The sequence below is a fragment of the Pseudarthrobacter siccitolerans genome (genome assembly GCF_030823375.1).
Taxonomy (GTDB): Bacteria; Actinomycetota; Actinomycetes; order Actinomycetales; family Micrococcaceae; genus Arthrobacter; species Arthrobacter siccitolerans_A.
The window spans coordinates 2614544-2672214 of record NZ_JAUSXB010000001.1; the positions used below are offsets into that span (position 1 = coordinate 2614544).

Here is a 57671-nt window from a genome sequence, read left to right on the forward strand (position 1 = left end):
GTCCCGCAGGACGCTGTTGTACTCGCCCGTGGGCAGCCCGTTGCTGAGCCTCTTCCAGCTGGCGCCGGCGTCGTCTGTGCGGTGGACGGCCAGTTCACCGTTGGGCGGGATACGCTCGCCGTCGGCTTTGAGGGGGACAACCCAGGCTGTACCTTCCCGCCGCGGATGGGTCAGCATGACGAACCCGAAGTCGGCCGGCAGGCCCTCCGCAATTGACGTCCAGCTCTCCGCGTTGTCGTCCGTGCGGTACACGCCGTGGTGGTTCTGCGCATAGAGGCGGCCGTCGACGGCGGCATCCGCAGCGATCTTGTGCACGCACTGTCCGAACTCAGGGTTCGGGTCGGGCATGAAGTAGGCGGAGATCCCCTTATTGCGGGCCTCCCAGGAGGTGCCGCCGTCGAGCGAGCGGTAAACGCCCCCTGTGCTCATGGCGACGTGCACGGTTTCGCCTTCAGGGTGGACCACGATCGAGTGGGCAGCGGCGCCGCCGTAGCCGGCACCCCAGTCGCTGCGGTGGGGATGGTCCCAGAGGCCCCTGTTCAGCTCGAAGTGTTCGCCGCCGTCGGTGGACTTCCACACCGAGATGGGCTCCGCCCCGGCCCACACCACTCCCGGCCGGGCCTCGGCGTCCGGATAAATCTGCCAGATGCGTTCCAGGGCCGCGCCCGTATCTTCGGGGAATTTGATGGCGCCCTGCTCGGGTTCGGACCAGGTGGTGCCAAGATCGTCCGAGTGAGCCACCGTGGGGCCCCAATGCTCGTTCCGGACCCCCACCATGATCCGGGTGCGGCCATCCCTGGTGTCGATTCCGATGCTCGGAATCTCACTCATCAAAAAATGGGGGCCGGTGAAGGACCATTCCCGCCTGTCCGGGCTGGTGGCCAGCCACAGGCCCTTTTTGGTCCCGATTGCTAAGACAAAACTTCCTTGGGTTGCCATGCCCACCATGCAACCACCCGCCCCGGGCAGGCTGCAACGGTTTTGGCTGAAAGAGGGCGGCGAGGGTTAGTCCACAAACTCCGACTGAGTCTCGATGAAGTCCCAGTCCGCGTCCGTAAGCACTGCCGTCGGGTTGTCCGGGTGGGGTCCACCCGCTTCAGCGATCCCCTGCAGCACCGGAAGGGGAAGTTCCCCGGCACGCAGATTCTCCCGCAACCATTCCTTGCTCCCGAGGTCCAGGTCCAGCCACCACATAAAAATTTGCATGCCCTCACGCCCTTTCTCGAATTCAACGTTAGGCGCGGGCGGTGCCGGCTACAAGGTACCCGCGTCCTGGACAAGTACCGCTGCGGGATTTTCGGGTACCCGCAAGTAACAGGTCCAGCGGAAGCCTCCGAAAGACGAGTACACCCTACTCGCGACCAGTTGCGGGCCCGCACCTAGCCTGAAAACTCAAGCAAGCTGACCGTGCTGCTGGGGCATTCGGCGTAACCGCTGTTCCTCCTCATCATGGTCCGTTTCAAACATACTGGGGAGAGAACAATGAAACGCACTTTTGCCGCCCTAGGGGTGGTGGGGCTGGGACTGATCAGCATCACGGCACCGGCCATGGCAGCGTCCGAAAAAGTCACCGTCTGCCATGACGACGGGACATCCTGGAAGCCGCTGGAATTCAGCGTCAACGGGATTGGCGGCCACGACGAGCATCCTACGGACATCATCCCGCCCACCCCGAAGGCGCCGGACGGAATGAACTGGACGAACGCCGGAAAGCTCACCTACATTGCCAAATGCGATGATCTGCCGGCCGGTGAAACGCCACCCGTGGTTGAGCAGCCGCCCGTGGTGACTCCACCGGTGGTGGAGCAGCCCGTGGTGAACCCGCCGGTGGTCGAGCAGCCCGTGGTGAACCCGCCGGTTGTGGTTCCGCCTGTGGAACAGACGGTGATTCAGGCACCTGTCGTTGAAACGCCCGTAGTGGAGACTCCCGTGGTCACTGCTGCCGTGATTCCACCCGTCCAGCAGCCCGCTGTGGTTCCGCCGGTGACCGTCCCGCAGGCGGCAGCCACGGTCGTCGTCCCTGAACGGACTGCTGCTGGTGCCGCGGCCACAAGCCTGGGAACCAACCAGGGGTTCAACGCCCAGACGGCCGTGGGCGGCTCCAGCAGCCCGTCCTGGCTGGCAGGTGTGGGCGCCCTGGTGGCAGCCGGCGCGGCAGTGGCTTTCCGCCGCAACCGCCGCACACTGCCCCTGGCCGACTGATACCGGCTGCGCCGCAACCCTCGGCGCCATCAAGGGCCCCACGACAGGAAGGCGTCCCGCCAGTGCCCGGCGGGGCGTCTTCCTTCCTTTCATCCGCAACTGCTGAGGAGCAGCATGTCCAAGGAACGCAGCCGGCACGCGGCTCTCAAGGACCACAGGCGGAGACGCTGGAACCGGGGAGACCTGGCCATCCTCCTATGCGGGGTTCTGGCCTTTCTGTCCATGACCTTCGGTACACCCCTCTTCCACCAGATGGACGTGTCCGCTGGTGGAGACAGTGCGGGGATCGTGTCTCCGGCACCTGGGGCCATATCCCGCCAACCGGCACAATTGGCCGGGACGGCGGCAGATGCAACGGGGACGGCCGGGCCAGGCCAAGTGCCGGTTCCGGCCGCTCCAGCTGCAGCACTGCCGGCCCCTGTCCTCCCGGCAGCGGCTGAACCAGTACGCATCCGCTACGGCGCCGCCGCGTTCGATGTTCCGGTCCACGCGCTGGACCTGGACGCTGCCGCGCAGGCCAGCCAAACGGTGGAGCCACCTGAAACCAAAGACGGCTACTGGCTGACGCCCTTCGGGACTCCCGGGCAGGGGTCGGCGAACACAACCTACGTGATCGGGCACAGCTGGGAAGGTGCGGACGCACCCTTCAACCATCTGAGTTCATCGGCGGCTGTGGGCGACAGGTTCGAAGTGGACACCGCAACCGGCACCATCCCCTACCGGGTGGACAGCGTGACCACCTACCTGAAGTCCAGCCTCAAGGACAGTCCCATCTGGGACATCGTGCCGAACCGGCTGGTCCTGATCAGCTGCTTCACTGAAGATCCCTGGGGGAAGAACGTGGTGGTCACGGCATCACCCGCGCCGTGACGGACCACAGTAAGCACCCTGTTCAAGCGCGTAGGGGAGGCCGAGAATAAGCTATGACATCAGACCCATTCAGCGGTACGTCACCCCTGCTGGCAGGCATTGCACCAAAGCAGCACCCTGAGGTCCTGCAGACCGCAGCCCTCCTCGCCGCCCGGCTGGGAAGACCATTGCTCTGCGCTTACGTTGACGAGGCCAGCTACCTGGTGGAATGGGACCCCGCACGGTCCGCCCACCGGCTCTCCCTCCACCCGGACGCGGACGACGAGGACATCCGGGCCGTGGCTTCAGAGCTGCGGGCATCCATAGAAGCGGCGGTAGCCAAAGTACCGGCGGAAGCCGGGCACACGGAATGGACCTTCCGGATCCTCGCCGGCGATCCCGCCCGGGCGCTGGCACGGTTGGCGGCGGAAAATAATGCCCCGATGATCGTCGTCGGCACGTCAGAGCGGGGTTTCTCCCACCGGCTCAGCGAAGCCCTGAACGGGGCAGTTGGCACCTGGCTGGTCCACCACCAGAGCCGCCCTGTCCTGGTTGTTCCCTACCGGATGCCAGCCCACGAGGACCAGCCGTGACCTTCGGCAGCCTGTTACTGGAGCCGAATTAAGAGCGGAGAAAGTAAAGCGAAAGTAGTTATTCGAGGTGCTGGCGGAGGGGAGTACCAGCCAGTAAGCTGATTCAAGCAGGCCGGTTCCGCCGAGGTGGACGCCGGGTTTGCCCAAGAGCTGCTCCGGAGTGCGTATCCCCCAATAACGCACTCCGGAGCTTTTTTGTGCCCCCGCTCCTACTGCCCCAGCCTCGGCGGCTAGCTGAGACGCACGCGCGTATACCCCCACGGGGTACTTGACCGTATACCCCTCGGGGGTATACGGTCGACGCATGAGTACAACCGGAGAAGCAGTCGCGCGGATAGCGGTTGAAGCTGATGCGGGCCCTGAGGGGCCGCAGCACGGCTACACGGGAAACAAGGACGCCTACCTGCGCCGCCTCAAACGCATCGAAGGCCAGGTGCGCGGAATTGCCCGCATGGTGGATGAGGACAAGTACTGCATCGACATCCTCACGCAGGTCTCCGCCGTCACCAAGGCCCTGCACGCTGTCAGCCTGGGACTCGTGGAAGAGCACATCGGCCATTGTGTGGTGGGAGCAGCCTCGGAGCCGGACCCCGCAGTGCGGGCAGAAGCCATCGATGCCAAGGTCAAAGAAGCTGCCGATGCCATCGGCCGCCTTCTCCGCTAATCGCGGACTTCCAACTTAAACGGCCGTCCGGCCGACGCCGGACAATGACCGCCGGCCCACCATGCCGGCCAAACAACAAGGAGCAGCCATGAGCACCACCTCCCCTACCACCACCACGGTGAGCGTCGCCGGAATGACGTGCGGCCATTGCGTCTCGGCCGTCAGCGAAGAACTTGAGTCCCTCGCGGGCGTAGAGGCAGTGGACGTCGAGCTCAACGCCGGCGGCGTCTCCACCGTCACCATCACCTCGAGCAACGATTTGTCACCATCGGAAATCGGCGAGGCCGTAGCGGAGGCCGGCTACCTGGTCGTCGCCAACGAAGCCTAAGCACCTGCCCTGACACAGCACGGATAGGGGGCCACATGAGCAACCAGGATCTACTCCAGCCAGGAACCCGGGTGGTGGAGCTCGACATCGAGGGCATGACGTGCGCCTCCTGCGTCAACAGAGTGGAAAAGAAGCTCGGCAAGCTCGAAGGCGTGCAGGCCCTGGTCAACCTCCCGCTGGAATCCGCCCACGTAACAGTGCCGCCAGGCATCACCAACGAGCAGTTGGTGGACACGGTCAACGCGGCAGGATACAAAGCTACGGTCCACCAGCCCACCCCGGCTCCGGAGGCTGCCCCAGCGGAGAACCTGCTCCCGCGCCTGGTCCTGGCCGCCCTCCTGACGGTGCCCGTATTCCTGATCTCCATGGTCCCGGCGTTCCAGTTTCCGCAGTGGGGCTGGGTAGCGGCCGCGCTGGCCCTGCCCGTGGTCACCTGGGCCGCCTGGCCGTTCCACCGCGCGGCCGCCATCAACGCCCGCCACTTCGCGTCCACCATGGACACGCTGGTGTCGATCGGTGTCGCCGCCGCCTACCTGTTCTCAGCCTGGCAGCTGCTCTCCAACCCCCTGTTGACCGAGCACCCGGGCATGGAGGAAATGGAGCAGGCAGGCCTGTACTTTGAGGTGGCAGCCGTCGTCACCACATTCCTGCTCCTGGGCCGCCACCTCGAGGCCAACGCCAAACAAAAAGCGGGCGACGCCCTGCATGCCCTCCTGAGCCTGGGCGCGAAGGATGCCACCATCCTGCGTGACGGCCGCGAGCAAAGGATTCCCGCTGGGCAGCTGGCGGTTGGCGACATCCTGGTGATCCGCCCCGGTGGGAAAATCGCCACCGACGGTGTAGTCGTCGACGGGACGTCTGCTGTTGACGCCTCCCTGGTGACCGGCGAGTCTGTGCCCGTGGAGGTTGAACCCGGCAGCCGGGTCACCGGCGCCACCATCAACACCTCCGGCCGGCTGCTGGTCAAGGCCACGCGCGTAGGCTCGGAAACTACGCTGGCGCAGATGGCGCGCCTCGTGTCCCAGGCGCAGACGGGCAAGGCTCCCATCGCCCGCCTCGCAGACCGCATCAGCGCCGTGTTCGTTCCCGTGGTCCTGGCCGTCGCCGCACTCACGTTTGTGCTCTGGCTGCTTGTTGCGGGTGCGGGAGCCACGGGCGGGGGGCTGCGCGCTGCCTTTACCGCCGCCGTCGCCGTCCTGGTGATCGCCTGCCCGTGCGCGCTGGGACTTGCCACTCCCGTTGGCCTCCTGACCGGGACGGGCCGGGGCGCGCAGCTGGGCATCCTGATTAAGGGCCCGCAGGTGCTTGAAGACACCCGGACCGTGGACACCATCCTCTTGGACAAGACCGGAACGGTCACCACCGGGGTGCTGGCAGTGGATTCCACCCTTGCCTTCGAAGGGTTTGGGGAGCGCGAGGTCCTGCGGCTGGCCGGAGCAGTCGAGGCAGCATCGGAGCATCCGGTAGCCCGCGCGATTGCCGCCGCTGCTGCGGCCCGGGAAACGCGCCGGGGTCGCGAATCAGCGCACGACGGCGGGCACCTGCCGCCGGTGAAAGGGTTCAGGTCGGCGCCGGGCGGCGGCGTCACGGGAACCGTTGAGGGCAGGCTGATCGTTGCCGGTCGTACCGGCTGGCTTGAGCAGAACGGTATCGCCATCACTCCACACCAGGCGCGGGCCCAGGCAGCGGCAGAAGCCGCCGGCGCCACGGCTGTCTGGGTGGCAGTGGACGGGACCGTTTCCGGGATTATCAGCCTTCGCGACACCGTCAAGCCCGGCTCCCGCGCCGCCGTCGAACGGATGAAAGCGCTGGGCCTCCGCCCCCTCCTGCTGACCGGAGACAACGCGGCCGTGGCTGCTCAGGTGGCTGCCGCCGTCGGAATTGATCCCGCAGACGTTTACGCAGGTGTATTGCCCGAGGGCAAGGTGGAAGTGGTGAAAACACTGCAGGCCGCCGGTGCCACCGTGGCCATGGCCGGCGACGGCGTCAACGATGCCGCGGCGCTGGCGCAGGCTGACCTCGGCATCGCCATGGGATCCGGCACGGACGTGGCCATCGAGGCTGCCGACCTGACGGTGATGGGCAACGACCTGTCGCAGGTGGTCCAGGCCATCGAACTCTCGCGCAGGACCCTGGCCACCATCAAAACCAACCTGTTCTGGGCGTTCTTCTACAATGCCGTGGGCATTCCGGTGGCCGCCCTGGGCCTGCTGAACCCGATGATCGCCGGCGCCGCGATGGCGGCGAGCTCGGTCCTGGTCGTTGCCAACTCGCTGCGTCTCCGCAATTTCGGACGGAAGGCCTAGGACTCAGGGCTCAGGCCGCGCCGTACCGTACGGCTGCGCGCGCCCTCGCCTTCGCAGCCTCGGCGTCGCGGTCCTTGGGCGGAGCCTGCGTTACCAGTGCCTCCAGGAGGTGCTGGGTGATGTGGGCGATCTCGTGGACTGCCTCCTCAAAGGCCTCCTGGTTGGCCTTGGACGGCTTGGTGCTGCCGCTGACCTTACGCACGTACTGCAAGGCCGCGGCATGCACCTCCTCCGAGGTGGCGTGCGGTTCAAAGTTGTGGAGGGTTCGAATATTCCGGCACATAACGCCATGCTAGGCTCTGGATCGCCACGGATCGACCCCTCTACAGAACATCGCGGAACTCCTGTCCATGCGGAGCACGGCATGGGCAGGGGTGCCCATCGACACTGTTTTGCGGGCCGGGATAGGTTTGAGGCATTGGATCTTCCGGACAAGCCGGGGGGCCGCGGGGGATGCCGACCTGGTTCGGATCCACGATCTTACGAGGAGAAACTCATGGCTATTTGGGGTGCAGACGTTGAGCAGCTTCGTCAGCTCGGAAACAAGCTTCAGCACGGTGCGTCCGAGATCGAGACGCAGAAGTCCACTCTGACCAAGCTTCTGCACGGCACCGACTGGAAGGGCCCGGACGCGGACAAGTTCAAGGGGGAATGGGACGGCCAGCACGTCACCATGCTGACCAAGGTTGCCGAAGCCCTGAAGGAAGCCGGCAGCAAGGCCACGCGTAACGCCCAGGAGCAGTCCCAGGCCTCAAACGGCTAGAGGCTTTGGCGGCAAACATTGCCGCCGCATCGGCCCGGGCACCTCAGGGTGTCCGGGCCGTTGCCTTTAAGGGAGAGGGGCTTTTAAGGGACGTGTTCCGTTAGGGGACGGGCTCGACGTCGTTCGCGTGTTCCAGCGGGGACGCCGCCGTGGGTGCCGGGCCGGCCGCCCCGCCGCGCCTGTCCACGGAGCTCCGCAGTTCATCGAGCCGGACCAGGATGACGCCACCGACGATCAGCATGCCGCCCATGAGCTGGATGGCGCCGGGAAGCTCGCCCAGGAGCAGCCAGGCCCAGATAACGGCAAAGAGGACTTCGGTCAGCGACACGAAAGACGCCACCTTAGAGCCGAGCGCCCTGGCCGCCATGATGCCGGACACGTAGGCCAGCACGGTGGCCAGGATGACGAGCCCCGCCAGCGATACCCACCACGGCGTAACCCAGGGGCCCAGCATGGTGTCCGCAGTACTGAAGGTCATGGGCAAAAGTCCCGTTGCTGCGGCGAGCCACATCACGGCAGCGCCCACCAGGAGCCCTCCCGAAGCCAGCACGATGGGTGGCAGGGAGTCGTTCTCCTTGGCGGTGATAAAGAAGTAGATGGCAAGGCAAACTGCGGCTGCGATGCCCCAGAAGACACCCACGAGGTCAATTTTGACCGCGCCCGCGAGGTCAAGGACCAGGACCAGGCCGGCCAGCGAAAGCAACGTTCCCCCGATGGTCAGCACCCTGGGGCGCTTCCGGCTGGCCGTCCAGAGCCACAGCACGATAATCACCGGTGCCAGGTATTCAAGCAGCAGGGCGACCCCCACCGAGAGCCTCGCCACGGCGTTGAAGTAGAACAGCTGGCACGCCGCGACGCCGATCAGCCCGAAGAGCAGGATGGTCACCCAGTTGTCCCGGAGTTGATGCCACCGGCCGCGGAGCGCGGGAACCGCCGGCACTGCGAGGATCAGGGCGGCGCCGGTGAGCCGGGCAGTCACTGCCGCGCCGGGAGACCAGCTTGTTTCGAGCAAAGCCTTGGCAAAGGATCCGGAGAGGCCGAAAACGGCGGACGAGAACAGCGCAATACCCAGGCCGGAGGCGAGGAAGCTGCGCTTGGCCCGGACCCCCGGCTTCGGGGCGGGTTGGGGTGCGGCAGGCATCGTCGCCTCCTGTCAGGAGTAAAGTGGGGTAATGGTCATGACAGTACGGGACGGCGCTGTAAGGAGTCAAGATGGTTTTTGCCCCTGACACCGAGGTGGCCCTGCGCACGGTGGTTAATCTGATCAATTCAGCGGCGAACGCAAGTGAGGGACTGGCGTCCGCGGCGGACCTGGACCAGTTCCTCGCGGCTGAAGGCTTCACGGGATCGCGTACCCGGGATGAGAGCGAGCTCACGAGTGTGCGCCGGCTTCGTCAAGAACTCGCAGCGCTGTGGACCGCGGATGAAGGCTCCGCCGTCGAGACCGTTAACCGCCTGCTGCGGGACGCCAATGCCCTGCCCCAGCTGGTCAAGCACGATGACTGGGACTGGCATCTGCACGCCACCACTCCGGAGGCCCCGCTGGTGGACAGGATGAGCACCGAAGCCGCCATGGCCCTGGCCGACGTGATCCGCGGCAAGGAGATGGACCGGATGCGCATCTGCGGGTCTGAGGACTGTGATGCTGTGGTGCTCGACCTCAGCAGGAACCGGTCAAAGCGTTACTGCGATACAGGAAACTGCGCGAACCGGGCGCACGTGGCCGCCTACCGGGCCCGTCAGGCAGCATCTGCCTAGAACGTGGTCAGCGGCTGCCGGGGCTGTCCGGATCATCGGGGGAACCGGCAGGGTCCTGCGGGCCCGGAGAGCCAAAGCCATGGGACGGCTTGGGGGCCGAACTGAGGTTTACCCCCGATCCCTTGCCGAGGTGCTCGGCGTTCTCCTTGTGGCTCATCGAGAGCATCGCCGCGATCACGAGGGTAACGATGAAGGCAATCCCGGCAGCGGTGAAAGCAAGGTCGAAACGGGGTGCGTGTGCACTGCCGCCTGAAGCGAAGATCACCACGGCCACAAAGGCAACGACGGCCCAGAACGCGGAGAACATCAGCGGGCCTTTCACCGAGGTCCGCACCTTGCGCGGGTGTCCTGGTTGCTGGTCTGCCACGGTGATTCCTCCCTGCAGGCGGCATGCCGGCCAGCCTGGTTCTGCATAGTGCGTCGTGAGTCCGGACCAATTTTCTACGAGAAGTAGAACCGGACACTTCCTAGTTTACGGCGTTCCTGCGTTGCTGCGGGCATCGTGCCGGATCGTCAGCCCGGCAAGTGCCCACAGCACAGCGGAAATGATGGCCCCGCCCCCGGCCACGCCGAGCAGGGCATGGGCGCCCAGACTGACGAAGAACGGCAGGATGGCTGCAGTGCCCAGGCCGATGATTCCCGAGGCTATCCAGTCGCGGGCCAGCACGTGCCTGCCGCAGAATTTCAGGCCGCAGAACAGCTCGAGGGCTCCGGCCACAGCCAGGCCCAGGGCGGCAATGACTCCAAACAGCAGGTCCCCGTGGAGCAGAAGCAGCGCGGCCCCTGCACCCGCGAGAACCGACCCGGCCGAGGAGTGCAACTTGCCCGGTGCGCTCTCCTTCGCAAAACCTGACGCACGGATACCCCACAGCAGGAGGAGGCCGGTGGATAGCAGGTACAGGCCGCCCGACCATCCCATCACCTCTACGGATGGTGCCGCCCAGAAAATGGTGACAGCCCCAAACACCAGCGCAACTGCGGAACGAAGGAGGACCGGCTTCCACAGGTCAGCTCTGGGAGCCATTCCGGGAGCAACGCCTGAGGGGGTTTTGGGTTGGGTCACCGGTCCAGTTTAGTGGCGGTCCATGCTAGGGCGAACCCAGCACCATCCACCGGTCGGAACGGGCACGCAGGCCAAGCGTGACGGCACGGGCAGCCATGTACGCGAGCGCGAAGGCGGCCCACAGCCAGGCCAAGCCGGCCGCGCCCGCCGCATGTGACAAGCCCACGGCAATCAGAAGCGGCACATACACGGCCAGGTTCACCACACCGGCCAGCGCCAGGTATTTGGCATCCCCGGCACCGATTAGCACCCCGTCAAGCACAAAGACATATCCCGCGATGGGCTGGCCGGCGGCGAGGACCCACAAAGCAACCGCCAGCACCGACTGAACCTCCGGATCGGACGTAAAAAGGGCTCCGGCCCGAGGGGCGGCAACCGCCAAAAGCGCCCCGGTGACTACGCCGAAACCGAGTCCCCAACGGGTCATGGTCCGGGTCAGCAGCCGTGCCCTGCCGGGGTTGGAGGCCCCCAGCTCCTTGCCGATCAGCGCCTGGGCAGCAATGGCGAGGGCGTCCAGCGCGAAGGCCAGGAAAGAGAAGATGGTCATGGCCAGCTGGTGGGCGGCGAGGTTGACGGCGCCCTGCGCGGTGACCACAAGAACGGTGGCCAGGATGGCAATGCGCAGGCTGAGGGTGCGCAGCATCAGCCACGAGCCAACCCGCGTCATGCTCCTGATGCCGCTCCAGCTGGGCAGCAGGCTTACACCGTGGATTACGGCATTCCGCTTCACCATCACCAGGTAGACGGCGGCCATGGCCCATTGGGCCACGCTGGTGCCGGCGGCCGAACCGGTGACGGACCAGCCCAGTCCGTAGACCAGCCACAAGTTCAGGACAATGTTCAGGGCAAAACCCGCCGTGGCCACCACCAGGGGCGTCCGGGTGTCCTGCAGGCCGCGGAGAAGTCCGGTGCCGGCGAAGATGAGCAGCATGGCCACCAGGCCGGGCATGGACCATCGGAGGTAGTCGACGGCGAACGCGCGCACCTCGCCTTCCGCTCCGAGCAAGCCGATCAACGGGCCGGCCGCCAGGAATCCGGCCACGGCCAGAAGCGTGCCCAGCAGCAGCGCCAGCCACACGCCGTCGCGCCCGGCGGCCAGGGCCTTGCCCGGTTGCCCGTCACCCATCGCACGGGCCACTGCGGGGGTGGTGGAATAGGCCAGGAAAACCATCAGGCCGACGGCGGTGTGCAGCACTGCGGTTGCCAGCCCGACGCCGGCCAACTGCGCTACGCCGAGGTGGCCCACAATCGCCGAATCCGCGAGCAGGAAGAGCGGTTCGGCCACGAGGGCGCCAAAGGCGGGAACTGCCAGCCGAAGGATCTCGCGGGCATGTCCTTTCGGCGGGGCGGCTGGCGCCGGGGCAGGTAAGTGGGGCACCTTGCCAGCCTAATCGGGCGTCCGGCTGCCTCCATGCCGGCATGACAAAGCCCACATTATGACGCTATTAGTTGACACTTCAACCATCATCCGGGAAGACTTAATGCCCATGAACCAGTCACGACTTACCACCACCGCCATCACCGCCCTCCGCATCATCCTGGGCTTCCTCTTCGCAGCGCACGGTTGGCAGAAGTTCAACGAGTGGACCATCGCCGGCACACAGGCATCCTTCGCCAAGATGGGCGTTCCTGCAGCGGAAGCAGTCGCACCGGCGATTGCCGTGCTGGAACTGGCCGGCGGCATCGCCCTGATCCTCGGCATCCTCACCCGGGTGGTCGCAGCACTTCTGGTCCTGGACATGCTCGGCGCCCTGTTTATGGTGCACGCATCCGCCGGCGTTTTCGCCGCCAACGGCGGCTACGAACTGGTCCTGCTCCTCGCTGCAGCCGCGTTCGCCCTGGCACTGACCGGCGCTGGCCGCCTTTCCGTGGACCGCGCCCTCTTCGGCCGCAGCAACTCGAAGCTGGCCGCCCTGGCCTAACCCCTGCACTCCTCCAGCGGCAGCCGGCTACGGCCGGAACCGCTCGACGGCGGATGGGCACCTCGGTGCCCGTCTGCCGTCGGCCTTTAACTACCCGCTGTTCACGTCCTACCCCTCCCTGCCGGATTCGCCGGAAGACTGCGGACTCGCCGTTCGGGAACGGCGAACCGGGGGCTTCCGGCGATCCCGGCGCCAGGACCTTCAGTTGTCCGCCGTCCGGAGCTTCCACGGCGGAACACTCCGGAACAATTCCCATCACAACAGCCCGTGGGAAAGTTGGGAAAACGCTTGCCAAGATCCTTCGCAGGCTGATAAACCAGTGAGTGCTGCAGCGAGAGCTGCATCACCATCCCAGGTCTCAGCTACTCCCGAATCATCACTCGGAACCCTCAAACCGCCATGCTCCGCCGTTGGTGCGTCGCGTGTTTGAATCGTTCCAACGTTCCTGGGTTACCGCTTTGCCACCGCTCATCGAAGGAGATGTCCGTGAACAAATCCCCGCAATCAACCCCACAGCCCCAGCAACCACCACCACTCCGGCAGCGCAGGATCCCTGCTGGCGCCAAAGCCGTGACAGCCGCCGTGGCCTCAGCTGCCATCGCCTTCACCGGGCTCCCGGCGGTCCAGGCCGACACCGCGCTGCCGCCGGTGGGAAGCGGGTTCAAGTTCGATTTCGGCCCCGGCGCCACGGCGGACGGCTACACGGCTGTAGCCGCTGGCACGCAGTACTCGGCGGCCACGAAATATGGCTTTACCGACACGTCGGGCACCTCCGGCGTGGACCGCGCCACGGGCGATCCGCTCCGTTCTGACTTTGTCCAAGCCCAGGGAAGCACCTTCCTGGTGGACCTGCCCAACGGCGACTACACCGTCAAACTCATTGCCGGCGATGCCGCGGAGGCCACGAACATCGCCATTACTGCCGAAACCATGGCGAAGGTGCAGGCCACGGACAAGGCCGCCGGCCAGTACCTGGAAATGGAATTCCCCATTTCGCTGGTGGACGGCCAGCTCAACCTCGATTTCAGCGGCACGGCGGCCAAGATCAATTCGCTGGTCATCTCCGCCCGCGCTCCCCGCACCGCCACCACGGACCCCGGCGTCTATCTCGCCGGTGACTCAACGGTGCAGACCTACGACCCCGGCTTCGCCCCGCAGGCAGGGTGGGGCCAGATGATTGACCGCTACTTCGATGACAAGGTCTCCTTCAAGAACCACGCCATTGGCGGGCGCAGCTCCAAGAACTTCATCACCCAGGGCCGGCTGGACGAGATCCTGAGGGTCATTAACCCCGGCGACTACCTGATGGTCCAGTTCGGGCACAATGATGCCACGATCGGCGTCGACGACCGCTACGCCTCCCCCGCCGACTACAAGGAATACCTGCGCACGTACGTGAACGGTGCGCGCCAGCGCGGCGCAACCCCCGTCCTGGTCACCCCGGTGGGACGCCGGGACTACGACGAAGCCACTGGCAAGTTCAACGTCAGCTTCCCCGAGTACGTGGCGAAGATGCAGGAACTCGCCACCGAGGAGAACGTGGCCCTGGTGGACCTCTCCGCCTCGAGCCGCGCCTACTACGACGCCATCGGCCCGGAGGACACCAAGTCCGTCTTCCTGCACGTCGATGCCGGCGTCTATCCCAACCGGCCCACCGGCACGGTGGACAACACCCACTTCCAGGAATACGGTGCCATCCAGATCGCCCGGCTCGTGGCCGGCGGAGTGAAGCAGCTCAGTGTTCCGCTGGCCGCACGCGTCAAGGAGGTCACACCGCCGTCGTCCGTTCCTGCCAAGCCGCAGGGCCTGGTGGCCGGCAGCGTTTCCAACGCCGGGGCGCTGCTGAAGTGGCAGGCCGTTGAAGGCGCGGACATTTACAAGGTCTACCGGAAGCTGGCCTCCGAACCGGACAGTGCATTCAAGCTGACCACCACCGCCACGGTGCCCACCGCCAACCTTGCAGGGCTGGCGGAAGGCACGGCCTACAACGTCCGGGTAGCAGCCATGAACGGCAAGGGACTCTCCGAGCCGAGCGACACCCTGAGCGTCAGCACGAAGCAGGCGAAATACAAGTTCGACTTTGGGCCGGTGGGAGCACCGCTGGAACCCGGCTACACCGAAGTCAACCGCACCATGGCCTACACCCCCGAGCGGGGCTTCGGCTTCAAGGACATCTCCGGGCTGAGCGACCGGGACCGCGGCGCCGTGACCAGCAACCTCCTGCGCGACTTCGTCCTCAGCAGCACCAGCTTCGAGTTCCAGCTCGACGTCCCCAACGGCACCTACGCCCTAAAGACCTACCACAGCGACTGGATCGGCTCCACCCGGACCGACGTCGCCGCGGAAGGCACTCCCTACGGCCAGGTGTCCTCGAGCAGGGCGTCATCGGCAACCAAGATCATCAACCAGGTCCTGGTCTCCGACGGACAGCTCAACCTGACCATCAGCGGCTCCGGACAGCGGCTCAACGGCGTGGAAGTCACCCCGCTGCTGGTGGGACCCACCAACCTGCACACCTCTGCCGTCAATGCCGCTTCCGAGCCGCCCACCGTTGACCTCGCCTGGGACGCAGTGGCGGACGCCGCCAGCTACAAGGTGTTCCGCCAGGCCTCGTTCGAAGCCGAACCCCGGCTGATTGCGGAGAATGTCACAGCCGCGGCTTTCCAGGACACCACCGCCTTCGCCGGCCTGAAGTACAAGTACTTCGTCACCGCGCTGGACAGCACAGGACTCGAATCGGTCCCCTCCAACACGGTGGAAACCGCCCTGGTGGATCCCAATACCCCTGTCCCGGCGGCCACTGGGAAGGTGGACGTCGAGGCAGTGGAGAAGACAAGCGTCACGCTTAAGTGGCAGAAGGTGGCTGGGGCAGCCGTCTACCAGGTTTACCGGTCCACCTCCCCCGACGGTCCTTTTGACTACGTGGGCCGGGCCACCGAGGTGAACTACACGGACTTCACTGTGCTGACCACCATCAAGTACTACTACCGTGTCACCACGCTGAACAAGGGCGGCGAATCCGCGCCCTCTCCGGTGGTGGGAACTGAGAAGGTCACGGTGGTGAACCGGCAGATGGAGAAGCTGGACCGCGCCCCCGTGGCATTGCTGACCAGCGAAGGCGTCCGTGTGGGCTGGCGGATGCTCGGCCTTGATCCGGAGCAGATCGGCTTCCATGTGATCCGCGACGGCGTGCAGCTCACCGATGAGCCGATCCGCAGCAGCACCACCTTCCTTGATCCGGACGGAACCGCATCCTCCAAGTACGTCGTCAAGGCAGTGGGCAACGGCGGAGACCAGCTCACCGCGGAGTTCACGCCGCTGGCCCAGGACTACCTTGCCATCAAGCTGGACAAGCCTGCCGACGATTACACCAAGGACGGCCAGCCGTACAGCTACTCCGCTGGCGACTCGAGCGTGGCTGACCTGGACGGCGACGGCACGTACGAAGTCCTGCAGATGTGGTCCCCGTCCAACTCCAAGGACAACTCGCAGGCAGGCTACACCGGCACTGTCTACGTGGATGCCTACAGGATGGACGGCACCAGGCTCTGGCGCATCAACATGGGCCCGAACATCCGTGCCGGCGCCCACTACACCCAGCTGCTCGCCTACGACTTCGACGGCGACGGCAAGGCTGAAGTTGCGATGAAGACGGCGGACGGTACGCGTGACGCGGCCGGCACCGTGATCGGCAACCCGAGCGCCGATTACCGCAACAGCAGCGGGTACGTGCTCACGGGCGACGAGTTCCTGACCGTGTTCCACGGTGCCACCGGCACGGTGATGGACACGGTGAAGTACGACCCGCCGCGCGGAGACGTGGGCGCCTGGGGTGACACCTACGGAAACCGGGTGGACCGCTTCCTTGGCGCCGTGGCCTACCTGGACGGCGAACACCCTTCCATGATGTTCAGCCGCGGCTACTACACACGGGCGGTTCTGGCCACCTACGACCTGGTGGGCGGCAAGATCATCAAACGCTGGGTCTTCGATTCGGATATTGCCGGCGCCCAGTACCGGGGCCAGGGCAACCACAACCTGTCCGTGGTGGATGTGGACGCTGACGGCAAGGACGAGTTTGTCTTCGGTTCCATGACCATCGACGACAACGGCAAGCCGCTGTACACCACCGGCCTGGGCCACGGTGATGCTATCCACACCAGTGACCTTGACCCGTCCCGTCCCGGGCTCGAGACGTTCGCCGCCCACGAGGAAATGGGTTCCAGCGGCAACAGGGGTGCCACCTTCCGCGATGCACGTACCGGCGAAGTGCTGTGGAGCATCCCGGCCACCAAGGACACCGGACGTGCTGCGGCGGGAGACATCGACCCCCGTTTCCCGGGTGCGGAGGGATGGGCCATCGGCGGTGACGCTGCCTGGAACTCCCCGGTGGGTGAACTGCGGTCCGCCAAGGGCCAGCTGATCGCGAACAAGATCCCGGCAGCCAACTTCCTTGCCTGGTGGGACGGCGACCTGCTGCGTGAGATCGTGGACCACGACTGGAATGCATCGGCCAACACGGGAACACCGAGCATCGCCAAGTGGAACTGGGAGACCCAGTCCAGCGACCGGCTGCTGACCGCCACCGGCGCGAAATCCAACAACAGCACCAAGGGCACGCCCGCCATCCAGGCAGACCTCCTGGGTGACTGGCGCGAGGAGATCGCCTGGCCTTCGGCCGACAGCACGGAGCTGCGGATCTACACCACCACCGCAGGCACCGACGTCCGGCTCCGCACGCTGATGCATGATCCGGCGTACCGCCTCTCGGTGGCCCGCGAGAACATCTCCTACAACCAGCCGCCGCATCCCAGCTTCTATATTGGGGAGGGCATGGAACGCCCGGCCCAGCCGGACATCGTGTACACCCGCGCCGGCTAGCCTTCTGATCCACCGCTGCCCCGTCCGCCTTCCGGCGGGCGGGGCAGCTTCAATTAACTGGATCCTCCCCTCAGCCGGTTGCCCCGCCTGGCTTTGTTGCAGGCCCGACCGGCCGGTAACCGGAAGCGTCAGTATGATCGCAGCATGACTGAGACCGGCACCCCCAATTCCGTAACCCTCCGCTTCCTGGCCGCCCCCATGGACGTGGGCCACAGCGGATCGGTGGACGCCGGAACGGTGCTGGAGTGGGTGGACAAGGCCGCTTATGCCGCGGCAGTGGGCTGGGCCAAGTCCTACTGCGTCACGGCCTATGTGGGGAACATCCACTTCGCGGATCCGGTGAACAGCGGGGACATGGTGGAAGTTGAAGCCACCATTGTCTACACCGGGCGCTCGTCAATGCATATCCGCACCGTTGTGTCCTCCGGTGATCCCAAAGGCGGCCCTGCCACCATGCGCAGCCAATGCATGGTGATCTTTGTTGCTGTCGGGGAGGATGGAAAACCCATCCCGGTCAAGCAGTTTGAGCCCGTCACGGTTGAAGAGATCGAGCAGCGGGACCATGCGCTGGCCCGCGTCAAGATCCGCGAGCAGATCGTGGAAGCCATGAACCGGCAGGAATATACCGATGCGGGCACGGCCGAGCGGGTGACCCTCCGGTTCATGGCCGCTCCCACGGACGTGAACTGGGGCGGGAAGGTGCACGGAGGCATCGTGATGAAGTGGATCGACGAAGCCGCCTACGTCTGCGCCTCCCGCTACTGCGGAATGGACACGGTGGCCGTGTTCTCCGGCGGCGTCCGCTTCTACCGCCCACTGCTGATCGGCCACGTCGTGGAAGTTGAGGCCCGGCTCGTGTACACGGGAACCAAGGGCATGCATATCGCAGTCCACGTCCGGTCCGGGGACCCCAAGAGCCGGGACATGAACCTCACCACCTATTGCCTGACGGTGATGGTGGCGCGCGACGCCGAGGGCACCTCGGTGCCTGTCCCCGCCTGGGTGCCGGTCACCGATGAGGACAAGCGGCTCCACGCACATGCCCGCGAGCTGCTGGAAATCAGGGGCCAGGCGCCCGGGAACCGGCTGCCCAACCACCTGCTCGCGCAGGGCTGACCCAGCAAAGCGCTGAGTCTGGACCCACGCCGGGCGAGGGCTTTAGAAGCCGCCGCCACCGCTGCCACCCGCGTCGCCCGCCATATTGGCGAAGCGGGAATAGTGGCCCTGGAAGGCCACCACGATGTCCTTGGTGGGACCGTTACGGTGCTTGGCCACCAGGATGTCCGCTTCTCCGGCGCGGGGGGATTCTTTGTCGTAGACGTCCTCGCGGTGCAGCAGGATCACCATGTCCGCGTCCTGCTCAATGGAGCCGGATTCACGGAGATCGGACACCATGGGCCGCTTGTCCGAGCGCTGTTCCGAACCACGGTTCAGCTGGGACAGGGCAATGACGGGGACCTGGAGTTCCTTGGCCAGCAGTTTCAGTGCACGGGAGAATTCGGAAACTTCCTGCTGCCGCGACTCTACCTTCTTGCCGGAGCTCATCAGCTGAAGGTAGTCGAGGATTACCAGCTTGAGATCATGCTGCTGCTTCAGCCGGCGGCACTTGGCCCGGATTTCCATCAGGGACATATTGGGACTGTCATCGATGAACAGCGGGGCATCGTTCATCCGGCCCATGGTGGTGGCGATCTTGGACCACTGCTCATCCTTGATGGTTCCCTTGCGGAGGTCCTGCAGCCCAATGGTGGCCTCGGCGGAGAGCAGGCGCATGGCAATCTCGTTCCGGCCCATTTCGAGCGAGAACATCACGGTGGCCAGGTTGTTCTTGATAGCTGCGGAGCGGGCGAAATCCAGGGCGAAGGTTGACTTACCTACGGCGGGGCGCGCGGCAATAACGATCATCTGGCCGGGGTGGAGTCCGTGAGTGAGCTCATCGAGCTCGTAAAAGCCGGTGGGGACACCTGTCATGCCTTCACCACGGTGTCCGGATGCCTCGATTTCATCCACGGTGGACTCCATGACGTCCTTGAGCACCACATAATCCTCGGCGGTGCGCCGCTCGGCCACGGCGTAGACCTCGGCCTGGGCCTGGTTGACCAGATCCTCCACTTCGCCGTCCGAGCCGTAGCCCAGCTGGACAATCTTGGTGCCGGCATTCACGAGCCGCCGGAGGACAGCGCGTTCGGCAACGATCTCGGCGTAATAGCCGGCGTTTGCTGCGGTGGGAACGGTCTGGATCAGCTCGTGGAGGTAGGCGGGACCGCCGATCCGGTTGATCTCGGCACGCTTGGTGAGCTCGTCGGAGACGGTGACGGCATCCGCGGGCTCACCGCGGCCATACAGGTCAATGATGGCCTCGTAGATGGTTTCGTGCGCGGGGCGGTAGAAGTCCTGGCCGCGGAGGATTTCAACGACGTCGGCGATGGCGTCCTTGGACAGCATCATGCCGCCCAGAACCGACTGCTCGGCGGGAATATCCTGCGGAGGCTTCCGGCTCGCGTCCGATCCTCGGGTGGCCTCGACCGGGTCCAGATGCGCTATAGACAAAGCTGCCGTCCTCCATTGTGTACCGGGAACCTGGGTGCCCGGTGACTAACCATCCTGCTAAGGCGTTGCGTGGCAAAGCCGCGCTCCGCCACCTGTCCAGGTCTACCGGCGGGGTCTGACAATCCTGCCCACCAGCCTCCGCATCGGCTGCCGACTCAGAGTTATCCCCACTATCCACAGGTTTTCCACAACGGATGCTTCCTGCAGGATGAGCGGTTTTCTCCAGCCCCGCCGAATGCTCTCTGTGAGCCGGCCCGGGCGCCGAAGAACAGGTACCCCGCTACGCTAGCCCCCAAGGGTCCAGCCACAAAGCCAGCAGGCGTCGAGGGGTGTGGATAACCTGTGCAGTACGGGGCATAGCTTGTGCACAGCCTGTGGGGAAACCTGTGGATACAAAAAAAGTTTACCTCCATGCAAGGCGCTGACCAGCGAAAACGCCGGTCCGGACGTGTGGAGTAAATATTTCTTCTGTGGAATTTCATCCACAGCGCGTGTCGCCCGAAGCTGCCAGAGAAACGCCCGCCATCGGTCCAAGCGGGGGCTGCGGCAGCTTTGTGGCCGCCCTCATATTCCACCCGGGACGTTAGCCCCGCTTCAAGCCGGCCTCCATGCGGCGAGGTGAATATTGCTGTGGATAAACCGGATCTGGCATAAGCTCTATGCATGGGCGAACTACTGCTGGTCCTGTTGCCTGCGATCGTTTTGGTGGCGCTCATCTGGGGCCTTTTTACGGCCCTGAGGCCGCGCGACTCGGGAATGTCTGACGCCGAAAAATACCAGCGCCACCTGGCGGAGCGTTCTGCCCAGCATTACGCGGCGCAAGTCCAGGCTGCCACCGCTGCCCGGGCCCAGCTCGAGCGGAACACCATGCCCAGCCAGAACTCCCAGGCATCATCGGACCTGGCCGCTGCCAGGAAGCACATAGAACGGCGTTAGACATGGAATCCCTTGTGGCCCCGGTCCTTATCCTCCTTGCAGTGGTAGCCGGAGTAATACTGGCCATCCGGACCATTGGCAGGCGGAAGGCCGCCCGCGGGGCTGAACCGGCAGCACCTGCCCCCACTCCCGCGGAGTTGGCGCGGACAGCCGCCGCCAGACTCTCGGAAGAAGAACATCGCAGGCTTTATGCCCTGATCGCCCAGGGGCAGGCGATGGCTGCGATCAAGCTGTACTACGAGGCCACCGGAGAGGGCCTTCGGGCGTCCCGTGATGCGGTGGGTGCGTTGGCGGCCCACCCCCAGCCCTACCGGGGTCCTGAGGCGCCTCCTGCCGCCGTTGAAGATGACGACGACGAGCCGCAGCGCTTCCCCTACCGCTACCGGGCCATCGCCAGCAAGGGCGACGTGACCCGGGAAGTCAGCAGCAACATGCTCAACGACGAAATCTACGGCCGGATCCGCACACTGGCCCGCAATGGGGACACAGAGGCTGCGGTCACAGCGCTCACCCGGCATTCTGATATTTCCATGAAGCAGGCCCGGGAGTTCATCGAACTGCTGGACGACTGATTTCCCGTTGCGTTTGTCCGGTTGGACGGTTTACCCGGCACCGCGGAGCGCTTTGAGGCCAGCACGCAGAAGGTGGCCGGGACGGCATCCTTACGGATACAGTCCCGGCCACCTCAGTCGCTTCTGCCGGACCTAACCGAAGGTCAGCACCAGCGTTGGTGCTTTGCCGGCCTCCTTGGAGCTGAGGTCCACGCCATCGCTGCTGGTGGAGTCCAGGCCAAGAGATAGCGGTTGGCCGAGCTCACCGGCCACGGCGCTGGCGGTCAGCGGAACGGTGTAGCTCGTGTTGGTGGCTGTCGGGCCGAGAGTTCCGATACTGGCGCCCAAAGCAGGCCGGTTGGTGCTGCCGTAGGTCAGCCCGGTCTCGGTCCAGCTGTCATCCGCGACCACCTTAATGTTCTGCTTGCCCGTGGACCCGCTCCCCGCACTCCACAGCTGCAACGTAGCACTCTGCAGCGTCGTGCCCGCGGGAGCAGCAGGCAGGTTGAACTTCAAGTACGCGTTCTCGATGGGGCTGTTGTCCACACCCAACATCTGACTTGTGCCAAAGTTCGTCGTCGTCAACCCCGTTCCGTTGGACACATAGGTGTCAGCGCTGGCCGGGACTGTGACGGTTTGCGACGTGCCGCCAGTCGGGGGAGGCGTGGTAGTGCCAGTCGGGGGAGGCGTGGTGCCGCCAGCACCGCCCGTGGAGTCGTAATAGTGCCAGTACCGGCTCGTGGCGTTCACATCGGCGAGCACCAGCAGGCCGCTGTTGGCCGTGCGCGACGTATTACTGTTGAGATTCTGCTTGGTCGAGGTCACGTTGTGGACGTACTGGTCGGCGTCCACGATACGGGCCGTCTTCGTTGTAGTGAAGTTGATGTTGTTCAGCGGCGTTGACTTCTCGTAGATGGCACCCCCGGAACTGGTGCAGACACCAGCATTCGTGGTGCTACCCGGTTTCGGGTAGGTGGCGAAGGTACGGATCTGCTGGGCGGCCTCGTCGATCAGGACGATCACCCGGTTCGGGCACTCCGCCACAGTCGCGATCGTGTGGGCCGACCACGACGCGGCCGCCGTATCCAGGGCCAACAGTTGGATCAGCGGCAGGGATGCTGAAGTGTTCGACGTTTTGACAGCGGCGAAAACCTTTCCACTCGTCGTTGTGTCCAGCCACTTCAAGTTCATGTGGTCATCAGCGCTGCGCTGCCCCTTCACGGCCGCCACAGGAGTGGTCCAGGCGTTGTTCACGGCTCCGTCAACGTGGTAGCTCCAATACATGCCGTCGGTAGCATCACCCACCTGCCGGCTCCACATCACGCCCATCTTCCCGTCGAACGCAATCACAGCCGACGTGTCGTCCACAGACACGTTGCTCAAGGACGCCGGATGCGCAAACGGTGTCCCCCACGTCTTGCCATCCGTGGCAGTGGCGTTCATGAAGATACGGTTTCCCTGCTGCCACGTGGCCCATACCCGACCGGTCGAGTCCTTATCGATGGTCAGTACCTCAACCTTTTGGTTGTTAATTGTTTCAGAACCCAGCAGCGTGTATTTCTTTGCAACCGGGTCATAGCTGTAGCGCCGCATCGTTGTCGGGAAATTCGGCTCAGACGGCAATCCGTCATTGACGAACCGGTAGCTGGCCACATACAGCGTGTTCCCGTCCCACAGGACGTCCTGATGGCTGCTGGCCCGCGTCTCCGTCACCACGCCGGTATCGGCCCACGAGCTCGTGGTGCCATTGAACTTGAAGACATGGAAATCCGAACTGGCAGTGTCCCACAGACTCCCCCACCAGATCCCGTCATTGAACCACAAGGCGCTGATCGCCCGTTTTGTGCCCGTCGGTGTCCCTGTCCCTGAATGCGACGGACCCTCTACTCCAACATCACCGGTAGCCGCCGTCGCAACCGGCGCCACCAGGGCAGCCAGGGCAACCAGCAGCGCAGTCAGCAGTGCATGGAGCCGAAGATTCGGCCACCTGCGTGGATGAGGACCGGTTGGGTGATCAACTCCCCGCCTTACAAAAAGCCAGGAACTCCTGGGGCCTGTATCACGCTCGCCATTGTGTAAAAACGGATAATTTAACAACTTTACTCCCCGGAGTTGAATGTCAGAGCCACTCCCCAGTTCGTTTAGTGTCAGCGGGCAGGGCATTCAAAAACAACCCCCGGGTCCCCCCTATTTGTGATGCCCCTAAACCCCCATTTATTGCTGCCCCGGGGCAGATCGCGGCGGAAACAACCCTCCGTCGACACATCAAAACAGCGGTTTCTCCGGGCCCTGCGGCTACCCTCAGCCGTTCCCGGAGATGCCGGCCAGCAGCTGCTCGAAGGGCAGGGACTCCATCGGAGCGGGCTTACGGCCGGGCTGGGGTCCCTCCAGCAGCCGGGTGAACTCCCCGGCAGCGCGGTCGATCCGGCCGGCAAGGGAGAAACCGCCATCTTCGGCGCTTCCCCAGTCTTGCGGGCCGGCGAAGACCCCCGTAACGGCCGTCCGGGTACGCAGGTAGTTGAACAGCGGGCGCATGGCGAAGTCGAGGACCATCTGGTGGCGGTCCGAGCCGCCGGTGGCCCCAAGAAGGACCGCTTTTCCGTCAAGGGACTTGGGGTCCAGGACGTCAATGAAGGACTTGAACAGGCCACTGTAGGACGCACTGAACACGGGGCTTACGGCGATAATGCCGTCGGATGCTTCAACGCCGGCAATCACCTCTTCCAGCCGGGGACCGGCGTACCCGGTCACGAAGTTGTTGGCGATGTCCACGGCGAGGTCCCGGAGTTCGACGATGTCCACCGTCACGTCGTATCCTGCCGCGCGGAGCTGCCGCTCAGCTGACGCTGCAAGCTGGTCAGCCAACAGACGGCTCGACGACGGTACGCCAAGTCCGGCGGAGAGGACTGTGAGGCGGCGGGTTTCCATGGCGTTTCTCCTGTTGCTCGTTCATTCCATCGTACATGCATATGCATCTATATCCTGAACGGGGCGGCGCGCCGGAGTATTCCCGGCCGGCTTTACTGAATGAATGCAGGCGCTTTTACAGCTGTGCTGTGCCGCGGATTCACTTCCGGTCACCGGGTCCTCCGTCATGGCACCGCCGGGGACAAAGGTGGGGACCTCGTAGCCAGCGTCCGGATCTGGTGCGTGCGGGCCGATGACGCTAATCAGGGCGGAACGCCACAGCCCCTGACTCAACGTCGTCCGGGCAAACGAAAGACCCCCGCCGCCGGAATCCGGCAACGGGGGTCTTTCGTGCAGTCAGAAACTACTTGCTTGCCACTACGTCGAGTTCGATCACAGCAGCAACGTCGTCGTGCAGACGGACGTTGGCCTGGTAGGAACCAACCGACTTGATGTGTGCCGGCAGTTCAACCTTGCGCTTGTCGATGCGGCCAAGGCCAGCGGCCTCAACAGCGTCAGCAACGTCGCCCTGCTTGACGGTGCCGAACAGGCGTCCGGTCTCGCCAGCCTTGACAACGAGCTTGACCGGCTTGGCGGAGAGTGCAGCAGCCTGCTTCTGAGCGTCTTCCAGGGAAGCGTGCTCGCGGGCGGCACGGGCAGCCTTGATGGACTCAACCTGCTTCTCGCCACCCTTCGACCAGGACAGGGCGAAGTTGCGGGGGAGCAGGTAGTTACGTGCGTAACCGTCCTTGACCTCAACAACGTCGCCAGCAGCACCGAGACCGGTTACTTCGTGGGTCAGAATGAGCTTTGCCATGTTAGTTAATCCCTTCCTTAGCCGCGGCCAGCGCCGGAGTAAGGCAGCAGGGCAACTTCGCGGGCGTTCTTGATTGCCTGTGCGATCTTGCGCTGTTCCTGCACCGTGACGCCAGTGACGCGACGGGCGCGGATCTTGCCGCGGTCGGAGATGAACTTGCGCAGCAATGCTACGTCCTTGTAGTCGATGACAGTGATGTCAGCGGCCTTCAAGGGGTTGGACTTTGGTTTGGGCTTACGGAGTTCAGCCTTAGCCATCGTGGAGCTCCTATTCTAGGGAGCCCGTGGATATTGATCCACGGGATGGTGGTGGTCCGGCGGCGGCTTCCGCCCTGCGCCTTACGGCGCTTTGGGCAGTCCTGGCGTCGGACCTTTATTGGTTGTTAGAAGGGAGGTTCGGAATCAGGGCCGTTGCCCCAGCCGCCCGCGTTGGAGACACCGGGCGTAGCCCAAGGATCGTCCTGTGCAGCCTGCTGGTTGCCGCCACCCCAGCCTCCGCCGGCGTTGCCACCCTGGTTTCCACCAGAGTTGCCGCCGCCGAAGCCACCGCCGCTGTTGCCGCCGCCGAAGCCACCTTGTCCACCCTGTCCGCCGGAGCGCTGGGTGCGGTTGACCTTGGCATTGGCGTAGCGCAGGCTCGGGCCGATTTCGTCGACCTCAAGCTCGATAACGGTGCGCTTCTCGCCTTCTTTGGTTTCGTAGGAACGGCTCTTCAGGCGCCCGGTAACGATCACGCGCATGCCCTTGGTGAGGGACTCGGCGACGTTCTCGGCCGCTTCACGCCATACAGCCGCGCGAAGGAACAGGGTTTCCCCGTCCTTCCACTCGTTGGACTGGCGATCAAAGGTGCGGGGGGTGGAAGCGATGGTGAAGTTCGCTACTGCTGAACCGGACGGTGTGAACCGCAATTCCGGGTCATTGGTGAGGTTACCGATGACCGTAATGGTGGTCTCGCCTGCCATCTACTGCCTCCTTGTTCGATCCTGGGTGAAGAGTTCGTTTCCTGCGGGGTAAAGAATGAAAACCGGTGCTGAATTACTCAGCAACGACCTTCTGCTCTTCGGGGCGGGTGATCTTGGTGCGCATGATGGTCTCGTTAAGAGACAGCTGGCGGTCAAGTTCCTTGGCGGTTTCCGGCTTGGCGGTGAAGTTCACCACGGCGTAGATACCTTCGGACTTCTTCTTGATGTCGTAAGCCAGCCGGCGACGGCCCCAGATGTCAACCTTTTCGATGGTTCCACCATCGTTGGTGATGACGTTCAGGAACTTCTGAAGCGACGGCTCAACGGTACGCTCTTCGACCTCGGGGTCGATGATTACCATCAATTCGTAAGGACGCATATGTGAACCCACCTCCTTTGGGCTAAGCGGTTACGGCATTTCCGTAACAGGAGGTTCATTTGCGGTGCCATGCGATGCCCCGCCGCCAGGAACGGAAGCAGGACGCAGCACAGACTTCAATATCTTAGTGCATTTGGACTGGATAGGCGATTCGTCTTGACTCCAAGGCTATGCCCGTGGTCGCGCCGGCGGCAGAACAGAACCGGCTATGTGGAAAACCGGCAACGGCTCGGCACGGCAGCTGCGCAGCGTTCAGGAAAAATCTTGATGGAATCCAGCGTCTGGGCCCGTATTGCCGCCCACAGCCGTGGGCTATATTGACTCCACGGCTGGGTAGGGGCTTGACGCTGTAGGCGGACGGCCTTGGTGGAACTGAAATGCAGGAAAGTGGTCTCCTTCTTCTACGGACGGGGACCCATGTCATTATTTGGCAGAAGCAAGGAACTCGACCGGATCCTGTCCGTGATCAGGGGCCCCAAGGAAGCAGCCCTCGCCGTCGTGGGTGCACGTGGGGCTGGAAAGTCAGCGCTTTTGGGCGAGATCCCGCGGCTCTCGGATTACCGCACGGTGTTCCTGAGGGCCAGCGCTTCGGAATCGGACTGGCCCCTGTCCGGGCTTACGGCCCTCCTGAACGGCTTGGACGATCCGGCGGTCAACCGGATCGCCGATGAACTTCTTCAGGACCATTCCGGATCCCTCAATGTGGCCGCCTTTTCAACCGTGCTGCTCGACGCGCTGCATCAGCGCTCATCGTCCCGCACCATTGTGGTGATCGACGACGCCGACCAGTTGGACCCGGACAGCCAGGCCATTATCGGCTTCCTTTCCCGGCGCCTCGCGGGGACGGACCTCGTCGTCTTCGCCAGCCTCCGTGAAGGCACGGCGGACAGCCCGCTCTCAAGCCTGCCCGTGCTGCAACTGGCAGCACTGGGCTACAGCGAGACCGTCCGCATGCTGGAGTCCATACCGGCACGCCATACCGCGACGGCGGCAGTCCATGCAGTTGCCGCAGCCTCGCAGGGGAACCCGCTGGCCGCCGTCGAACTCTACACCGCCCTGGTCGAACGCCAGGCGGAGGGAAAGTACGCCCTCCCGGTTCCGTTGCCCTCCGGGGGCAGCTTCGAAGCCGAATTTGCCGCCACCCTGGACGGGCTCACGCCCGCTGCACGCGGGGCCCTTGACCTCTTGTCGCTCTCCTTCCGGAGTGACATAGCTACCCTCGAAAAGGTTCACACCGATATCTGGACGGCTGCGGACGAACTCCTGGCCTGCGGCTTGGTGAGCCGGACTGGGCCGTACCTGCGCATCCGCAACCAGTTGCTGCGCGGCCATGTCTTCGCAGCGATGACACCAGCCGCCAGAACCGCAGGCCACCGCGCACTGGGCGACGCGGCTGACCCTGCGGATCCTTTTGCCCGGAGGTGGCATCGAAGCTTCACGGCGCTTGAACCTAAGACCCCCTTTGGCCTCCTCCGGTACGCCATGGACCTGATCCGGGACGGAGAGGTGTCTTTCGCGGTCGAATGCATTGAGCGTGCCCTCACGATCAGTCCAAGGGAAGCGGAGATGGCGGCAGGCCTGACTACCGTGGCCGAGCTCCTGTTCAACCGTGGCGAGTTCGTTTTCGCGCGGCGCTACCTCGGCTGGGCACGGCAGGTGGCGCGGGACCCTGCGCTGATACTCCGGCTGGCGGGTCTCTCCTTCGAAGTCGAGTTCCTCCAGGGCGGTGCGGCGCGGGCCAGCATGGTGCTGCGGCTGGTGAAGGAGTCCGGACAGCATGACCCGGCGTACGCAGCAAATCTGCTGGCAGTTGGGGCCTTGTACTTTGCCGAGCGCTGGGAGCTGAAGGATGCTCTCGCGCTCCTGCGCTGCGCGGAGGATTTCCGGCACCCGGCGTCATCCCAGGGCCTGACCAAGGCTGACCATGCACGGCTGCTCATTGACTCGATCACCGGTAAGGCGGAGAACCTCCGCCGCAAGAACGATTTTGGCGGACCTGCCAAGATGGCGGGTCTTCTGGTGCATGCCCGTGCCCTCAGCTACGCAGAGCATCATGGGCCCGCCCGGGAGGCTTTCGCCATGATGCGGAACGCAGCAGGACCCGGCAATATCAACTGGCGTGAAACCGCAGCTTTCCTGGCCGTGGATAACGAGATCCGGGCCGGAAATGTCCGGACTGCGGTAAAGCTCATTGAAGACCTTGAGCTCAACGAACCTGAGATGAAGTACCACCGCGGAATGCGGCACGTCTTCCGCGTATGGCGGGCGTATGCCCTCGGTGACCACGCATTGGCACGGGCCTGTGTGGCGGACGCGCAGCGCTTCTACGGCGCAGAAACCCATCGGTCCATCGCTGCCCGGCTTGCAGCTACCCAGGGCCACTTCGAACTCATGCGGGGCAACCTTGCTGAGTCGCTTGCCCAACTGACGCGCGCGGCAGAGCTCGGGATGGAGTTCGGAAACCCCACGCTGCTTCGATGCGAGGGGGACCTCGTGGAGGTCCTGGTGAGGCTGGGTCGGCATCGGGAAGCTACCCAGTCGCTCTTCCACCTGGAGAGCCGGTCCGTGGGGCTGAGGTCCCCCTGGCTCATGATGGCTGTTGCCCGGAGCCGGGCAATGCTGGCCGACGGCGACCAGTCACTCCAGCTTTTCAGCCAGGCACTGGAAGGCACAACTGCCCACGAATCCGTTCTGGAACGCGCCCGCACCCTCCTCTGCTATGCGGAGCGGCTCAATGCGTTCGGCCGGGTCCGTGATGCCCGCGACGCCATGCTGAGGGCGAAGGTGATGTTCGATGAGGTGGGCGCCGACGCATGGACACAGCACGTCGATGCCCTCCTGGTGGACGAACGGGTGGAACCTGCCGGTCCACAGGGCAACCCGGCAATGCTGATGCTCGCCGGCCACGAACGAGCCCTCGCGAAGATGGTGGCGCGGGGAATGCGCAATAAGGAGATTGCAGCCACGCTTTACGTGTCAGTACGGACGGTAGAGGTGCGGCTCACAGCCATCTACCGCAAGCTTGGGGTTGAGTCGCGCGCCCAGCTGACTGCCCTCGCCGCCGGCAAGGAAAACAAGGCTGCCGAGCCATACGTGCTGCCCGTACTTTAGGCGCCGAGTCCCTGCCTTGCAGGTACCCGCAGTATCCGCACAGTTCCCTCCAAGGACCCACAAAGCCGTTCTCCACCGCCTCACAACGGCTTCTTGTGAAGCTAGTTTTGCTTCACGGTCAGAGCACACAGGCGGACACGCCGGGAAGGAGACTGCATGGCCGAGACGGACAGCTCTTCCCATGGCCGAGGCGCAGCATGGGGGACTGGCAGATGAGCGAGTTGATCCTCATCGCCGCCAGCGGCCTCGCACGCGAGGTCCTGGCCATGGTCCGCGCCAGCGGACAGTACGACGTTGCGGGTTTGCTGGACGACGATGAGGAAATAAACGGGGTCAGCGTGGACGGCGCACCCGTCCTGGGCAGCATCGACGACGCCCCTTATTACACCCACGCTCTCCTGCTGGTGTGCCTCAATTCCGGCAGGGCACGTGAATCGATTGTGGAGAGGCTGACCGCAATGGGCATTCAGAACTCGCGTTACGCCACAGCTGTCGATCCCTCCGTGCAATACCCCGAGGGGTGCCGGATCGGGCGGGGAAGCATCCTGCTGCGGAACGTGACGTTGACTGCCTCAGTGACTTTAGGTTCGCACGTGGTGGCGATGCCGTCAGTCACGTTCACCCATGACGACGACGTAGCAGATTTTGCTTCATTCGCTGCAGGTGTCTCGCTTGGCGGCGGAGTCCGAATCGGCCGGGCAGCCTCCCTCGGCATGAACTCCTGCGTCCGGGAAAGGACATTGGTGGGCGACTATACGACAGTCGGCATGGGTGCAGCCGTTCTCAGTAATGTACCCAACGGCGAAACGTGGGTTGGTGTTCCGGCCCAGGAAATTGATCGGCCGGCCTTCACGTTCGGCGCCGGTAGGTGAAACTGCCGATTCCCTACACCGGTGTCCCGTAAAACAGTTCCGTGACGGCAGCCATCCGCCGCGGATCCTCCACACCGCACAGCTCCCGCGCGGAGTGCATCGAAAGCAGCGGAACCCCCACGTCCACGGTCCGGATCCCCAGGCGCGTGGCGGTCAGCGGACCAATCGTCGAGCCGCACGGGATCGCGTTGTTCGACACGAACTCCTGGTACGGCACATCCGACTCCGCACACAGGCGCGCCCACAAAGCCGCGCCGGCCGCGTCCGTGGCGTAGCGCTGGTTCGCATTGATTTTGAGCAGCGGGCCGCCGTTGAGCACCGGGTGGTTGACGGGGTCGTGCCGCTCGGCGTAGTTGGGATGGACCGCATGCCCGGCGTCGGCAGAAACGCAGAACGACGCCGCCAGCGCCTGCCGCCGCTGGCTTGCCGACGCACCAAGGCCGTCGGAGATGCGCACCAGCACATCCTCCAGGATGGGCCCGCAGGCCCCCGAACGGGAGTTGGAGCCAATCTCCTCGTGGTCAAAAGCAGCCAGCACGGCGATGGGTGCGCCGGCTTCGGCCCGGGAAGCGTGTGCCATCAGTGCCACCAGCCCCGCATGGGTGGCGGAGAGGTTGTCCAGCCGCCCTGACGCGAAGAACTCGCTGTTCCCCCCGAAAACCGCAGGCGCCTGCGTGTCCGCAATAACGACGTCGTACCCGCCAACCAGTGACGGATCCACGGAAGCGCCCGGCACATGCGAGGCCAGCACGGCAAGCAGGTCAGAATCGCCGGGATTCCCCAGGCCCCACACCGGATTCATGTGCCGCTGTTTGTCCAGAGCCAGGCCGTCATTGACGGCCCGGTCCAGGTGGATGGCCAGTTGCGGGAAGCGCAGCATGGGCCCGGTGGCGGTCAAGTGCTCGGTCCCGTCCAGCATCACCAGCCGGCCTGCGAGCTGCAGTTCGCGGTCCAGCCACGAATTCAGCAGCGGCCCGCCGTACACCTCCACACCCGCCTGCAACCAGCCATGCGCACCAATGGTGGGCTTGGGCTTCAGTTTAAAAGAGGGCGAATCCGTGTGCGCCCCCAGGATGTTGAACCCGGTAGTGGGCCCGGCCGCCTCCGGCGCAACCCACGCGATCAGCGCGCCATCACGGATCACAAAAAACGAACCTGCGCCGCCCTCCCAGGGCTCCAGCTCATCAAGCCGGACAAAGCTGGCCTCCAGCAGCCGCCGCCCCGCTTCGTGCACCGCGTGAAAGCTCGACGGCGACGCGCTGACATAGGCGCCAAGGTCCTGGATGTGCTCTGCGGCGGAGGATAGAGAAGGCATGGTCCCGAGTCTAGCGCCGGGATTCCTCCACGGGCGTCCGCTGTGCCGGGGCCGGCAGACCAATGGCCTTTGCACCCTGGCGGCGATAGCGCAGCACCCCAACGGCCACCACTACGGCTGCCAGCGCCAGGGAGAGCAACAGCGATTCGCGGGTCGACTCCACGATAACCATGCCGATCAGCAGCGCCACGATGCTGATGATGGCAGCCCACGTGAGGTACGGGAAAAGCCACATCTTCAGCTGCAGGTGTTTTGCGGCAGCGCCCATCCGGCGGCGCAGGATCAACTGCGAAGAGGAGATGACCAGCCACACGAACAGTGCGATGGCGCCGGAGGTGTTGACCAGGAACAGGAAAACCGTGTCCGGGGCGACGTAGTTCAGGCCAACTGTGACAAAACCAACCACTGTGGAGGCAAGCACGGCTGCGGCAGGGACCCCCCGCTTCGAGATGCGCGTCCAGGAGCGCGGAGCATCCCCTCGGGTGGAGAGCGAGAACAGCATCCGGCTGGCGGTGTAGAGCCCGGAGTTCAGGCAGGAAAGCACCGAGGTCAGGACGACGACGTCCATAATAGTTCCGGCGCCCGGGATGCCGAACAGTTCAATGACTGCAACGTAGGGGCTCTTGGCGACGGAGGCCGAGTTCCACGGCAGCAGGGTGACCACCACGGCGATGGAGCCGATGTAGAACACCAGGATGCGCCAGACGGTGGATTTGACGGCCTTCTTCACCGCATCCACAGGATTTTCGGATTCACCGGCAGCGATGGTGGCTATCTCTGCGCCGAAGAAGGAGAAGACCACCACGAGGATGCCGGCCAGGACGGCACCCGGCCCGTTGGGCATGAAACCGCCGTTATTGATCAGGTTATCCAGGCCAGGTGCGGGAACACCGGGTACGAGGCCCAGGATTGCGGCGGCACCGAACACCAGGAAGAGGACAATTGCTGCCACCTTGATGGACGCGAACCAGAATTCGAACTCACCGTACGACTTCACGGAACCAAGGTTGGTCAGCGTCAGCAGCACCATGAGAAGCAGCGCCCACACCCACTGGTCGATGCCGGGCACCCAGCGGTGCATAATGGCAGCCCCGGCGGTGGCTTCAATGCCGAGGACAATAACCCAAAACCAGGCGTAGAGCCATCCGATGCTGAACCCGGCCCAGCGGCCCAGCGCCTTGTCCGCATATGTCGAGAAAGAGCCGGTTTCAGGATTGGCAGCCGCCATCTCTCCCAGCATGCGCATGACAAGGATGACCACCAGCCCGGCTGCTGCGTAAGCGACGAGTATGCCCGGGCCGGCCTGCTGGATCGCGGCCCCCGAACCTACGAACAGGCCTGCGCCGATGACGCCGGCGATGGCGATCATTGACAGGTGCCTGGGTTTCAGGGACTTTGATAGTTGCTGCTCAGCATGCATGAAGGTGCCGTCCTGTAGGGAAATCGCCTGGGGCATGGGTCTTGATGTGGAATGCAGTGACCACTGGAAGAAATGTGATCCATCCCACCGCCGTTGTTTTACCCTAGGCCGCTTCCAGCTGTGGCGCCTTGTGCATCTCGCCAGAAACGATGATCGAGGACAGGTCGGGGCTCCAGGCGGGTACTCCGGTGGGCATCAGAAGTTTTCTAAGAGGCTAATTGGTCATGTGCCGGAAACCTCGGCTATCCCAGGGTTTATACGTCGCGTTTCTTCAGCACAATCATCGCCGGGACCAGGAACAGCAGCACGTAGCCCAGGAAGATCAGGCCGCCGTGCCAGGGATCAATGATGCCGTCCGTGTGGCCAATCGAGAGGAACCGTCCGCCGGCTTCGCTGGGAATGTACTGCGGGACGTACTTCCAGAACTCGCCGGGGATGAGGTTCATAAAGCCCGCGGCGATGGACAGGACGAAGAACATAGCCACCAGGACGGTAATGCCGCCGGCGGAGTTGCGGAGCAGCGTTCCCAGAGACAGGCCGATCAGGGCAACGCCGGCCACGTAGAGGCCACCGGTGAAGACGCTGTAGAGCACGCCCTCGGTGGACCAGTCGAGGTCAAAGCCCATGCCCTGGAACACCGGCATGGCGATCAGGAAGGTGGCCGCACCGGCAATGGTGGTGATGACATAGGAAATGACTGCGAGGATGATCGCCTTGGCCGCGAAAGCGGGGGTGCGCCGCGGGACGGCGTTCATGGTGGAACGGATCATTCCCGTGGCGTACTCGGAGGACATAAAGAGGACCGCGAGCGAGCCGAGGATCAGGATCCCGATCTGCAGCCCGGCGTTCGGCAGGTTGTACAGGTCGAAACCGGAGCCCGGGGGAAAGGACTTTTCCAGCATGTCGGGGGTCATCGTCTGGCCCTGGTCCCTGGCCCGGCTGATCATCTCGTCCAGGTAGGTATAACGGATCAGGACCGCCAGCGCCCCTACGCCGATGATGGCAACCAGCGTCAGCAGCAACAGGATGCGGGTGGACAGCAGGGACCACAGCTTGATCCATTCGGACCGGAGCACGCCGGCAAAAGTCACGCCGCGTGAACCTGCGGAGGAGCGGGTGGGGGCGGTACGGGTTTCAGTCATGCTGCTCATCGTCCTTACTTTCCTGCCACTGCCGGGGCCAGGGCAGGCCCGCCGGTGAGGTGTGAGTGGTATTCCACTTCGTCCTTGGTGAGGTCGAAGTACGCGTCTTCCAGTGATGAGAGCTGCGGGGTGAGCTCGTAGAGCAACACCTGGTTGTCGAGGGCGATCTGCCCGATCTGCCGGGAGTCCATCCCTGACACTTCCAGGGTTTCAGGCTCGCTCTGGTCCACGCTGACCCCATCGCCGGACAGGAGGGCGGAAAGTTGCAGTGCGGCGGCGGTGCGGACCAGGGTCTTGGCCTGCCGGGTTCCGGCGATGATCTCCTTCACCGGGGCATCGGCGATGATCCGGCCGCGGCCAATCACGATCAGGTGGTCCGCCGTCTGGGCCATCTCACTCATCAGGTGCGAGGACAGGAAGATGGTTTTGCCCTGGTTGGCGAGGTGCCGGACCAGGTTCCGGACCCACAGCACACCTTCCGGGTCCAGGCCATTGACCGGTTCGTCCAGGATAAGGGTCTGGGGGTCGCCCAGCAGCGCCGCGGCAATGCCCAGCCGCTGGCCCATGCCCAGGGAGAACCCGCCGGCCTTCTTGCGGGCCACAGCCTCAAGCCCGGTCATTTCGATAACTTCCCGGACCCTGGCTTTTGGAATGCTGTGGGTGGCGGCCATGGCGAGCAGGTGGTTGTACGCACTGCGGCTCGTGTGGACGGCTTTGGCATCCAGCAGCGCGCCAACCTCGTGCAGCGGCGCCTTGTGGTGTGCGTAAGGCAGTCCGTTGACGGTGACGGAGCCCGACGTCGGCCGGTCCAGTCCCATCACCATGCGCATGGCGGTGGACTTGCCGGCGCCGTTCGGCCCCAGGAAGCCTGTGACGAGCCCTGGTTGCACAGTAAAGCTGACCCCGGCCACAGCGGTTTTTCCGCCATAAACCTTGGTCAGGCCTTTAGCCTCAATCATGGATTGTTTCCTTTGGACGGCAGCATGCGCTGCGGGAAATGTTGCTCGGACGGTTGTCTACTTCCCACGCTACCGATCCGCCTGCCCGAATTCGCCGGTCTCAGGGATGATTCAGGGGTTAACCGGGGTAGTCCCCTGGATGACCGCCAGTTGCAACGCCCGAGGTCAGGGGCGCGGGGAGTAATACGCCAGTGCCCGGGGCCGTACGCTGTACTCCACACTGCGTACGCCTGCCACCGCCTCGCCGTCCACGGCCAGTGCCATGGGTGACCCGCCTGCTTCGATCCGGACGCGCGTCGCCTCTGTCAGATGGGTGATGCGTGAGGTGGCCACGGTGCCGGTCAGCACCGACCAGAGGAGGCGGAGCCGGGCAAAGGATTCGTCTGCCGTGATCATGCGGACATCCAGGATGCCGTCGTCCAGCAGAGGCCGGAACAACGGCGCGTGGTCGCGGGGGTAGTAGCGGCCGCGTCCCACGTAGGCGATCCACAACTTGTGGCGCCTGCCGTCCACCGTCAGGATGGTGGGGGTGCCGGCCGCGAAGGTGCGGAACATGGCCACCACTCCGGCGAGGGGTTTCCCCAATGCAGGCTGCAGGTGTTCCCGGCGCCGCACGAGGTTCGGATAGAGCCCAATGCTCGAGGTGTTGAGCATAACCACTTCTGCAGTTTCCGGCTTGCCGGCCAGCCCGCGTTCTACGGTGACAATGCCGACGTCGGCCAGGGCAGCTTCGCCTTTGGACGCTGCCGCAAGTGCCTCCTTCAGGCTGCCGGTTCCGGCGTCCCGGGCGAAGTGGTTGAGTGTTCCGCCGGGCAGCACCAGCAAGGGGAGGGAACGCTCGACGGCGGCCGTGGCCGCTGCTCCCACGGTTCCGTCGCCGCCCCACACCCCGAGGGCACGGGTGCCTGGTTGTTGCGCTGTCTGATCGATTGCCGCGAGAAGGTCCTCCTCCGGCTCCACGGTCTTTATGTACGCCTTTGGGAATACTTGCCGGAGGGCGTCTGCTGTCTCTTCCTTAAAGGACCCGCCGAGGGTGTTCACTACGATGCTCAGTCCGTCCCCCTCCGGCAACTCGGGTGCTGACGCCCATGTCCGGGTTGTTGGGGGAAAGGGCGGCCGGACCGGCCACCACCGTCTGGTGACCAGGGCCGCGCCGGCTCCGATGGCCGAACCGAAAAGCACATCGGAGGGCCAGTGGGCACCGGTGTGCACGCGGGAGTAGGCAACTCCGAGTGCCGCCGGGGCCAGCGCAAATCCGAGGGACGGCTTGACCAGGCCCACTCCCACCGCAAACGCTATTGCGGAGGCAGAATGCCCCGAGGGCATGGAGGAGCTCTTAGGTTGCGGATGCACGAACCGGAAAACCGGCAGGTGTTCCGGGAGCGGGCGGGCGCGGGGCAACAGCGTCTTGAACACGCCGTTGGTCACAGCGGAAGCCACTGCCTGCGCGATCAGTCCGTGAAGGGCGGCGCGGCGGGGCCTGCCCGGAATGGTGGCGATGACGGCTGCCGCACCCATCCAGAGTTTTCCGTGGTTCGCGGCAGCGGAAAGCCGCCGGAAGAAGTCGTCATGGTTTCCGCCGGGCAAACGGGAGACATGCCGGACCAGGTACCTGTCAGTGCTGGTGATCCATCGATGGCTCTGGCGCCATTTGCTCTGCATGCCCTCACCCTACCGCCGGAAGCAATGCGGCAGCGCAGCCGCCCCTTCGTCGGGCGTTGCGGCCTAGCTGGCCTTCAACGGCCTGGCCGCGCCCGCCAGCAGGAGTGCCACGAGGATGGGCGCAAGGATGGCCAGCAGTGCGTGATGGATTCCGGTGAGGTCACCCAGGTAGCCCAGCAGGGGAGGACCGGCCAGGAACGAGATGTATCCCAGGGTGGACACCACGGAAACTCGTGCTGCGGCGCGCTGGGGGTCGTCAGCGGCAGCGGACATGCCCATCGGAAATGCGAGGGCAGCCCCAACGCCCCAGAGCGCGGCTCCGCCTGCGGCCAGCCAGGCATTCCCGGCGAGCACGAAGAGGCAGAGCCCGGCGGCGGCTGCGGCCATGCTGGCGCGGAGGACGGAAACCCGGCCGTACTTGTCAATGACGCGGCCGCCCAGGAAGCGCATCGCCGTCATTGCCAGGACAAAGAGGGCAAACATCAGGGCGCCGGTGGATTCGGTGGTGCCCAGGCCGTCCACTGATGCCTTGGCGATCCAGTCGTTGCCTGCACCTTCCGTCAGGGTGGCGCCAAGCACAACGACGCCGATCAGTACAGTCCTGCTGTCCCGCCAGGCAGAGGGGCCTTTGGCAGCCTTCGCGCCCTCCGCGGGAGCCGGGATGGCGACGTGCGGGAGGAAGTAGCGGGGCGCGGCCATGGTCACCACCAGCACAATGCCCACAATGACCAGCAGGTGCAGCGGCAGGTCAACACCGAGGTTTGACAGTCCCGCGCCGATGAGTGCACCAAGAAAGGCGCCACCGCTGAACGCAGCGTGGAACTGGGGCATGATGGTGCGCCGCAGCTTGTGTTCCACGTCGGCACCTTCGATGTTCTGGGACACGTCCCACAGGCCAATGGCTATTCCGAAGAAGAACAGGGAAACGGCTGTGCCGGGGATGGATGCGGCGGCCAGCGAGAGCGCAATGCCCACCCCGGCGGCCGAGGCCAGCAACCCGCCCAGACGGACGGTGTTGGCCGTACCGAGCCGCCCCACCACCCATCCGGCAGTGGGCAGTGCGAGCAGTGAGCCGACGGCGGTGCACAGCAGCAGGGTGCCCATTTGTCCGGAGGTGATCTGCAGTGTTTGGGTGACAGCGGGAATCCTCGCCGCCCAGCTGGCGAAAACCAGTCCGTTGATGCCAAAGACAACAAGAGTGGCAGCCGCGGCTGCCTTAAGTCCAGCCTGTTGTGCCGTACCGGTGTTGATGCTCATACATTCACTACTTCCACAGAGTTGTCATCAAGTCGTCGTCGTTCGTCCAGGCTGAACTGCTTGTCCGCCACCATAATGTCCACACGGTCGAGGCCGGCCACAAGGGCCCTGGCCTGTGCTTCCCATTTCGCCGCAGCAGCCGGGCCCCAGACCCTCTCTCACTTAACGCACCTTAAGCACCGACCCTCTCGCACCGGTGCGAGAGGGTGAGCGAAAAACGCGCATTAACTGAGAGAGCGTTGGGGGTCAGCGGGCGCGCTCCACCCGCTTCTCATCCCACACCGGCTCGTCCGATTCGTACACCTTGCCGTCGGATCCGAACACCAGGAAGCGGTCGAAGGTCCGGGCAAACCAGCGGTCGTGCGTCACCGCCAGGACGGTGCCTTCGAAGTGGTCGATGGCCCGTTCAAGGGCCTCGGCGGAGTGCAGGTCAAGGTTGTCCGTTGGTTCGTCGAGGAGCAGCAGCGTGGCGCCGCTCAGTTGCAGGAGCAGGATCTGGAACCGTGCCTGCTGCCCGCCGGACAGGGATTCGTACTTCTGCTCTGATTGCCCGGCCAGCCCGTATCCGTCCAGCGCGCCCGCTGCTGCCTCACGGCCCAGCCCGGACCGGTGTTCGTCGCCGCGGTGCAGGATTTCCAGGAGGGTCTTGCCCAGCAGGTCCGGCCGCACGTGCGTCTGGGCAAAGAAGCCCGGCCGGATACGGGCGCCGAGTTTCACCGTGCCCTCATGCGGCACTTCGGCGATTTCGACGTCGGACACGGGCACGTGCTCCCGCTCAGGATCGGTCCCTCCTGTGGCCAGCAGCCGGAGGAAGTGCGATTTGCCCGAGCCGTTGGACCCCAGGACGCCCACGCGGTCGCCGAACCATACTTCCGTGGAGAACGGCTTCATCAGGCCGGTTAGTTCCAGCTTCTCGGCAACGATGGCGCGCTTGGCGGTCCGGCCGCCCTTGAGCCGCATCTGCACGTTCTGCTCAATGGGCAGCGCTTCGGGCGGCCCGATCTCCAGGAATTTCGCCAGCCGGGTCTGGGCCGCGTGGTAGCGGTTGGCCATGTCGGAGCGGAACGCGGCCTTGTTTTTGTACATGTTGACGAGTTCCTTGAGCTTGACGTGCTCCTCGTCCCAGCGCTTGCGAAGTTCCTCGAAGCGGGCATTCCGGTCCGCCCGCGCCTCCACGTAGGAGCCGAAGCCGCCACCGTGGATCCAGGCTCCCGCCCCGTTGATGCCGGGCTCAAGCGTCACGATGCGGCCCGCGGCGTTGTTCAGCAGTTCCCGGTCGTGGCTGATGAAGAAGACAGTTTTTTTGGATTCATTCAGCTTGTCCTCAAGCCAGCGCTTGCCCGGCACGTCCAGGTAGTTGTCCGGTTCGTCGAGCAGCAGCAGGTCGTCAGGACCGGCAAAGAGCGCTTCGAGGACCAGCCTTTTCTGCTCGCCGCCGGAAAGGCTCGACGCCGGGCGGTGCTGGGCGCGGTCAAAGGGGAGTCCCAGCGCGGCCATGCAGACCTCGTCCCAGACGGTCTCGACGTCATAACCCCCGGCGTCCCCCCAGTCCACGATGGCCTGGGCATAGCGCATCTGGCTGGGCTCGTCGTCGTGCTCCACCATGGCCAGCTCGGCGTCGTCCACCTCTTGGGCTGCGGCGGCCAGGGCGGGCGGGGCCGCGGACACCAGCAGGTCACGGACGGTGGATCCATCGCGGACCTGGCCCACGAACTGCCGCATGATGCCCATGTTGCCCGACCGGCCGACCACGCCTTCATCGGCAGTCAGGTCGCCGGCGATAATCCTGAACAGCGTGGTTTTGCCCGTACCGTTGGGCCCGATGAGGGCCGTCTTGGTGCCGTCCGGAACCTTGAAGGTCACTCCGTTGAGCAGTTGGGTGCCGTCGGAGAGGAAGTAATCGATACCGGAAACGTCAATATGGGCCACGCAGTCCATCTTCCCACGGAGCATGCTCCCGGATTTTTAGCCGGCGGCGGTGAGGAACTTCTGCAGCAGCGGGCCGGAGGTTGTTGCGCCCAGGCCGCCGTCCTCCACAAACACAGCCACGGCAAGGTCGCCATGTACGGCCACGATCCAGGCGTGCGTCTTGGGCGGGTTCTCGTTGCCGAACTCGGCGGTGCCGGTCTTGGCCCCCACGGGTGCGCCGGGGACGCTGGCAAGGAAGCCGGCATGTCCGGATGTCACGACGGCACGCATCATGTCCGCCAGCTTCGTGGCTTCCTCAGGGGTAATGGGATTCCCGGAGGCCTGGGATGGTGCCTCAGCACTGGCCGTGGCAGAGGGCTGGGCTGCCGGAACAGAGGCTCCGCTGGTGGTTCCTTCGGCGGCAGCGCCGGCGTCGGGATTCAGCACAAGCTGCGGCGCTACCGGGGCGCCCTTGGCAACCGAGCCGGCCATCATGGCAGCGGCCAGAGGGGACAGCAGCACCTTGCCCTGGCCGATCATGGAGGCGGCGTGCTCGGTGCCGGCGGCCTCGCCGGGGACGGAGCCCAGGAAGGCATCCGCGCCGAGGGTCGGCGCTTCGACGGCGATCCCCATCGCCAGGGCTGCTGCCTCGAGCTGGCTCTGGGAGACGGTATCCCGCGCCGCGATAAAGGCCGTGTTGCACGAGTGTGCGAACGCATCGCGAAGCGCCACCGAACCCAGGGAGCTCTCCGGGTACCCCTCAGAGTTCTTGAAAGTCCGCCCGTCCACAGTCAAAGTGGGCGTGCACTCAACCTTCGAATCGGGGGTCAGGCCCTTCCGGAACATCGCCAGCGAGTCCACCATTTTGAAGATGGAACCCGGTGCGTACTGGCCCAGCATTGCTGTGTTGTAACCGTTGCTTCCCGGCCCTGAGGCCGCGGCCAGGACAGCCCCGGTGGAAGGACGCAGCGCCACAATCGCGGAGGCCGGTTTAACGCCTTCCAGTGTGGTCTCGGCCAGTGATTGCAGCGTAGGGTCCAGGGTGGTCTTCAGCGGCGTTCCGGGCGTGGGCTTCACTTCGAAGAGGACCCGGCGCGGATCCGTTGCGGCGGACTGGATCTGTTCCCTGGTCAGGTCAGCGCGCTGGGCACGGATGACGACGGCGTCCGTCCCCCTGAGCTGTTCGTCGTACTGTTGCTGCAGCCCGCCGATGCCCGTGACATCTCCCGCCGTCAGCTCACCTGCGGATCCTTCGATCTGCTCGGCCGTGGCCTCGCCGACGGAGCCGAGGACGGCGCGGGCAAAGGTGCGGGTGGGAGCCAGCGGCATGGAGGCGGGAATCGCACGCGCCCCGGGAATGGCTGCAATCTGCTCGTTCGTGATGGTGCGGCCTTCATCGCGCAGCGTTATGGCAGACACAAAAGCCTCGGCGCCGGCGGCCTGCACCTGCTGGCTGTAAGCTGCGGGATCCACCCCCACGAGGGCAGCGAGCTTGCCGGCGGAATCACCGGGATCCGCGGCCCCCAGTTGCGGCTTGTCGATGCCGACATTCACCACGGGGCGGTATGTCACCAGGGGCACATCGCCGGCACCCAGGATGTCCGCCCGCTGGGGTGACTGTGATCCCTTGGTCAGGATCTCGCTGTCCGCCAGGCCCGGTGCCAAGGTGGCAGGGTCCCAGACGGTCAGCCACTTGTCCCCGGACTTCTTGAACTTCGCGGACAGGGTGTACTTCCATTCGGCACCCCCGAAGTTCCAGGTGTAGTTCAGCGGTGCTGCGGCGTTGTCGCCGTCCAGGGTCAGCTCTCCGGCTTCAACGGCCGGCTTCTCGGGGTCGAGTGCGGCGAAAACGCTCTTCAGCTGATCATTCGCGGCTGCCGGATCTTTGCCATCGAAGGGCACCGAGCCCACATCCAGTCCGGAAACCGCAGTGGCGAACTGTTTAACGGCGGCTTCGGCGCCGCTCCTGCCGTCATCGCAGGCCACCAGCGATGTTCCAAGAATGACGGCAGCGATGCCCAAAGACAGTTTTGTAGATATCCCCATCGCGCCATTATCCCCCGGTTTTTGACTGCGGCTTGCCATTGCGGAGTGAGCGGGCCGGGCAGGGATTAGGCCGCGTCACGGGCCAGTGACGGGACTCCGAGGCCAAATATGTCCTGAAGGGCATATCTGGCGGCATGGTAGCCCGGCATGCCGGTGACGCCCGGACCGGGAGGTGTGGAGGAGGAGCAAAGGTAGACCCCGCGCAAGGGCGTCCGCCATGGCACCGGAGACACCACGGGCCGCTGGACAAGGTTCAGCATGTCCATGGTTCCGGCGCTGAAGTCCCCGCCCACGTAGTTCCGGTTGTACTCGGCCAGCCCTGCGGCCGTGATGGCCTTGGATTCCACCACCAGATCCCGGAAGCCCGGCGCAAACCGCTCCACCTGGGCGGTTACCGCTTCCGTCATGTCCCTCGTTGATCCGGCCGGTACGTGGCAGTAGGCCCAGAGGGTGTGGTGTCCCGCAGGGGCGCGGCTGGAGTCGAAGCGGGACTGCTGAGCCACCAGCACGTAGGGCCGTTCCGGGTGCCTGCCGGCACTGACTTCGTTCTCAGCGCGGGCAACCTCTGCCCGGGTGCCGCCCAGATGGACGGTTCCGGCGTTGGCCAGTTCCTGCGCAGTCCACGGCACCGGCCCGGACAGAATGAAGTCCACTTTGCATGAGCCGTTCCCGTACCTGAAGGACTCCAGCGCTCCCCGGTAGCGCACGGGAAGGGCGTGGCCCGCCATGTTCAGCAGCCCCTGCGGGGCCACGTTCAACAAGGTGGCACGTGCAGCGGGAAGGTCCTTGAGCCGGTCGATCGGCGCATTGGTGTGGATCACCCCGCCGTGGGCAGTAAGGTCCTGGGCCATGGCCGCAGCTATGGAAGCTGATCCGCCCTCAGGAATGGGCCACCCTCCGGCATGTCCCAGTGCCCCCAGCATCAACCCGGCGCCGGAAGCGGCGAGGGACGGCTGGTGGGAGATGGCATGGGCAGCAACGCCGGAGAGCAAGGCAGGCGCCAGCTCTTCCTTGAACCGGGCGTTCCACAGGCCCGATCCCTGTTCCAGGGTCCTGAGCCCGAAGATCCCCGCCGCCACGGGGTTGCGCGGGAGGCGGAGGAGTTGGTTCTGGGTGAAGTCCATGACGTCGTCGATGCGCCGGACAAGCGGTGCCATGAGCCGCCGGTAGGCGTCGCCGTCGCGGCCCAGCGCCTCAACTGTCCGGTCCAGAGACCGGTAGGCCAGGGCGGCCCTTCCACCGTCCAGGGGCGAGGCGTAGGACAGGTCGGGCGTGATGAGGTTGACCCGCCGAAAAAGTTCGAAGGCCTTGAAGAAGGGGGACGCTACTGCCATGGGATGCACGGCCGAGCAGACGTCGTGGAAGTGCCCGGGCTGTATCAGTTCACTGGTGCGGGTGCCCCCGCCGATCGTGGAGCCTGCCTCGAAGAGTTCCACCGACAGGCCCGCCCGTGCCATTACCACTGCGGCTGCCAGTCCGTTGGGTCCCGCACCCACCACCACAACGTCAGGCATTGGCCCCTGCTTTCCACGGGAGGACAGAGGAACCCCCGGGGCCCAACCGGAACCCGTCCGGTGCGCCGGCGAAAGCACCGCCATGGGGGTCGTCCAGGTGGTGCCGCCGGATGGGATCGTAGCGGGGGTTGTAGATGTCCCGCGTCACGCGCAGCATAAGGTAGCCCACCGCGGCCATGTGCGCAGCCACGGCCAGGACGTAGTACGGCATATCCAGGTTGTGCTGGGAAGAGCCTGCGCTGGTCACCTGTCCAAGGTACATCCACACCGCTGCCCAATGCAGGCCTTCGATGCCCTGCCAGATCAGGAAGTCCCGCCATCGCGGCCGTGCCAGTGCAAGCAGGGGGATCAGCCACACCACAAACTGCGGTGAGTAGACCTTGCCGGTGAGGATGAACGCCGCCACGATCAGGAAGGCCAGCTGGGCCAGGCGGGGCCGGCGCGGGGCCGTCAAGGCAACAGCCGCAATCGCCGCGCAGGACAACACAAAGAGGCCAGGGGACAAGAGGTCGACGGCGGCCGGGCTGAGTTCCGTCCACCGCACCCGGTCTGCAACGAGGTTGTAAGCGAACCAGGGCGAGCCGTACCCGGCATCGCGGTCGGCGCAGAACTGGAAAAAGTAGACCCAGCCGGCGGGGTTGGCCGCGGCGAAGGGGAGATTGGCGGCCAGCCAGGACGCAGCGGCTGCCCCCGCCGTGACCAGCAGGGGACGGAACCGTCCGGTGCGGAGGGCAAGGAGCAGGACGGCGCCCAGCGCCAGCAGCGGATAGAACTTCATGGCCGCGCCCAGTCCAATCAGGACACCGGCAAGGACCAGCCGTTGCCGCGAGAAGAAATACATGCCCAGGGCGAGCATGGCTACGGCCCACATGTCCCAGTTAATGGTCCCGGCCAGCACGATGCCCGGGGCCAGGGCCACCATGGCAGCATCCCATGGCCGACGGCCTGTCATCCGGGCTGTAGCCAGGACCGTCACGACGGTGACCGCCGCCAGCAGCGTGACGTTGATGTCGAAGTAGGCGAGCACCCTCGCATCCGATATGCCGCTCCCGGGGACCAGCCAGGCCGTCACCCCGGCAATCAGGGCGGTCAGGACGGGGTACTCGAACTGGCTTCCGGAACCGAGGACGGGAAACGTCCCCTCCGCCAGTCCCCGGTTCCGGAACAGATCGGGAAAGTCCGAATAACAGGTGGCATAGAACTGTGTGGGGGATTCCCAGCCATTGACCCGGCAATAACCCTTCACCAGGATCCCTGCCAGGGCAGACAGAACCGTCAGAAGGATCAGGACACGTTCAACGGTGAAGATCCCGGGCGAGACTATCCCCGGCGCGGAACGTGATCCAAGGGGCCCGCCGATGACTTCGGTGAAGTTGCGCAGGAGGACATCGCTGCGGCTGGGGACTACGAGGCGGGACCGCCCTCGATGCTCCGGCGGCTGGTTCTCCTGCATGCCATCGAGCTTACCGTCGCCCCGCCCGGGTGCTGGAAAGGACGGGACAAGGAGCCCACGCGCCGCCGCGTGGGCTCCTGTACCGCATCGAAATGCTTCATTGTTTTCTCCCGGACTCCGGCATGTGGGTCAGCGCAGGCCGCCCATTTGCTGGTGCATCAGGACGAAAACGTCTTCCCGCTGCTTCTCCAGCAATGGGCGGTTGAATTGGCCTCGGCTCCTGTGCCTTCCCCGTTTCGGAAGCAGGAGCTGTTGAAGTTTCTTTATCATGCGGTCACCTCCTTTCGAATTGCTGGGCCCGCAGAATGGGCGCGACAATTGAGCCCGCTTCGCACCGCACTTGGATGCGGATTTGGGCATAGGAATGCACGGTAATAGGCAGAATGGTTTATGCGCAGGGAATTATCACTAAAAGCCCAAGGCCGAAAGCCGCGAAAGTAATTAGCCAGGGCTAAAGAGACTTATCCCGCGATGAACGCAGTGGACGCAAGGGTACTGACACCTGTGCACACAACTGCCGCCGCGCCGCCGGTTTCAGTGCCGGCAGGAAAGGCGAAGGCTAGGAGCCGGAATTACCTCTAAACGGGCGCGCGAAAGCATCAGAGGCCTGGGGTGCGGTGATGGTCATCTTCCATCCGCTAGTCAAAGTAATCATTTTCCCAACCTCCTTTTCTGCTCTGCCGTTGCTCAATGCTGAGGCAACTGCGCCGTGACCCCGGCAAAAGGCTCTGGGGTCAGGAATAAAGCTACACCACGAATATGCTGGCTGGCTACCTAATTCGCGGTACTTTCCAAAAGATTTGGAAATGCTGCTTAAAGGCCCCAACGGACAATTGCCGGAGTCCTCTTGTCCCAGCCCAGGGTGCACACTTTCGCGGTGCCGAGAATAAAGTGCCTGCCTTCGGCGGGCGGAAGTTCAAGCCAGCGCGCCGTGAGGATCCGGGAGAAGTGCCCGTGGGCCACAACAAGCACGTTATCCATTCCCGATTCGAGCACGCGGCCGATGATTTTGTCCGCCCTCGCCGCCACCTCATCGAGCGTCTCACCGTTCGGCACGCCATGCGTCCAGATCAGGTAATCCGGGTTGTCCTTGCGGATCAGGTCCGAGCTGATCCCTTCGTAGTCACCGTAATTCCATTCGACAGCAAGCGGCTCGTGCTGGGCGTCAGGGAAGCCTGCGAGTTCGGCAGTACGCCGGGCCCGCCGCAAAGGCGATGTCAGCACCAGATCGAAGTCGACGGGATCCAGCACCTTCCGGGCCTCCACCGCCTGCTGTTCACCTTCCACCGTGAGGGGCAGGTCGGTGAGCCCGGTGTACTGCCCGCTCTTGGACCACTCGGTCTCGCCGTGGCGCAGGATCCAGAGCTGGGGGCGGGGGGCAAGGGCAGGATTGGTCACTTGGACTCCTTAGGGGAAGGGTCGACGGCGTCAGGAGAGCTTCCAGCCCCGGCTCCGGCAGGTGCCGATTCAGGCTGTTCGGCCCACCAGCGAAGGAGCCTGGCCTCAGCTTCCTCGACAGGCAGCGGTCCGTGTTCCATCCGCTCGTTGAGCAGGAACTTGTAGGCCCGGCCCACCACCGGACCCGGTTTGAGGCCCAGCAGGGCCATGATGCGGGCACCATCCAGGTCGGGGCGGACTGCATCCAGCGACTCCTGTTCGCGAAGGGCTGCGATCCGGTCTTCGAGGTCGTCGTAGGCGAAGGCAAGCCGTTCGGCCTTCCGCTGGTTGCGCGTGGTGACGTCGGAGCGGGTCAGCCGGTGCAGCCGTTCCAGCAGCGGCCCGGCGTCGGTGACATAGCGGCGGACCGCCGAATCGCTCCAGCCTGCCTCCCCGTAGCCGTAGAAGCGCATATGGAGTTCCACCAGGCGGGCCACCGCCTTGATGCTGTCATTGTCGAACCGCAGCTTCTTCATCCTCTTGGTGGTGAGCTTGGCGCCCACCATGTCGTGATGGCGGAAGCTCACCGCGCCGCCCGGTTCGAAGCGCCGCGTAGCCGGCTTGCCGACGTCGTGCATCAATGCTGCGAAACGCAGCACAAAGTCCGGCCCCGGCACAGGCCCCTCGGCGTCCGTTTCGAGCTCCGCCGCCTGCTCCAGCACCTGGAGCGAGTGCTGGTAAACGTCCTTATGGCGGTGGTGTTCATCCGCTTCAAGCCGCAGGGCGGAGACTTCCGGCAGCACGAATTCCGCCAGCCCGGTTTCCACCAGCAGGTCGATGCCCACCCGGGGGCGGGCCCCACAGATGAGCTTGACCAGTTCGTCCCGCACCCGCTCGGCGGAGATGATGGTGATCCGCTCGGCCATCTGCGTCATGGCCTGCCGCACGTCGTCGTGGACGGAGACGCCCAGCTGCGCCGCGAACCGGGCCGCCCGCATCATCCGCAGGGGATCGTCGGAGAAAGACGCCTCGGGGGCGCCGGGTGTGGCCAGGACGGAGGCGTGCAGGTGCTTTACGCCGCCGAACGGGTCCACCAGTTCCAGGGCCGGCAGTTTGAGGGCCATAGCGTTGATGGTGAAGTCCCGCCGGAGCAGGTCGTCAGTCAAGGAGGAACCGAAGGCCACCACAGGTTTCCGGGATTCAGGATCGTACGCCTCGGCCCGATAAGTGGTGATCTCGATCTGGAAGCCGGCCTTGCGCATACCGATGGTGCCGAACGCCCGCCCGATCTCCCAGTAGTTGTCCGCCCACCTCTTAATAAGGGCCACCGTCTGGTCCGGCGTGGCGTCCGTGGTGAAGTCCAGATCGGGGGACGTCCGGCCCAGGAAAAGGTCACGCACCGGACCGCCCACCAGCGACAGTTCATGGCCGGCGTCCACAAAGCGCTGGCCGAGCTCCAGGACCACCGGGTCCACCTGGAAATCGACGGTGTGGGATTCAGTCTTGTGATGTGCGTGCGCCATAGTTACTTAAGCTTGTCAGAAACCAGCGGCACCGCAGGCCAAAATACTGTCAAGATCGTGCTGATTGGGTCCGCTCCCGGCAAAGTGCGTCATATGCCGTCCATGTTGGTGTCATGTTCCGGTCATCACGAACGGGCAACAGTCGTTAGAGTGGACTCCATGGCCCATCCAGTACCGAGCGCTCCCGGCAGGAGGACGAACGCACCGTTGCCGTCGGCAATCGGTGCGCACGTTGCGCCTGCCCAGCATTCGGCGCCGGCTTCGCTGCCCACGGTTGAGGAAGTCTCCGCCGGCGGCGTCGTGGTGGACACGTCCGACGCCGAACTGAGGGTCGCGATCATCGCCCGCCTTAATCGCGGCGGACGTTTGGAATGGTGCCTGCCCAAGGGGCATCCGGAGGGCAAGGAAAACAACGAGCAGGCCGCGGTCCGTGAGATTGCCGAGGAAACCGGCATCGAAGGGGACATCCTCGCGCCGCTGGGAAGCATCGACTACTGGTTTACCGTCAGCGGCCACCGCGTCCACAAAACGGTTCATCACTACCTCCTCCGGGCCACGGGCGGCGAGCTCACCATCGAGAACGATCCGGACCAGGAAGCGGTGGACGTTGCCTGGGTTCCCATCCAGGAACTCGCCCGCAAGCTGTCCTTCCCCAATGAACGGCGCATCGCCGACCTGGCCCGGGAAGTCCTGCCCGAACACCTTTAGTACCGCACCGCCGGCCCCTGCCGTGCGGTAATAGGCTGCTGCGGGTGAGACGATGAACTCGATGTCAGCTTCCAACTTTCCTTCCGACAGGTCCAGCCGGCCCGACGACGCGGCGCCCGACGGCGTCCCACCGGAACCGGCCGCCCCGGACGTTGCCCAGCCAACCCCAGCAGGTGCGAGTGAAACCCGCTCCAGCGCCATCATGGCCGCGGGAACGCTGGTTTCGCGCTTCCTGGGCTTCGGCAAGACCTGGATGCTGGGCACGGCCCTGGGCCTCGGGTCCACGGTCAACGACACATTCATCAACGCCAACAACCTGCCCAACCTGATCTTCCTGCTGGTGGCCGGCGGCGTATTCAATGCCGTCCTGGTGCCGCAGATCATCAAGGCCAGCAAGGCTCCGGACAGGGGAGCGGATTACATCAGCCGGCTGCTGACGCTGGCTGTCCTGCTCCTGCTGGGGCTGACCGCCCTGGTGACCCTGGCAGCGCCGTGGGTCATCGAACTCACCACCCAGGGGTACTCGCCACAGCAGAAAGCGCTGGCAGTGGCTTTTGCCTTCTGGTGCCTGCCCCAGATCTTCTTCTACGGCCTCTACGCCCTCCTCACCCAGGTCCTCAACGCCAATGGCGCGTTCGGGCCTGCCATGTGGGCGCCCATCCTTAATAACGTGGTGGCCATCGCCGGGCTCGGCATGTTCATCTGGATTTTCAGCACCAACGAGATCAGTCCCCATACCCTGGACAACTGGGGTGCCACCCAGACCCTGTTCGTGGCCGGCTTCTCCACCATCGGGGTGGTGTCGCAGACCGCCATCCTGATGATCCCGGTGATCCGGCTGAAGCTGGGGCTCCGGCCGCGGTTCGGCTGGCGCGGCGTGGGACTGGGCCAGGCAGCCAAGCTGAGCGTCTGGACCCTGCTGACGGCCGCCGTCGGGCAGCTCGCCTTCCTGTACGTCATGCGCATCGCGACGATCCCCGGTGCGGAACGTATCCGCCTGAAGCAGGCGGGCGATCCCGCTGCGGAGATGCTGCCGGGCAACGCGGTGCTGGAGGTGGCCAGCCAGCTGTACCTGCTGCCGCACTCCATCATTGCCCTGTCCCTGGCCACCGTCCTGTTCAACCGGATGACCCGCGCGTCCCAGGACGGCAACCGGGCCGAACTGCGCGATGCCCTGTCGCACGGCTTGCGCACCATGGCCGTCGCCACAGTGTTCGGAGCCCTGGCACTGTTCGCCCTCGCAGGTCCACTGGGTATGTTTTTCTCCGGAGGCCTGCGCCAGGACGGGGTGATGCTGGCACAGACCTTGACCATCCTCGCGCTCAGCACCCCGTTCATGAGCGCCAACTTCATGATGTCGCGGGTGTTCTATGCCAATGAGGATGCGCGCACCCCGTTCTATGTCCAACTGCTGCTGGCCGTTGTATACGTGGCCGGGGCATTTGCCATCCAGTTCCTGCCCGTCAACCAAATCATTTACGCCATCGCTGTCCTCTATATGGTGGGCAACATCCTGTCGGTGGTCATCAGCGCGTTCTTCCTGCGCCGGCTCCTGGGCCACCTGGACGGGCCGCGGATCGCCAACTCCTACATCCGCATGGGCTACGCAGCGCTCGGTTCCGCCATCGCGGGCGCGGGCGCACTCTGGCTCATGGGCAGCTACAGTCCGGACGGTTTCGCCTGGCAAAACCGGCTGACGGCGCTGATCACGGTTGTCGTGGTGGGCCCCGTCATGCTGGTGGTCTACTTCTTCCTGCTCAAGTTGTTCCGGGTGTCTGAACTGCGGGACCTCCTCCGGCCCCTGATGGGACGGTTGGGGCGCGGGGGACCCGCCGCGCCTTCCACGGAAGGTGGGGCGCCGCCGTCGGACTCTTCACCCGGTGGGCCCTCCGGCGACGACCGGCCACCTGCGCCGGAACGCGCCACCACCTCTGTGGATACAGGCCTCATTCCCCGGATTTCCGGGGAGTTCGATGCCGTCTCCTTCCGTGCAGGTCCTGCCCCGCAGGAGTCCCCGCAGCGGCGTTCCGATGGCGGCACCGGCCAGTCCGACGGCGGGTACCTCCCCGCCGAGGACCAGCCCAGTACCGCGAGGGGCGGCGTACTGCGTGAGCAGGTGCCGCTGCCCGGCCGGCGGACCTTCCAGGGGAAGGCCGGGGAGAACCCGTATTTCAAGCCGCGGCGGCCACGAAAAAAGTGATGCTGCGGCGCTCTGCCGCTGCCTTCGTCCACGGTGCGCCGGGCTCAATCGGCTAGGATCGAAAGGGAACAGGGGTAGTTGCATTCAAGGGTCGCCTCGCGCCGGCCCCTGAACGGTGGTTGCGTCATCCAAGCCGGCAATACCGGACAGTCTAGGAGGAACACGTGTCCAACCCGATCGATGTCGGATCAGTACTGGGCGGCCGCTACAAGGTCACAGCCACCGTATTGGCCTCGCACGACCACGATCTGGTGCTGGATGGTGTGGACCAGGTACTCAACCGGCCGGTCAGCATCCTTGTTGCCGGACCCAATAACACAGAGCAGGTTGCCCAGAGCGCCCGCGAGGTTGCCACCGGGGAGCGCCCCGGCAACGTCCAGGTACTGGACCTTGGCGTCACCGCAGCGGCAACGTATCTCATCACCAACCACACGTCCGCCGCGGACCTGCTGGATCTCGTCGTGGCCTCGAACCCTCCGTATGTGGAGCCGTTCTTCACGGACACCCTGGGCAGCGAAATTTTTGGCCAGGCCCGGTCCCATGAACCCGAACCTTACGACGACGAAGATGAGAACGTCGACGCCGGCTACATCAGTTACTCCGACACGCATCCCAGCCAGGTTAATCCTTACCGCAGCGCGCCCGTTGTGCCGCCCAGGCCGCCGGCACGCCCCGCGGCGACGCCCGCGGCGACGCCCGCGGCCGGACGCAAGCCCTCTGGTGCCTCCGCTCTGGGTGGCGCCGCCGGTGCCGCCGCTTTGAGTGGGTCGGAGCGCCCCGGTAACCCGTCGCCGCAGTCTGAAGAGCCGGCGACTGCCAGTTTCGACTCCAGCCCGAAGAGCCAGGAGGCGGCGCCTGCGTCCGGGAAGCCGAAGGTCTCCCTGTGGTCCGAGGACGACTATGCCAATTCCGGTGACCAGGGCCGGTATGAAGATGTTCCGGTGGAAGAAGAACCACGGCCCGCCAAGAAAAAATCTTCCGTCTTTGCTCGGCCAGCAGCCGCCGGCGCTGCTTCAGGCGGCGTATCGGGTGCCTCCTACGGCGGCCAGGACGGCTACGATGACGACGACCAGGATGCCCCGGAACGTGAACCACGCTCCATGCGCTGGCTGGTGGGCGGTCTCCTGGCAGTGGTCCTGATTGCCGGCCTCGTATTCGCTGTGACCAATCTTGGCAGCCTGTTCTCTTCCCAGCCCCAGGCCAACCCGACTGCTGCCGCCCCGAACAGCAGCGCCCCCGAAGGGTCCCCTGCAGCGACCCAGGCGACTCCTTCCGCGCCGCCCGCTGTCCCGCCCGCCATTGAGGGGGTCAGCCGCCAGGGTGACTTCGACTTTGCCGCCACATTCGACGGTGACCTGGTGAAGGCCTACGACGGCAACGCTGCCAGCTACTGGTCGGACATGGAATTTGCTAGCGAAAACTGGGGCGGACTCGCGCCCCAGGGTGTGCCGCTGGTGGTGAAGCTGAAGACTCCCGCCACCGTCTCGTCGATCACGCTGTCACAGCTGGGCGGCTCCGGTGGAAACATCACGGTCTACACCAACGATCGGCCCTCCATGGACGGGGCCAAGGCAGTGGGAACAAACAGCTTCACGTCCACGGACCTGAACATCCCGCTGGCAGAGCCCGTGCGGGCGCAGTACGTGATCGTTTCGATCAACGCGCTTCCGCGGCTGGCCGCTCCCAAGACCCGTTATGGTTACGGACTCCGGCTGGCAGAAATCAAGGTCCAGTAGCTTCAGATGCACCGGTGGTGTGTCTTGAGGCCCATCCGGTGAAGTGCCGCCGACCAGGCTGACTGGTCGGCGGCACTTGCCTTTGCCCCGGGACGGTAGTCTGGAAAGAGCGCCTAACGGAGGTGGCCTAGTGCTGCCTGCCGGTTTTCCGCTCTGGTGGGCGCCGGAATATTCAGCCAGCAGTATCAGTTGTGCCATGTGGCCGGCCTCCAAGGCGGGCGCGTCTAATAAGGAAGAGGTTCACCGTCCAGTGACCATCGCAGAGAACACCGCGTCGGACGTACGTGATGTCATCATCGTCGGCTCAGGCCCGGCTGGTTACACGGCAGCTGTCTACACTGCCCGCGCCAACCTGAAGCCCCTGATGCTGGCAGGTTCCGTCACAGCCGGCGGTGAACTGATGAACACCACCGATGTGGAGAACTTCCCGGGATTTCCGGAAGGCATCATGGGACCGGACCTCATGGAGAACTTCGAGAAGCAGGCAGCACGCTTCGGCACGGAGATCCAGTTCGAAGACGTCACGTCCCTTCAGCTCGAAGGACCGGTCAAGAAGGTCACCATCGCCACGGGTGAGACTTTCCAGGCGAAGGCCGTGATTCTCTCCACCGGTTCTGCGTACCGCGAGCTTGGCCTACCCAATGAGAAGCGGCTTTCAGGACACGGCGTCAGCTGGTGTGCAACCTGCGATGGTTTCTTTTTCAAGGACCAGGACATTGCAGTTATTGGTGGGGGAGACTCCGCCATGGAAGAGGCGCTGTTCCTGACCAAGTTCGCGAAATCCGTAACGGTTGTTCACCGCCGTGATTCCCTGAAGGCATCCAAGATCATGGCCGATCGGGCGCTGGCGCACGAGAAGATCAGCTTCATCTGGAACAGCACGGTTGATGACGTGGTCGGTGCAGACAAGGTCAGCGGCTTGAAGTTGAAGAACCTTGTTGACGGTTCAGTTTCCGATCTCGCGGTCACGGGAGTTTTCGTGGCCATCGGTAACGATCCGCGCACCGACCTGGTCAAGGACATCCTTGAGCTGACGCCCGAGGGCACCATCGCCGTCCAGGGGAGGAGTTCCAGGACGAGCCTGCCAGGTGTCTTTGCCGCCGGCGACGTCGTGGATCCGACCTATCGCCAGGCCATCACTGCGTCGGGTTCGGGCTGTGTAGCAGCCATCGACGTGGAGCACTACCTCGCAGACCTGCACCTATAAGCCCCCCTTTAGCGACATCGAAGAGAGAGACAAGGTTATGAGCAACGCAAAAGATGTAACAGACGCAAGTTTCGGCACGGACGTACTGTCCTCTGACAAGCCGGTTATCGTTGATTTCTGGGCAGAATGGTGCGGTCCCTGCCGCAAGCTCGGTCCTATCCTCGACGAGATCTCAGTTGAGTACAGCGAGAAGGTTGATGTCGTAAAACTGAATGTTGACGACAACCCTGCCATTGCAGCTGAGTACGGCATCACCTCTATTCCCGCGGTTTACCTGTTCCAAGGTGGCGAAGTGAAGAGCACCGTTATTGGCGCGAAGCCGAAGCAGTTTTTCGAGAAGGAATTTGCTGACGTCCTGTCCTAGCGGGCGGATGTTGTTGGAGGTCGAGCAACCATAAGAGGTGGCCACCGCTCTACGAGCGGTGGCCCCTTTTTGTTTGCCCTCGATGGTGAAGGTAGCGTTTCACGTGAAACAGGGCAGGACTCCCTATCGTGCTGACGAGAAGGATGTTGTGTGCTGCTTAGCGATGTTCCTGGCCAAACGGCGCGGGCAAAATGGGGCATCTGCACATCAGAAGGTGGCTCTTTCAAGGCTCGGAGTCTTTCTGTGTCGGGGATGGCTATTTCCAGTTCTCCTAGGTCGCCCGCCTGCGGCGTTCGACAAAGACGGTGCGCCAGATCGAGGTCCTAACGTTCGCTCACTGGTCGCGCCAGAAACGGCGAAATTCGATGCCCGACGTCATTTCGTCCTCTCGGGGGTCGGGTACCCGGGAGCCAGAGTCTGCGGGACAAAGCCGGCTTTCGCGGGGGTCCGCCCGCACCGCCATAGCATCATGCGTGAAAGTTCCGCTATTTGCAATGCGGGAGTCGGCATCGCATTGCGTAGGTCCTCGCCAAAAGGGCCGTACTCATCCATATGCGGCTGAAGCGGATGGATAACCCGGTTTAGTGATCGCTAAAGTTCGATCGGCAGTAGAGCACGAAATGGCGGAGGCCCTATTACCTGGATGACATCTGCTTAGCTACGACTTGTTTCACGTGAAACAGAAGGGCGGCTGCCTGCACGAATGCAGTTGTTGGGCCGCGAGGATGAAGAGATCCGTTGCCTCCCATTACCGAGGCACAGCCTTGTGGGTTCGCCCGCTACGGATGTATCCACACCCCAGGCACGGAGATCTGCCCCTCTGAGAAGGTCGGTGGATATTGCCCGGGAGGTAATCCGGCGAGAACTCATCATTTCTACAGTCAGCCCGCACCAACTGACAACGGAGCCAACCGCGACTGCCGCTGGCATATGACGGGCCCCCCATCCATAGTCGTCGACGCATGTTGGACTACAGGTCTCAGGGCTCCTTCCGACCAAGGCGCCATAAGACTTTCCGAGAATGGGACGTTTAGAAGCGGACAGGCCGATAGTTCCACTGGCTGCGGTGTCTGCTCACCAGGAGGGACCATCAGGGCCAGGGGAGGCACTGTCAGCGTTCACCGACAAAGAGGGAAGGTCCGAACAGGACAGACGTCCGGGCAGCTCATCAGCGTCGGAGTAGTAAAGAGCGGTCACAGCACGCATCGAGGTCAAGAGGAGGTCGAGCCCGGGTGTCGGCCACTGCTGACGGTCACCATGAGGAGGGAAAGTCATCCAACTCCGGGCCTCCTACCGGCCGGCTAACGGGCAGTGCCGTCCTGATCAGGTTCCTGTTTCACGTGAAACAGGACCGACCATCCCTCTTATCGTCAGTCAGCTGCCTATCGCAACTATTCACTTGGCGAAGGCACACGCCCGCGTCATCGGATCGCCACATCCGTCGCTCCGACTACAGCAGGGGAACCAACGGGCCCGAGCGCAGCCCGAAGCTAAGCCTCCTTACCATCGAGCCCAGCCCCAAGGGCGGAAAACAAACGAAAAAACAATAGCGTCGTCAGGCTACGGGCGTTCATCCTTCCTCACGTGCAGAGCGCTCCAGACGGTGAACGGCATCAGCCAAGACTAGTCATTGGCGCAGGCCGCCCAGCTACCTTCGAACAGTGCCATGGATGGGACCGGATGAAACGGGTGTTTTGGCGCTGTAGTCTGCGCTCGATGCATGGAGCTGCAGAGAGCCCACCCTTCCAAGGTCGAGCGCCAGTAGAATGCAAGCCGCGTCTGGCCATAGCGTGCTGTGCCCGTCCCGCTAGTGAGATGGGCACAGGGAGCGGACCGCTATCGGCGCAATAGCAGCGTCCCGCTGGCGCACCGTCCAGGGATAAGGTGTCTGTTTGAGTGACACGTTGTCTAAGTGCAACCCACGGTCAAGTCGCTTCCGACCGTTGCTGAGTGGTGCCGGCTGTAGTTTCGACGATCCCTTTGTGTGGAGCCGGGTGACCTGTAACCCGGCTTGCCCGCACACGAACACCTGACGGCAACGTCCCGTGCCTAGGGGAGCAGCGGACCACGGGCCCAAGGGCCAAGCCTAGGAGCCGGGCACAGGAACGAGCCGGAGCCGCCGGGAGTAGTCCCAGTTCAAGTGCCCGCGCGCGTCAGTTGAACTAGGTTATCCCCACTTTATCCACAGCACTCGGTCCCCATTATCCACACGGTTATCCACAGCGCCTGCACCCAGGGCGAGCCCATTTCTAACAGCTGCGGTGACTACGATAAGGGCTGGCCCTCCAGAGGAGGCAGGCAGTTGCCTAAGGGGGACCACGTATCAGGCCGAACCGAACCCTGCGGGCATCCTGTATTGCCCATAAATAAACCAGAAACGGCCGCTGACGCGAGGAAGCAGCGCCAATATAGGCAGCACGGTGCGATGTCACTGACGGCCGGGCCGTTCCACGTGAAACATGAGACGCGACCGCCCCTCCGACTCCGGACAGCCGCTGCAGCTGCCGACCGGATGCTGACCTGAGATAGCCCTCACATCCACAGGGAAGGCCGCGATTATCCACGCGGTTATCCACAGCCTTATCCACCGTCCACTTACCTATTAATCACACCGCTTTTGAGCTGCCCGCTGATCAGTCCAAGCAGCGTCATCCCCTCGGCGCGAGGCTGGCGTTGGACGCAGAGATGTGCATCTCCTGATCCCGGACACTCAACCGATGCGACGCTGAGGCGAGCCGCGTGAGGAGTGCCGGACTTTTTGGCGCGATCACAGTATGAATTGCAATTCCTTCCTCCCTGGCTCTCCTGCCCGCACCGTCTCAAAGGTTAGACAACGCAGTGCGATTCCTTCGCTCGCCCGCAAGCAGCGACGAACGTACGGCTGTCGAGGTCCTGTCAGGATCTGCTGGGCGGGGGACGGCATGTTGAATTGTCACCGGGCAAAAGGCAACGCGCGGGGCGTGCAAATATCCAGTAGTTCGACCAGCATTCGCTAGTCCCTAGAGGCCCATCAGTTCGAGCCACATCTGATGCTTTCAGGGGCTTGGTAACTCATTGCCTCACTGGAACCCGCCTATCACTCATTCCGCCAAAGAGGGGGGTGACAGAACTCCAAATCCTGCCGAAGGCGAACGGGCGCAAACCCAATACGTTTCACGTGAAACAACTGGCGCATCGAGCTGCGCCTGCGCCGCTCCGCGTTCCTAAACGTGGGCCTCAAATAGAAGGGCTTGAGGGATTCAGTCGGCACCAGCGACTGCGCTGAGTTGCCCCATTGCAGGTGCGCTTCTTCCCATCTCAAGACGACATCGAACTGGTGACAGCTGAACGCCGCGACTTCGCGGGGGAGCCCTGCCGTAGGCAGGGTATGGCCAATTCATAAAGGCAAGAGAGGATTTGGGCCTGGCCGATCAATCGAGGTCGGCCAGTTGCAAACACAAACAAACCCAAGGAACACGAGTAGACCG

46 protein-coding genes (1 of these 46 cut by a window edge) are annotated in these 57671 nt (G+C 64.3%); 20 read left to right on the forward strand and 26 right to left on the reverse strand.

Features of this window, described 5'->3' with window-relative positions; translation table 11 throughout:
* Window positions 1-948: the 5' portion of a WD40/YVTN/BNR-like repeat-containing protein gene (locus QFZ36_RS12205; protein WP_306636798.1), read on the reverse strand. Its footprint begins 159 nt before the window's first position; only the first 948 of its 1107 coding nucleotides appear in the window; its start codon is at window positions 946-948; its stop codon lies off the left edge, out of view.
* A gap of 57 nt (window positions 949-1005) precedes the next feature.
* Window positions 1006-1206 carry a hypothetical protein gene (locus tag QFZ36_RS12210; protein WP_306636800.1) on the reverse strand — a complete coding sequence of 67 codons (201 nt, stop codon included), beginning with the start codon at window positions 1204-1206 and terminating at the stop codon, window positions 1006-1008.
* A gap of 276 nt (window positions 1207-1482) precedes the next feature.
* On the opposite strand from QFZ36_RS12210, the gene QFZ36_RS12215 reads away from it, so the two are divergent.
* The 6 genes from QFZ36_RS12215 (at window position 1483) to QFZ36_RS12240 (ending at window position 6942) form a co-directional block, all read left to right on the forward strand.
* Window positions 1483-2202 carry a hypothetical protein gene (locus QFZ36_RS12215; RefSeq protein ID WP_306636802.1) on the forward strand — a complete coding sequence of 240 codons (720 nt, stop codon included), beginning with the start codon at window positions 1483-1485 and terminating at the stop codon, window positions 2200-2202.
* Window positions 2203-2316: 114 nt separating this feature from the next.
* Window positions 2317-3072 carry a class F sortase gene (locus tag QFZ36_RS12220; RefSeq protein WP_306636804.1) on the forward strand — a complete coding sequence of 252 codons (756 nt, stop codon included), beginning with the start codon at window positions 2317-2319 and terminating at the stop codon, window positions 3070-3072.
* 53 nt (window positions 3073-3125) lie between these two features.
* Window positions 3126-3644: a universal stress protein gene (locus tag QFZ36_RS12225; RefSeq protein WP_306636806.1), complete on the forward strand. Its 519-nt coding sequence runs from the start codon at window positions 3126-3128 to the stop codon at window positions 3642-3644.
* Window positions 3645-3948: 304 nt separating this feature from the next.
* Window positions 3949-4308, forward strand: coding sequence for a metal-sensitive transcriptional regulator (locus QFZ36_RS12230; RefSeq protein WP_306636808.1), 360 nt, complete (start codon window positions 3949-3951; stop codon window positions 4306-4308).
* An 88-nt stretch (window positions 4309-4396) separates the two neighbouring features.
* A complete protein-coding gene (locus QFZ36_RS12235; protein ID WP_306636810.1) occupies window positions 4397-4636 on the forward strand; it encodes a heavy-metal-associated domain-containing protein in 240 nt (79 codons plus the stop codon).
* Window positions 4637-4671: 35 nt separating this feature from the next.
* Window positions 4672-6942 carry a heavy metal translocating P-type ATPase gene (locus QFZ36_RS12240; protein WP_306636812.1) on the forward strand — a complete coding sequence of 757 codons (2271 nt, stop codon included), beginning with the start codon at window positions 4672-4674 and terminating at the stop codon, window positions 6940-6942.
* 10 nt (window positions 6943-6952) lie between these two features.
* Here the strand turns inward: QFZ36_RS12240 and QFZ36_RS12245 are convergent, their stop codons facing one another.
* A complete protein-coding gene (locus QFZ36_RS12245; RefSeq protein WP_306636814.1) occupies window positions 6953-7225 on the reverse strand; it encodes a DUF2277 domain-containing protein in 273 nt (90 codons plus the stop codon).
* 213 nt (window positions 7226-7438) lie between these two features.
* On the opposite strand from QFZ36_RS12245, the gene QFZ36_RS12250 reads away from it, so the two are divergent.
* Window positions 7439-7705: a WXG100 family type VII secretion target gene (locus QFZ36_RS12250; RefSeq protein ID WP_306636815.1), complete on the forward strand. Its 267-nt coding sequence runs from the start codon at window positions 7439-7441 to the stop codon at window positions 7703-7705.
* 100 nt (window positions 7706-7805) lie between these two features.
* Here QFZ36_RS12250 and QFZ36_RS12255 read toward each other — a convergent pair whose 3' ends face one another.
* Window positions 7806-8846, reverse strand: coding sequence for an EamA family transporter (locus QFZ36_RS12255; RefSeq protein ID WP_306636816.1), 1041 nt, complete (start codon window positions 8844-8846; stop codon window positions 7806-7808).
* Between the two features lie 71 nt (window positions 8847-8917).
* Here QFZ36_RS12255 and QFZ36_RS12260 point away from each other — a divergent pair, with 71 nt between their 5' ends.
* Window positions 8918-9463: a CGNR zinc finger domain-containing protein gene (locus QFZ36_RS12260; protein WP_306636817.1), complete on the forward strand. Its 546-nt coding sequence runs from the start codon at window positions 8918-8920 to the stop codon at window positions 9461-9463.
* A 7-nt stretch (window positions 9464-9470) separates the two neighbouring features.
* Here the strand turns inward: QFZ36_RS12260 and QFZ36_RS12265 are convergent, their stop codons facing one another.
* The 3 genes from QFZ36_RS12265 to QFZ36_RS12275 form a co-directional block, all read right to left on the reverse strand.
* Window positions 9471-9830: a hypothetical protein gene (locus QFZ36_RS12265; protein ID WP_306636818.1), complete on the reverse strand. Its 360-nt coding sequence runs from the start codon at window positions 9828-9830 to the stop codon at window positions 9471-9473.
* Window positions 9831-9935: 105 nt separating this feature from the next.
* On the reverse strand, window positions 9936-10526 hold the full coding sequence (locus QFZ36_RS12270; RefSeq protein WP_306636819.1) for a hypothetical protein: 591 nt from the start codon (window positions 10524-10526) through the stop codon (window positions 9936-9938).
* 25 nt (window positions 10527-10551) lie between these two features.
* Window positions 10552-11904: an MATE family efflux transporter gene (locus QFZ36_RS12275; RefSeq protein WP_306636821.1), complete on the reverse strand. Its 1353-nt coding sequence runs from the start codon at window positions 11902-11904 to the stop codon at window positions 10552-10554.
* 109 nt (window positions 11905-12013) lie between these two features.
* Between QFZ36_RS12275 and QFZ36_RS12280 the strand changes: the two genes are divergently transcribed.
* The 3 genes from QFZ36_RS12280 to QFZ36_RS12290 all read left to right on the forward strand — a co-directional run bounded on the left by QFZ36_RS12280 (window position 12014) and on the right by QFZ36_RS12290 (window position 18445).
* Complete coding sequence (locus QFZ36_RS12280; protein WP_142041690.1) at window positions 12014-12448, forward strand: DoxX family protein; 435 nt, start codon at window positions 12014-12016, stop codon at window positions 12446-12448.
* 480 nt (window positions 12449-12928) lie between these two features.
* A complete protein-coding gene (locus tag QFZ36_RS12285) occupies window positions 12929-17329 on the forward strand; it encodes a rhamnogalacturonan lyase family protein (protein ID WP_306636823.1) in 4401 nt (1466 codons plus the stop codon).
* A gap of 144 nt (window positions 17330-17473) precedes the next feature.
* Window positions 17474-18445 carry an acyl-CoA thioesterase gene (locus tag QFZ36_RS12290; RefSeq protein ID WP_306636824.1) on the forward strand — a complete coding sequence of 324 codons (972 nt, stop codon included), beginning with the start codon at window positions 17474-17476 and terminating at the stop codon, window positions 18443-18445.
* 42 nt (window positions 18446-18487) lie between these two features.
* Here QFZ36_RS12290 and dnaB read toward each other — a convergent pair whose 3' ends face one another.
* Entirely contained in the window at window positions 18488-19879 is a 1392-nt protein-coding gene (gene dnaB, locus QFZ36_RS12295) for a replicative DNA helicase (protein WP_306636825.1), read from the reverse strand.
* A gap of 663 nt (window positions 19880-20542) precedes the next feature.
* Here dnaB and QFZ36_RS12300 point away from each other — a divergent pair.
* Both QFZ36_RS12300 and QFZ36_RS12305 read left to right on the forward strand, forming a co-directional pair.
* A complete protein-coding gene (locus QFZ36_RS12300) occupies window positions 20543-20815 on the forward strand; it encodes a hypothetical protein (protein WP_306636826.1) in 273 nt (90 codons plus the stop codon).
* Between the two features lie 2 nt (window positions 20816-20817).
* Window positions 20818-21387, forward strand: coding sequence for a hypothetical protein (locus QFZ36_RS12305; RefSeq protein ID WP_306636827.1), 570 nt, complete (start codon window positions 20818-20820; stop codon window positions 21385-21387).
* Window positions 21388-21519: 132 nt separating this feature from the next.
* Here the strand turns inward: QFZ36_RS12305 and QFZ36_RS12310 are convergent, their stop codons facing one another.
* The 6 genes from QFZ36_RS12310 to rpsF form a co-directional block, all read right to left on the reverse strand.
* A complete protein-coding gene (locus QFZ36_RS12310; RefSeq protein WP_306636828.1) occupies window positions 21520-23190 on the reverse strand; it encodes a CBM96 family carbohydrate-binding protein in 1671 nt (556 codons plus the stop codon).
* A 477-nt stretch (window positions 23191-23667) separates the two neighbouring features.
* Window positions 23668-24294 carry an FMN reductase gene (locus QFZ36_RS12315; RefSeq protein ID WP_306636829.1) on the reverse strand — a complete coding sequence of 209 codons (627 nt, stop codon included), beginning with the start codon at window positions 24292-24294 and terminating at the stop codon, window positions 23668-23670.
* Window positions 24295-24637: 343 nt separating this feature from the next.
* Entirely contained in the window at window positions 24638-25090 is a 453-nt protein-coding gene (gene rplI / locus QFZ36_RS12320) for a 50S ribosomal protein L9 (protein ID WP_306636830.1), read from the reverse strand.
* Between the two features lie 17 nt (window positions 25091-25107).
* Complete coding sequence (gene rpsR / locus QFZ36_RS12325) at window positions 25108-25347, reverse strand: 30S ribosomal protein S18 (RefSeq protein WP_003800144.1); 240 nt, start codon at window positions 25345-25347, stop codon at window positions 25108-25110.
* 125 nt (window positions 25348-25472) lie between these two features.
* Window positions 25473-26051, reverse strand: coding sequence for a single-stranded DNA-binding protein (locus tag QFZ36_RS12330; protein ID WP_306636831.1), 579 nt, complete (start codon window positions 26049-26051; stop codon window positions 25473-25475).
* Between the two features lie 73 nt (window positions 26052-26124).
* Window positions 26125-26430 carry a 30S ribosomal protein S6 gene (gene rpsF, locus QFZ36_RS12335; protein WP_015939036.1) on the reverse strand — a complete coding sequence of 102 codons (306 nt, stop codon included), beginning with the start codon at window positions 26428-26430 and terminating at the stop codon, window positions 26125-26127.
* A gap of 417 nt (window positions 26431-26847) precedes the next feature.
* On the opposite strand from rpsF, the gene QFZ36_RS12340 reads away from it, so the two are divergent.
* Together QFZ36_RS12340 and QFZ36_RS12345 are read left to right on the forward strand one after the other, a co-directional pair.
* Entirely contained in the window at window positions 26848-29541 is a 2694-nt protein-coding gene (locus tag QFZ36_RS12340) for a helix-turn-helix transcriptional regulator (protein ID WP_306636832.1), read from the forward strand.
* A gap of 212 nt (window positions 29542-29753) precedes the next feature.
* The gene (locus QFZ36_RS12345; RefSeq protein WP_306636833.1) at window positions 29754-30413 is read left to right on the forward strand and encodes a NeuD/PglB/VioB family sugar acetyltransferase; all 660 of its coding nucleotides are present in this window, start codon (window positions 29754-29756) and stop codon (window positions 30411-30413) included.
* Between the two features lie 13 nt (window positions 30414-30426).
* On the opposite strand, the gene QFZ36_RS12350 is transcribed toward QFZ36_RS12345, so the two are convergent.
* The 12 genes from QFZ36_RS12350 to QFZ36_RS12405 form a co-directional block, all read right to left on the reverse strand.
* Complete coding sequence (locus tag QFZ36_RS12350; RefSeq protein WP_306636834.1) at window positions 30427-31728, reverse strand: M18 family aminopeptidase; 1302 nt, start codon at window positions 31726-31728, stop codon at window positions 30427-30429.
* Window positions 31729-31738: 10 nt separating this feature from the next.
* The gene (locus QFZ36_RS12355) at window positions 31739-33148 is read right to left on the reverse strand and encodes an amino acid permease (protein ID WP_306636835.1); all 1410 of its coding nucleotides are present in this window, start codon (window positions 33146-33148) and stop codon (window positions 31739-31741) included.
* Window positions 33149-33402: 254 nt separating this feature from the next.
* Window positions 33403-34299, reverse strand: coding sequence for an ABC transporter permease (locus QFZ36_RS12360; RefSeq protein ID WP_444964482.1), 897 nt, complete (start codon window positions 34297-34299; stop codon window positions 33403-33405).
* 5 nt (window positions 34300-34304) lie between these two features.
* The gene (locus tag QFZ36_RS12365) at window positions 34305-35249 is read right to left on the reverse strand and encodes an ABC transporter ATP-binding protein (protein ID WP_306636837.1); all 945 of its coding nucleotides are present in this window, start codon (window positions 35247-35249) and stop codon (window positions 34305-34307) included.
* 165 nt (window positions 35250-35414) lie between these two features.
* On the reverse strand, window positions 35415-36911 hold the full coding sequence (locus tag QFZ36_RS12370) for a bifunctional phosphatase PAP2/diacylglycerol kinase family protein (protein WP_306636838.1): 1497 nt from the start codon (window positions 36909-36911) through the stop codon (window positions 35415-35417).
* Between the two features lie 63 nt (window positions 36912-36974).
* Complete coding sequence (locus QFZ36_RS12375; RefSeq protein WP_306636839.1) at window positions 36975-38168, reverse strand: MFS transporter; 1194 nt, start codon at window positions 38166-38168, stop codon at window positions 36975-36977.
* A 246-nt stretch (window positions 38169-38414) separates the two neighbouring features.
* Window positions 38415-40097, reverse strand: a complete 1683-nt coding sequence (locus tag QFZ36_RS12380) for an ABC-F family ATP-binding cassette domain-containing protein (protein WP_306636840.1) — start codon at window positions 40095-40097, stop codon at window positions 38415-38417.
* A 36-nt stretch (window positions 40098-40133) separates the two neighbouring features.
* On the reverse strand, window positions 40134-42122 hold the full coding sequence (locus QFZ36_RS12385) for a penicillin-binding transpeptidase domain-containing protein (protein ID WP_306636841.1): 1989 nt from the start codon (window positions 42120-42122) through the stop codon (window positions 40134-40136).
* Window positions 42123-42187: 65 nt separating this feature from the next.
* Complete coding sequence (locus QFZ36_RS12390) at window positions 42188-43636, reverse strand: phytoene desaturase family protein (protein ID WP_306636842.1); 1449 nt, start codon at window positions 43634-43636, stop codon at window positions 42188-42190.
* Window positions 43629-45089, reverse strand: a complete 1461-nt coding sequence (locus tag QFZ36_RS12395; RefSeq protein WP_306636843.1) for a glycosyltransferase family 87 protein — start codon at window positions 45087-45089, stop codon at window positions 43629-43631. Before QFZ36_RS12395 ends, QFZ36_RS12390 begins: the two co-directional genes overlap by 8 nt.
* A gap of 813 nt (window positions 45090-45902) precedes the next feature.
* Window positions 45903-46487 carry a histidine phosphatase family protein gene (locus QFZ36_RS12400; protein WP_306636844.1) on the reverse strand — a complete coding sequence of 195 codons (585 nt, stop codon included), beginning with the start codon at window positions 46485-46487 and terminating at the stop codon, window positions 45903-45905.
* Window positions 46484-47989 (reverse strand): CCA tRNA nucleotidyltransferase, encoded by a 1506-nt coding sequence (locus tag QFZ36_RS12405; RefSeq protein ID WP_306636845.1) that lies wholly within the window; start codon window positions 47987-47989, stop codon window positions 46484-46486. The genes QFZ36_RS12400 and QFZ36_RS12405 overlap by 4 nt, the downstream gene beginning before the upstream one ends.
* Before the next feature lie 207 nt (window positions 47990-48196).
* On the opposite strand from QFZ36_RS12405, the gene QFZ36_RS12410 reads away from it, so the two are divergent.
* The 5 genes from QFZ36_RS12410 (at window position 48197) to trxA (ending at window position 54204) form a co-directional block, all read left to right on the forward strand.
* Window positions 48197-48697 carry an NUDIX hydrolase gene (locus QFZ36_RS12410; RefSeq protein WP_050057127.1) on the forward strand — a complete coding sequence of 167 codons (501 nt, stop codon included), beginning with the start codon at window positions 48197-48199 and terminating at the stop codon, window positions 48695-48697.
* 61 nt (window positions 48698-48758) lie between these two features.
* A complete protein-coding gene (murJ, locus tag QFZ36_RS12415; protein ID WP_306636847.1) occupies window positions 48759-50897 on the forward strand; it encodes a murein biosynthesis integral membrane protein MurJ in 2139 nt (712 codons plus the stop codon).
* A 164-nt stretch (window positions 50898-51061) separates the two neighbouring features.
* Complete coding sequence (locus QFZ36_RS12420; RefSeq protein WP_306636849.1) at window positions 51062-52633, forward strand: ABC transporter substrate-binding protein; 1572 nt, start codon at window positions 51062-51064, stop codon at window positions 52631-52633.
* Window positions 52634-52883: 250 nt separating this feature from the next.
* Window positions 52884-53840: a thioredoxin-disulfide reductase gene (gene trxB, locus QFZ36_RS12425; RefSeq protein WP_306636850.1), complete on the forward strand. Its 957-nt coding sequence runs from the start codon at window positions 52884-52886 to the stop codon at window positions 53838-53840.
* A 37-nt stretch (window positions 53841-53877) separates the two neighbouring features.
* On the forward strand, window positions 53878-54204 hold the full coding sequence (gene trxA / locus QFZ36_RS12430) for a thioredoxin (RefSeq protein ID WP_091419383.1): 327 nt from the start codon (window positions 53878-53880) through the stop codon (window positions 54202-54204).
* The last annotated feature ends 3467 nt before the right edge of the window (window positions 54205-57671 follow it).

Bases quoted from the DNA above. Each gene is read 5' to 3' on its own strand.
- QFZ36_RS12210 (WP_306636800.1), bottom strand. From the start codon at position 1,206: ATGCAAATTTTTATGTGGTGGCTGGACCTGGACCTCGGGAGCAAGGAA.
- QFZ36_RS12215 (WP_306636802.1), top strand. From the start codon at position 1,483: ATGAAACGCACTTTTGCCGCCCTAGGGGTGGTGGGGCTGGGACTGATC.
- QFZ36_RS12220 (WP_306636804.1), top strand. From the start codon at position 2,317: ATGTCCAAGGAACGCAGCCGGCACGCGGCTCTCAAGGACCACAGGCGG.
- QFZ36_RS12225 (WP_306636806.1), top strand. From the start codon at position 3,126: ATGACATCAGACCCATTCAGCGGTACGTCACCCCTGCTGGCAGGCATT.
- QFZ36_RS12230 (WP_306636808.1), top strand. From the start codon at position 3,949: ATGAGTACAACCGGAGAAGCAGTCGCGCGGATAGCGGTTGAAGCTGAT.
- QFZ36_RS12235 (WP_306636810.1), top strand. From the start codon at position 4,397: ATGAGCACCACCTCCCCTACCACCACCACGGTGAGCGTCGCCGGAATG.
- QFZ36_RS12240 (WP_306636812.1), top strand. From the start codon at position 4,672: ATGAGCAACCAGGATCTACTCCAGCCAGGAACCCGGGTGGTGGAGCTC.
- QFZ36_RS12245 (WP_306636814.1), bottom strand. From the start codon at position 7,225: ATGTGCCGGAATATTCGAACCCTCCACAACTTTGAACCGCACGCCACC.
- QFZ36_RS12250 (WP_306636815.1), top strand. From the start codon at position 7,439: ATGGCTATTTGGGGTGCAGACGTTGAGCAGCTTCGTCAGCTCGGAAAC.
- QFZ36_RS12255 (WP_306636816.1), bottom strand. From the start codon at position 8,846: ATGCCTGCCGCACCCCAACCCGCCCCGAAGCCGGGGGTCCGGGCCAAG.
- QFZ36_RS12260 (WP_306636817.1), top strand. From the start codon at position 8,918: ATGGTTTTTGCCCCTGACACCGAGGTGGCCCTGCGCACGGTGGTTAAT.
- QFZ36_RS12280 (WP_142041690.1), top strand. From the start codon at position 12,014: ATGAACCAGTCACGACTTACCACCACCGCCATCACCGCCCTCCGCATC.
- QFZ36_RS12285 (WP_306636823.1), top strand. From the start codon at position 12,929: ATGTCCGTGAACAAATCCCCGCAATCAACCCCACAGCCCCAGCAACCA.
- QFZ36_RS12290 (WP_306636824.1), top strand. From the start codon at position 17,474: ATGACTGAGACCGGCACCCCCAATTCCGTAACCCTCCGCTTCCTGGCC.
- QFZ36_RS12300 (WP_306636826.1), top strand. From the start codon at position 20,543: ATGGGCGAACTACTGCTGGTCCTGTTGCCTGCGATCGTTTTGGTGGCG.
- QFZ36_RS12305 (WP_306636827.1), top strand. From the start codon at position 20,818: ATGGAATCCCTTGTGGCCCCGGTCCTTATCCTCCTTGCAGTGGTAGCC.
- QFZ36_RS12315 (WP_306636829.1), bottom strand. From the start codon at position 24,294: ATGGAAACCCGCCGCCTCACAGTCCTCTCCGCCGGACTTGGCGTACCG.
- rplI (WP_306636830.1), bottom strand. From the start codon at position 25,090: ATGGCAAAGCTCATTCTGACCCACGAAGTAACCGGTCTCGGTGCTGCT.
- rpsR (WP_003800144.1), bottom strand. From the start codon at position 25,347: ATGGCTAAGGCTGAACTCCGTAAGCCCAAACCAAAGTCCAACCCCTTG.
- QFZ36_RS12330 (WP_306636831.1), bottom strand. From the start codon at position 26,051: ATGGCAGGCGAGACCACCATTACGGTCATCGGTAACCTCACCAATGAC.
- rpsF (WP_015939036.1), bottom strand. From the start codon at position 26,430: ATGCGTCCTTACGAATTGATGGTAATCATCGACCCCGAGGTCGAAGAG.
- QFZ36_RS12340 (WP_306636832.1), top strand. From the start codon at position 26,848: ATGTCATTATTTGGCAGAAGCAAGGAACTCGACCGGATCCTGTCCGTG.
- QFZ36_RS12345 (WP_306636833.1), top strand. From the start codon at position 29,754: ATGAGCGAGTTGATCCTCATCGCCGCCAGCGGCCTCGCACGCGAGGTC.
- QFZ36_RS12350 (WP_306636834.1), bottom strand. From the start codon at position 31,728: ATGCCTTCTCTATCCTCCGCCGCAGAGCACATCCAGGACCTTGGCGCC.
- QFZ36_RS12355 (WP_306636835.1), bottom strand. From the start codon at position 33,148: ATGCATGCTGAGCAGCAACTATCAAAGTCCCTGAAACCCAGGCACCTG.
- QFZ36_RS12360 (WP_444964482.1), bottom strand. From the start codon at position 34,299: ATGAGCAGCATGACTGAAACCCGTACCGCCCCCACCCGCTCCTCCGCA.
- QFZ36_RS12365 (WP_306636837.1), bottom strand. From the start codon at position 35,249: ATGATTGAGGCTAAAGGCCTGACCAAGGTTTATGGCGGAAAAACCGCT.
- QFZ36_RS12370 (WP_306636838.1), bottom strand. From the start codon at position 36,911: ATGCAGAGCAAATGGCGCCAGAGCCATCGATGGATCACCAGCACTGAC.
- QFZ36_RS12375 (WP_306636839.1), bottom strand. From the start codon at position 38,168: ATGAGCATCAACACCGGTACGGCACAACAGGCTGGACTTAAGGCAGCC.
- QFZ36_RS12385 (WP_306636841.1), bottom strand. From the start codon at position 42,122: ATGGGGATATCTACAAAACTGTCTTTGGGCATCGCTGCCGTCATTCTT.
- QFZ36_RS12390 (WP_306636842.1), bottom strand. From the start codon at position 43,636: ATGCCTGACGTTGTGGTGGTGGGTGCGGGACCCAACGGACTGGCAGCC.
- QFZ36_RS12395 (WP_306636843.1), bottom strand. From the start codon at position 45,089: ATGCAGGAGAACCAGCCGCCGGAGCATCGAGGGCGGTCCCGCCTCGTA.
- QFZ36_RS12405 (WP_306636845.1), bottom strand. From the start codon at position 47,989: ATGGCGCACGCACATCACAAGACTGAATCCCACACCGTCGATTTCCAG.
- murJ (WP_306636847.1), top strand. From the start codon at position 48,759: ATGTCAGCTTCCAACTTTCCTTCCGACAGGTCCAGCCGGCCCGACGAC.
- trxA (WP_091419383.1), top strand. From the start codon at position 53,878: ATGAGCAACGCAAAAGATGTAACAGACGCAAGTTTCGGCACGGACGTA.